53 protein-coding genes and 3 tRNA genes (1 of these 56 running past the window's edge) are annotated in these 57,671 nt (G+C 68.0%); 30 read left to right on the forward strand and 26 right to left on the reverse strand.

Annotated features, from left to right (window positions below; translation table 11 throughout):
• Window positions 1-68 precede the first annotated feature (68 nt).
• Window positions 69-1,511, reverse strand: coding sequence for a CCA tRNA nucleotidyltransferase (locus tag RMCN_RS08385; RefSeq protein ID WP_067388363.1), 1,443 nt, complete (start codon window positions 1,509-1,511; stop codon window positions 69-71).
• 187 nt (window positions 1,512-1,698) lie between these two features.
• Here RMCN_RS08385 and RMCN_RS08390 point away from each other — a divergent pair, with 187 nt between their 5' ends.
• From RMCN_RS08390 to RMCN_RS08425, 8 genes are all read left to right on the forward strand, one after another.
• On the forward strand, window positions 1,699-2,592 hold the full coding sequence (locus RMCN_RS08390; protein ID WP_084377276.1) for an NUDIX hydrolase: 894 nt from the start codon (window positions 1,699-1,701) through the stop codon (window positions 2,590-2,592).
• Window positions 2,589-5,000 (forward strand): hypothetical protein, encoded by a 2,412-nt coding sequence (locus RMCN_RS08395; protein WP_201028808.1) that lies wholly within the window; start codon window positions 2,589-2,591, stop codon window positions 4,998-5,000. The genes RMCN_RS08390 and RMCN_RS08395 overlap by 4 nt, the downstream gene beginning before the upstream one ends.
• Window positions 5,001-5,176: 176 nt before the next feature.
• Entirely contained in the window at window positions 5,177-8,695 is a 3,519-nt protein-coding gene (gene murJ, locus RMCN_RS08400) for a murein biosynthesis integral membrane protein MurJ (RefSeq protein ID WP_409366045.1), read from the forward strand.
• Between the two features lie 67 nt (window positions 8,696-8,762).
• Window positions 8,763-9,335, forward strand: a complete 573-nt coding sequence (sigM, locus tag RMCN_RS08405) for an RNA polymerase sigma factor SigM (RefSeq protein ID WP_067388365.1) — start codon at window positions 8,763-8,765, stop codon at window positions 9,333-9,335.
• Window positions 9,336-9,392: 57 nt separating this feature from the next.
• A complete protein-coding gene (locus tag RMCN_RS08410; protein WP_067388367.1) occupies window positions 9,393-10,010 on the forward strand; it encodes an RsmA family anti-sigma factor in 618 nt (205 codons plus the stop codon).
• A 93-nt stretch (window positions 10,011-10,103) separates the two neighbouring features.
• Window positions 10,104-11,075 carry a thioredoxin-disulfide reductase gene (trxB, locus tag RMCN_RS08415; RefSeq protein ID WP_067388762.1) on the forward strand — a complete coding sequence of 324 codons (972 nt, stop codon included), beginning with the start codon at window positions 10,104-10,106 and terminating at the stop codon, window positions 11,073-11,075.
• A gap of 13 nt (window positions 11,076-11,088) precedes the next feature.
• Window positions 11,089-11,424, forward strand: coding sequence for a thioredoxin (gene trxA, locus RMCN_RS08420; RefSeq protein WP_067388369.1), 336 nt, complete (start codon window positions 11,089-11,091; stop codon window positions 11,422-11,424).
• Window positions 11,425-11,578: 154 nt separating this feature from the next.
• Window positions 11,579-12,775 carry an N-acetylmuramoyl-L-alanine amidase gene (locus RMCN_RS08425; protein WP_064346125.1) on the forward strand — a complete coding sequence of 399 codons (1,197 nt, stop codon included), beginning with the start codon at window positions 11,579-11,581 and terminating at the stop codon, window positions 12,773-12,775.
• Here the strand turns inward: RMCN_RS08425 and RMCN_RS08430 are convergent.
• The 9 genes from RMCN_RS08430 to rpmH form a co-directional block, all read right to left on the reverse strand.
• On the reverse strand, window positions 12,674-13,567 hold the full coding sequence (locus tag RMCN_RS08430; RefSeq protein WP_234787618.1) for an acetyltransferase: 894 nt from the start codon (window positions 13,565-13,567) through the stop codon (window positions 12,674-12,676). The two genes, RMCN_RS08425 and RMCN_RS08430, sit on opposite strands and share 102 nt — an antisense overlap.
• Window positions 13,568-13,774: 207 nt before the next feature.
• A complete protein-coding gene (locus tag RMCN_RS08435) occupies window positions 13,775-14,761 on the reverse strand; it encodes a ParB/RepB/Spo0J family partition protein (RefSeq protein ID WP_067388764.1) in 987 nt (328 codons plus the stop codon).
• 106 nt (window positions 14,762-14,867) lie between these two features.
• Entirely contained in the window at window positions 14,868-15,926 is a 1,059-nt protein-coding gene (locus RMCN_RS08440; RefSeq protein ID WP_084377280.1) for a ParA family protein, read from the reverse strand.
• Window positions 15,923-16,612: a 16S rRNA (guanine(527)-N(7))-methyltransferase RsmG gene (gene rsmG / locus RMCN_RS08445; RefSeq protein WP_067388371.1), complete on the reverse strand. Its 690-nt coding sequence runs from the start codon at window positions 16,610-16,612 to the stop codon at window positions 15,923-15,925. The genes RMCN_RS08440 and rsmG overlap by 4 nt, the downstream gene beginning before the upstream one ends.
• Window positions 16,613-16,671: 59 nt before the next feature.
• The gene (locus RMCN_RS08450) at window positions 16,672-17,217 is read right to left on the reverse strand and encodes a Jag family protein (protein ID WP_067388373.1); all 546 of its coding nucleotides are present in this window, start codon (window positions 17,215-17,217) and stop codon (window positions 16,672-16,674) included.
• A 34-nt stretch (window positions 17,218-17,251) separates the two neighbouring features.
• On the reverse strand, window positions 17,252-18,373 hold the full coding sequence (gene yidC / locus RMCN_RS08455; RefSeq protein ID WP_067388375.1) for a membrane protein insertase YidC: 1,122 nt from the start codon (window positions 18,371-18,373) through the stop codon (window positions 17,252-17,254).
• A complete protein-coding gene (yidD, locus tag RMCN_RS08460) occupies window positions 18,366-18,734 on the reverse strand; it encodes a membrane protein insertion efficiency factor YidD (protein ID WP_082681032.1) in 369 nt (122 codons plus the stop codon). Before yidD ends, yidC begins: the two co-directional genes overlap by 8 nt.
• Window positions 18,735-18,742: 8 nt before the next feature.
• Window positions 18,743-19,102 carry a ribonuclease P protein component gene (gene rnpA / locus RMCN_RS08465; RefSeq protein ID WP_067388768.1) on the reverse strand — a complete coding sequence of 120 codons (360 nt, stop codon included), beginning with the start codon at window positions 19,100-19,102 and terminating at the stop codon, window positions 18,743-18,745.
• A 33-nt stretch (window positions 19,103-19,135) separates the two neighbouring features.
• On the reverse strand, window positions 19,136-19,279 hold the full coding sequence (gene rpmH, locus RMCN_RS08470) for a 50S ribosomal protein L34 (protein WP_064346175.1): 144 nt from the start codon (window positions 19,277-19,279) through the stop codon (window positions 19,136-19,138).
• A 544-nt stretch (window positions 19,280-19,823) separates the two neighbouring features.
• Between rpmH and dnaA the strand changes: the two genes are divergently transcribed.
• The 12 genes from dnaA to RMCN_RS08525 all read left to right on the forward strand — a co-directional run bounded on the left by dnaA (window position 19,824) and on the right by RMCN_RS08525 (window position 34,468).
• Window positions 19,824-21,308: a chromosomal replication initiator protein DnaA gene (dnaA, locus tag RMCN_RS08475; RefSeq protein WP_064415300.1), complete on the forward strand. Its 1,485-nt coding sequence runs from the start codon at window positions 19,824-19,826 to the stop codon at window positions 21,306-21,308.
• Window positions 21,309-21,865: 557 nt separating this feature from the next.
• Window positions 21,866-23,059: a DNA polymerase III subunit beta gene (gene dnaN, locus RMCN_RS08480; RefSeq protein ID WP_201028809.1), complete on the forward strand. Its 1,194-nt coding sequence runs from the start codon at window positions 21,866-21,868 to the stop codon at window positions 23,057-23,059.
• Between the two features lie 38 nt (window positions 23,060-23,097).
• Window positions 23,098-23,991 carry a phosphogluconate dehydrogenase (NAD(+)-dependent, decarboxylating) gene (gene gnd / locus RMCN_RS08485; RefSeq protein WP_064415298.1) on the forward strand — a complete coding sequence of 298 codons (894 nt, stop codon included), beginning with the start codon at window positions 23,098-23,100 and terminating at the stop codon, window positions 23,989-23,991.
• Between the two features lie 11 nt (window positions 23,992-24,002).
• Entirely contained in the window at window positions 24,003-25,163 is a 1,161-nt protein-coding gene (gene recF, locus RMCN_RS08490) for a DNA replication/repair protein RecF (RefSeq protein WP_067388379.1), read from the forward strand.
• A complete protein-coding gene (locus tag RMCN_RS08495; protein WP_064415296.1) occupies window positions 25,160-25,714 on the forward strand; it encodes a DUF721 family protein in 555 nt (184 codons plus the stop codon). The genes recF and RMCN_RS08495 overlap by 4 nt, the downstream gene beginning before the upstream one ends.
• A gap of 232 nt (window positions 25,715-25,946) precedes the next feature.
• Entirely contained in the window at window positions 25,947-27,983 is a 2,037-nt protein-coding gene (gene gyrB, locus RMCN_RS08500) for a DNA topoisomerase (ATP-hydrolyzing) subunit B (RefSeq protein WP_067388381.1), read from the forward strand.
• Between the two features lie 47 nt (window positions 27,984-28,030).
• Complete coding sequence (gyrA, locus tag RMCN_RS08505) at window positions 28,031-31,801, forward strand: intein-containing DNA gyrase subunit A (protein ID WP_067388383.1); 3,771 nt, start codon at window positions 28,031-28,033, stop codon at window positions 31,799-31,801.
• A 30-nt stretch (window positions 31,802-31,831) separates the two neighbouring features.
• On the forward strand, window positions 31,832-32,731 hold the full coding sequence (locus RMCN_RS08510; protein WP_067388385.1) for a DUF3566 domain-containing protein: 900 nt from the start codon (window positions 31,832-31,834) through the stop codon (window positions 32,729-32,731).
• A 119-nt stretch (window positions 32,732-32,850) separates the two neighbouring features.
• Window positions 32,851-32,924 (forward strand) — tRNA-Ile (locus RMCN_RS08515).
• 16 nt (window positions 32,925-32,940) lie between these two features.
• On the forward strand, window positions 32,941-33,069 hold the full coding sequence (locus tag RMCN_RS31840) for a hypothetical protein (RefSeq protein WP_263987679.1): 129 nt from the start codon (window positions 32,941-32,943) through the stop codon (window positions 33,067-33,069).
• Window positions 33,060-33,132: transfer RNA gene (locus RMCN_RS08520), tRNA-Ala, on the forward strand. The genes RMCN_RS31840 and RMCN_RS08520 overlap by 10 nt, the downstream gene beginning before the upstream one ends.
• A gap of 163 nt (window positions 33,133-33,295) precedes the next feature.
• Window positions 33,296-34,468, forward strand: a complete 1,173-nt coding sequence (locus RMCN_RS08525; RefSeq protein ID WP_064415292.1) for a Fic family protein — start codon at window positions 33,296-33,298, stop codon at window positions 34,466-34,468.
• A 132-nt stretch (window positions 34,469-34,600) separates the two neighbouring features.
• Here the strand turns inward: RMCN_RS08525 and cwsA are convergent, their stop codons facing one another.
• The gene (gene cwsA / locus RMCN_RS08530) at window positions 34,601-35,041 is read right to left on the reverse strand and encodes a cell wall synthesis protein CwsA (RefSeq protein WP_067388387.1); all 441 of its coding nucleotides are present in this window, start codon (window positions 35,039-35,041) and stop codon (window positions 34,601-34,603) included.
• A 107-nt stretch (window positions 35,042-35,148) separates the two neighbouring features.
• Here cwsA and RMCN_RS08535 point away from each other — a divergent pair, with 107 nt between their 5' ends.
• The gene (locus tag RMCN_RS08535) at window positions 35,149-35,676 is read left to right on the forward strand and encodes a peptidylprolyl isomerase (RefSeq protein WP_064401181.1); all 528 of its coding nucleotides are present in this window, start codon (window positions 35,149-35,151) and stop codon (window positions 35,674-35,676) included.
• A gap of 102 nt (window positions 35,677-35,778) precedes the next feature.
• On the opposite strand, the gene RMCN_RS08540 is transcribed toward RMCN_RS08535, so the two are convergent.
• A complete protein-coding gene (locus RMCN_RS08540) occupies window positions 35,779-36,204 on the reverse strand; it encodes a PH domain-containing protein (protein WP_064415290.1) in 426 nt (141 codons plus the stop codon).
• Between the two features lie 154 nt (window positions 36,205-36,358).
• Window positions 36,359-36,622: a cell division protein CrgA gene (gene crgA / locus RMCN_RS08545; RefSeq protein ID WP_064415289.1), complete on the reverse strand. Its 264-nt coding sequence runs from the start codon at window positions 36,620-36,622 to the stop codon at window positions 36,359-36,361.
• An 81-nt stretch (window positions 36,623-36,703) separates the two neighbouring features.
• Between crgA and RMCN_RS08550 the strand changes: the two genes are divergently transcribed.
• Both RMCN_RS08550 and RMCN_RS08555 read left to right on the forward strand, forming a co-directional pair.
• Window positions 36,704-37,489, forward strand: coding sequence for a DUF881 domain-containing protein (locus RMCN_RS08550; protein ID WP_409366046.1), 786 nt, complete (start codon window positions 36,704-36,706; stop codon window positions 37,487-37,489).
• Between the two features lie 77 nt (window positions 37,490-37,566).
• Entirely contained in the window at window positions 37,567-38,253 is a 687-nt protein-coding gene (locus RMCN_RS08555) for an aminodeoxychorismate/anthranilate synthase component II (protein ID WP_067388390.1), read from the forward strand.
• Here RMCN_RS08555 and pknB read toward each other — a convergent pair.
• The 7 genes from pknB to RMCN_RS08590 form a co-directional block, all read right to left on the reverse strand.
• Window positions 38,231-40,108 (reverse strand): Stk1 family PASTA domain-containing Ser/Thr kinase, encoded by a 1,878-nt coding sequence (pknB, locus tag RMCN_RS08560; protein WP_064415286.1) that lies wholly within the window; start codon window positions 40,106-40,108, stop codon window positions 38,231-38,233. The genes RMCN_RS08555 and pknB overlap by 23 nt on opposite strands.
• Window positions 40,105-41,448 (reverse strand): protein kinase domain-containing protein, encoded by a 1,344-nt coding sequence (locus RMCN_RS08565; RefSeq protein ID WP_064415285.1) that lies wholly within the window; start codon window positions 41,446-41,448, stop codon window positions 40,105-40,107. Before RMCN_RS08565 ends, pknB begins: the two co-directional genes overlap by 4 nt.
• A 46-nt stretch (window positions 41,449-41,494) precedes the next feature.
• Window positions 41,495-42,970 carry a D,D-transpeptidase PbpA gene (gene pbpA / locus RMCN_RS08570; protein ID WP_064415284.1) on the reverse strand — a complete coding sequence of 492 codons (1,476 nt, stop codon included), beginning with the start codon at window positions 42,968-42,970 and terminating at the stop codon, window positions 41,495-41,497.
• The gene (locus tag RMCN_RS08575) at window positions 42,967-44,379 is read right to left on the reverse strand and encodes a peptidoglycan glycosyltransferase RodA (RefSeq protein ID WP_067388392.1); all 1,413 of its coding nucleotides are present in this window, start codon (window positions 44,377-44,379) and stop codon (window positions 42,967-42,969) included. Before RMCN_RS08575 ends, pbpA begins: the two co-directional genes overlap by 4 nt.
• Window positions 44,376-45,959 (reverse strand): PP2C family protein-serine/threonine phosphatase, encoded by a 1,584-nt coding sequence (locus RMCN_RS08580; protein WP_067388394.1) that lies wholly within the window; start codon window positions 45,957-45,959, stop codon window positions 44,376-44,378. The genes RMCN_RS08575 and RMCN_RS08580 overlap by 4 nt, the downstream gene beginning before the upstream one ends.
• Entirely contained in the window at window positions 45,956-46,423 is a 468-nt protein-coding gene (locus tag RMCN_RS08585) for an FHA domain-containing protein FhaB/FipA (protein WP_064394676.1), read from the reverse strand. The genes RMCN_RS08580 and RMCN_RS08585 overlap by 4 nt, the downstream gene beginning before the upstream one ends.
• Window positions 46,424-46,550: 127 nt before the next feature.
• Complete coding sequence (locus tag RMCN_RS08590; RefSeq protein ID WP_067388396.1) at window positions 46,551-48,023, reverse strand: FhaA domain-containing protein; 1,473 nt, start codon at window positions 48,021-48,023, stop codon at window positions 46,551-46,553.
• 249 nt (window positions 48,024-48,272) lie between these two features.
• On the opposite strand from RMCN_RS08590, the gene RMCN_RS08595 reads away from it, so the two are divergent.
• From RMCN_RS08595 to RMCN_RS08615, 5 genes are all read left to right on the forward strand, one after another.
• Window positions 48,273-48,355 (forward strand) — tRNA-Leu (locus tag RMCN_RS08595).
• 114 nt (window positions 48,356-48,469) lie between these two features.
• Window positions 48,470-49,648 carry a DUF7373 family lipoprotein gene (locus RMCN_RS08600; protein ID WP_067388398.1) on the forward strand — a complete coding sequence of 393 codons (1,179 nt, stop codon included), beginning with the start codon at window positions 48,470-48,472 and terminating at the stop codon, window positions 49,646-49,648.
• A 59-nt stretch (window positions 49,649-49,707) separates the two neighbouring features.
• Window positions 49,708-50,208 carry a pyridoxamine 5'-phosphate oxidase family protein gene (locus tag RMCN_RS08605; RefSeq protein WP_064412979.1) on the forward strand — a complete coding sequence of 167 codons (501 nt, stop codon included), beginning with the start codon at window positions 49,708-49,710 and terminating at the stop codon, window positions 50,206-50,208.
• A gap of 4 nt (window positions 50,209-50,212) precedes the next feature.
• Entirely contained in the window at window positions 50,213-50,692 is a 480-nt protein-coding gene (locus tag RMCN_RS08610) for a nitroreductase family deazaflavin-dependent oxidoreductase (RefSeq protein WP_064412980.1), read from the forward strand.
• Between the two features lie 127 nt (window positions 50,693-50,819).
• Window positions 50,820-51,779 (forward strand): coiled-coil domain-containing protein, encoded by a 960-nt coding sequence (locus RMCN_RS08615; protein WP_067388400.1) that lies wholly within the window; start codon window positions 50,820-50,822, stop codon window positions 51,777-51,779.
• 60 nt (window positions 51,780-51,839) lie between these two features.
• On the opposite strand, the gene RMCN_RS08620 is transcribed toward RMCN_RS08615, so the two are convergent.
• The 4 genes from RMCN_RS08620 to RMCN_RS08635 are packed head-to-tail and all read right to left on the reverse strand — an operon-like array spanning window position 51,840 to window position 54,409.
• Entirely contained in the window at window positions 51,840-52,643 is an 804-nt protein-coding gene (locus RMCN_RS08620) for an acyl-CoA thioesterase domain-containing protein (protein WP_067388402.1), read from the reverse strand.
• 27 nt (window positions 52,644-52,670) lie between these two features.
• Complete coding sequence (locus RMCN_RS08625; RefSeq protein ID WP_064412983.1) at window positions 52,671-53,003, reverse strand: GNAT family N-acetyltransferase; 333 nt, start codon at window positions 53,001-53,003, stop codon at window positions 52,671-52,673.
• Between the two features lie 7 nt (window positions 53,004-53,010).
• Window positions 53,011-53,976: a pirin family protein gene (locus RMCN_RS08630; RefSeq protein WP_067388770.1), complete on the reverse strand. Its 966-nt coding sequence runs from the start codon at window positions 53,974-53,976 to the stop codon at window positions 53,011-53,013.
• Window positions 53,977-53,992: 16 nt separating this feature from the next.
• A complete protein-coding gene (locus RMCN_RS08635) occupies window positions 53,993-54,409 on the reverse strand; it encodes an EVE domain-containing protein (RefSeq protein ID WP_064412985.1) in 417 nt (138 codons plus the stop codon).
• Between the two features lie 96 nt (window positions 54,410-54,505).
• Here RMCN_RS08635 and RMCN_RS08640 point away from each other — a divergent pair, with 96 nt between their 5' ends.
• Window positions 54,506-56,074 carry an acyl-CoA carboxylase subunit beta gene (locus tag RMCN_RS08640; protein WP_067388404.1) on the forward strand — a complete coding sequence of 523 codons (1,569 nt, stop codon included), beginning with the start codon at window positions 54,506-54,508 and terminating at the stop codon, window positions 56,072-56,074.
• Between the two features lie 186 nt (window positions 56,075-56,260).
• Here RMCN_RS08640 and RMCN_RS08645 read toward each other — a convergent pair whose 3' ends face one another.
• A complete protein-coding gene (locus RMCN_RS08645; RefSeq protein ID WP_064348537.1) occupies window positions 56,261-56,551 on the reverse strand; it encodes a WhiB family transcriptional regulator in 291 nt (96 codons plus the stop codon).
• A 309-nt stretch (window positions 56,552-56,860) separates the two neighbouring features.
• Between RMCN_RS08645 and RMCN_RS08650 the strand changes: the two genes are divergently transcribed.
• Window positions 56,861-57,592 (forward strand): helix-turn-helix domain-containing protein, encoded by a 732-nt coding sequence (locus RMCN_RS08650; RefSeq protein ID WP_067388406.1) that lies wholly within the window; start codon window positions 56,861-56,863, stop codon window positions 57,590-57,592.
• Window positions 57,593-57,601: 9 nt separating this feature from the next.
• Here RMCN_RS08650 and RMCN_RS08655 read toward each other — a convergent pair whose 3' ends face one another.
• Window positions 57,602-57,671: the 3' end of a MinD/ParA family ATP-binding protein gene (locus RMCN_RS08655; protein WP_067388408.1), read on the reverse strand. Its footprint extends 1,244 nt past the window's final position; only the last 70 of its 1,314 coding nucleotides appear in the window; its start codon lies beyond the right edge, outside the window; the stop codon is at window positions 57,602-57,604.

Consider the following 57,671-nt stretch of genomic DNA (forward strand, 5'->3'; position numbering starts at 1 on the left):
GTCGGCGGGCAGACGCGGTCGCTCGCGGGGGTGGGTGGGCGGGGTTGGGCGGGCGGGGTTCGGCGGGGTTACTGTCCGCCCCGGGCGTTCCACCACGCCAGCAATTCCTCGACGGCCTCCTCGCGCGACAGCGGGCCGCGGTCGAGGCGCAACTCCTTGAGGTACTGCCACGCCTGACCGACCTCGGGGCCGGCGGGGATGCCGAGGATGTCCATGATCTCGTTGCCGTTGAGGTCGGGGCGCACCCGCGCGAGGTCCTCCTTCTCGGCGAGTTCGGCGATCCGCTGTTCGAGGTCGTCGTAGTTGGCCTGCAGCCGCGCGGCGCGACGCTTGTTGCGGGTCGTGCAGTCCGCGCGCACCAACTTGTGCAGCCGCGACAGCAGTGGACCGGCGTCGGTCACGTACCGGCGCACCGCCGAGTCCGTCCACTTGCCGCCGCCGTAGCCGTGGAACCGCAGATGCAGGTACACCAGCTGCGAGACGTCGTCGACCATCTGCTTGGAGTACTTCAGCGCGCGCAGCCGTTTGCGCGCCATTTTCGCGCCGACCACCTCGTGGTGGTGAAAGCTGACTCCGCCGTCGGGTTCATGCTTGCGGGTCGCGGGCTTGCCGATGTCGTGCAGCAGCGCCGCCCAGCGCAACACCAGATCGGGTCCGGAGTCCTCGAGCGCGATCGCCTGCCGCAGCACGGTCAGCGAATGCCAGTAGACGTCCTTGTGCTGGTGGTGCTCGTCGATCGCCATGCGCATCGCGCCCACCTCGGGCAGCACCACATCGCCCAGCCCGGTCTGCACGATCAGATCCACACCGGCGACCGGGTCCGCGCCCAGCAGGAGCTTGTCCAGTTCGGCGGCCACCCGCTCGGCGGTGATCCGGCCCAGCTGCGGCGCCATGGCCACCAACGCCGACACCACACGCGGCGCGACGGTGAACTCCAGCTGCGAGACGAAGCGCGCGGCGCGCAGCATGCGCAGCGGGTCGTCGCCGAACGACACCTCGGGTGCGGCGGGGGTGTCGAGCACCTTCCCGCGCAGCGCCGCCAGCCCGTTGAGCGGGTCGTGGAATTCGGCGGGGCCGCCGGCGGTGATGCGCACGGCCATCGCGTTGGCGGTGAAGTCGCGTCGCACGAGGTCGTCGTCGAGGTTGTCACCGAACCGCACCTCCGGATTGCGGGACACCTGGTCGTAGGTGTCGGCGCGATACGTGGTGATCTCGAGACGCTTGTCGCCCTTCCCGACGCCGAGGGTGCCGAATTCGATGCCGGTGTCCCACAGCGAGTCGGCCCACGGCCGCAGCAACTTCTGCATCTGCTCGGGACGGGCGTCGGTGGTGAAGTCGAGATCGGTCAGCGGGCGACCCAGCAGCGCGTCACGGACGCTACCGCCGACGAGATACAACTCGTGTCCGGCGCCGGCGAAGAGCCGGCCGAGTTCGCGCAGCACCTCGCCGTGGCGGTTGAGCTCCACTTGCGCGGTGGCAAGGAGTTCGGCGTCGGTGGAGGAGGCGGACACGTTCGGACAGCCTAGTCAGGCGACGATTAAGCGGCCCCCAGGCCGCGTTGAGAAGCCTGACGATTCGGCACAGTCAGGCGACGATCAAGCGGCCCCCGCGCCGCGGAGTCACACAAATGTGCAACGGCTCTATCACGACCGGTGAGTGCGGCGGGGGCCAATATGCGTGGCAGCTACTATCGCTTGGGTGTCGGACGGCGAACAGGCCAAACCACGACGGCGCCGGGGGCGACGTCGCGGCCGACGCGCGGCAGGTCCGCCCGAGGCCGCACCCGACCCGTCCGCGCAGCCCCGCCGCCCCGTTCCGCAGCCCCCTCCGAGCCACACCAACGCCGCGCCCAAGAACGGCGCCACCGTCGACGGACACAAGGACGGCAAGGGCGGGCAGCCCAAGAAGTCGCGCCCGAGGCGCCCACCCGACCGGCTGCGCACTGTCCACGAAACCTCGGCCGGCGGGCTGGTCATCGACGGTATCGACGGCCCCAAGGAAACTCAGGTCGCCGCACTGATCGGACGCATCGACCGGCGGGGCCGCATGCTGTGGTCGCTGCCCAAGGGCCACATCGAAATGGGTGAGACCGCCGAGCAGACCGCGGTCCGCGAGGTCGCCGAGGAGACCGGTGTCCAGGGCAGCGTGCTCGCCGCGCTGGGCAGCATCGACTACTGGTTCGTCACCGAGGGCCGCCGCGTCCACAAGACCGTGCACCACTACTTGATGCGCTTCCTGGGCGGCGAACTCTCCGACGAGGACCTCGAAGTGACCGAGGTGGCGTGGGTGCCGCTCAAGGAACTGCCCAAGCGGCTGGCCTACGCCGACGAACGCCGGCTCGCCGAGGTCGCCGGCGAGCTGATCGACAAGCTGCATGCCCACGGCCCGTCCGCGCTACCGCCGCTGCCCCACTCGTCGCCGCGGCGCCGCCCCCAGACGCACTCGCACACCCGCAACCGTCGTCCCGACGAACGAGCCCAAGCGTCCCCGGGGGGCGAGCGGTGGGGGCACCATCCGCCCGAAGGGCAGGGGGACGAGTCCGGGAAGACGCAGCCCGGCCGCCGGACGAACGGCTGCGGACAGGGCTCGTGACCGCCGCAGCGCTGCCCCGCGCGCTGGCCGCGCTGATCGTGCTCGCGCTGAGCGTCCTGCCGCTCGTGCTACCGCGGGCCGCCGCCGCCCAGCCCGATTCGACGCCGTTTCTTCGAGTCCGCGTCGACCGCGTCACTCCCGACGTGGTCACCACCACCAGCGAACCGGTGGTCACCGTTGCGGGTGCCGTCCTCAACGTCGGCGACCGGCCGGTGCGCGATGTGGTCGTGCGGCTGGAGGACGCCGCAGCGGTGCGGACGTCGACCGGCCTGCGCACCAACCTCACCGGCGACGTCGACCAGTTCGAGCCGATCGGCGATTTCGTCCCACTCGCGCCGGAACTTGCTCGGGGACAAGAGGTTCCGTTCACCCTGTCGTACCCCCTGAGGTCGGCCGACCGGCCGTCGCTCAGCATCGACGAACCGGGCGTGTACCCGGTGATGGTCAACGTCAACGGCACGCCCGACTACGGCGCGCCCGCCCGCCTCGACGACGCCCGCTTCCTGCTGCCGGTGCTCGGCGTCCCCCCCGACCCGGGCACCGAATCGGGTGACCCGGTCACCGCGATCGCCACCCCCGACACGTCCAAGCCGGTCCGGATGACGTTGCTGTGGCCGATCGCCGACCGGCCCCGGCTGGCCGCGGGCGCGCCGGGCGGCGCCACCCCGGTACGGCTCGTCGACGACGACCTGGCGACCTCCCTGGCGCCCGGCGGACGCCTCGACACGCTGCTGTCGGCCGCCGAGTTCGCCACCAGTCCCCAGGTCGATCCCGACGGGCGGGTGCGTGCCGCGACATGTCTGGCGGTCGACCCGGATCTGCTCGTCACCGTCAACGCGATGACGGGCGGCTACGTCGTCAACGACGGACCCGACGCGGGACCCGGCACCCCCACCCGCCCCGGCACCGGGCAGGACGCGGCGGTGACCTGGCTGAACCGGCTCAAGAACCTGGCCAAGGGCATGTGCGTCGCCTCCACCGTCTACGCGCAGGCCGACCTCGACGCGCTGCGTCGTGTCCGCGATCCCGGGCTCAGCCGGATAGCGACCACGTCGGCGGGCGACATCGTGGACCAGATTCTGGGCGTGCCCTCGGTGCGCGGGGCCAGCCTGGTCGGCGACGGTCCGCTGACCGGGCCCGCGGTGCGGCTGCTGTCGGACCAGGGGGGCCAGACGGTGGCCGTGGCGGCCGCCGAATCGGGGTCGGACGACGGGACCGACGTCGCGGACTCCGGGGTCGCCGACACCGCGCCGGTGCGCTACACGCCGCAGGTCGTCGCGGCGCCCTTCGATCCGGCCGTCGGGGCGGCGCTGGCCGGCGCGGGCACCGATCCCGTGGCCCCGGGATACCTCGACCCGTCCCTCGACATCCCGCTGCAACACGATTCGGCGGTGGCGCGGCGCCAGGACGCCCTCGGGGCCATGCTGTGGCGCGCCCTGAATCCGGACATCGGCCCGCGCACCCAGATCCTGATGCCGCCGATGGCGTGGAGCCTCGGACCCGACGACGCCCGGGCACTGTTTCGGGCGGTCACCACCGCGATCAACGCCGGACTCGCCGAGCCGCGACCGCTGACCGCGGTGATCGGTGAAGGCAGCGCCATCGCACCCGACGACATGGCCCCGCTGCCCAGCAACGAGCTGGGTGACCCCGACGCCCGGTTCGACGACGCCGTCGTGTCGGGCATCGCGGCGGTCACCGGGCGGCTGTGGGGGCTGACCGCGGCGCTGACCACCGACGAACGCACCGGGCTGACCGGATACGGCTACACCGCCCCGCTGCGCGAGGACATGCTGCGCGCGCTGAGCCAGTCGGTGCCGCCCGACACCCGCAATGGCCTTGCGCAGCAACGACTCACGACGGTCGGGCACACCGTTGACGACATCTTCGGGGCGGTCACGATCGTCAACCCGGGTGGGGCCTACACGCTGGCGACCGAACGCAGCCCGCTGCCGCTGGCGTTGCGCAACGACCTGCCTGTGCCGATCCGGGTCCGCCTCGACGTCGACGCGCCACCAGGGATGACGGTCACCGACATGGGCGAGATCGTGCTGCCGCCGGGCTACCTTCCGCTGCGGGTCCCCATCGAGGTGCACTTCACCCAGCGGGTCGCCGTCGACGTCGCGCTGCGCACCGTCGACGGCCTGCCGCTGGGGGAACCGGTGCGGTTGTCGGTGCACTCGAACGCCTACGGCAAGGTGCTGTTCTTCATCACGCTCTCGGCGGGCGCCGTCCTGGTGCTGCTGGCCGGCCGTCGGCTCTGGCACCGGTTCCGCGGCCAGCCCGATCCCGCCGACCTCGACCGCCCCGACCCGCTCGAGGTGGCGTTGCACTACGACGACGACACCGACGCACCCCTGAGCCGAGCCGGGCGCCGGGGCTCGGGCACCCGCGGCGGTGCCGGGTGAGCGCCCCCGGGCCGCCGCCCCGACCCCATCCGCCGGCACCGCCCCGAACTTGGCCCGGCCACACGCCTGCCCCTCCCCCACCGCCGAGCATTCCTCGGCGCGAACCTCCGCCCCGGCTCAGCCGCGGCCCGGCCCCACGCCGCCGCGCCGGCCGCGAAGAACTGTCCGACGCGGCGGTGGTCTCGCGTTCGTGGGGTATGGCGGTCGCGACGCTGGTCAGCCGGCTCACCGGGTTCGCCCGCATCGTCTTACTCGCGACCATCCTGGGCGCCGCGCTGACCAGTGCGTTCTCGGTGGCCTACCAGCTGCCGAACCTGATCGCGGCGCTCGTCCTCGAAGCCACGTTCACCGCGATCTTCGTGCCGGTGCTCGCGCGCGCCGAGCGCGACGATCCCGACAACGGCACCGCGTTCATCCGCCGCCTCGTCACGCTGACGACGACGCTGCTGCTAATCATCACCGCGCTGTCGGTGGCGTCGGCGCCGATGCTCGTCGACCTCATGCTCGGCAGCGATCCCGAAGTCAACCGCGACCTGACCACCGCGTTCGCCTACCTGTTGCTGCCGCAGGTGCTGTTCTACGGGTTGTCGTCGGTGTTCATGGCAATCCTGAACACCCGCAACGTATTCGGGCCGCCCGCCTGGGCGCCGGTGTGCAACAACATCGTCGCCATAGCGACGCTCGGCGTGTATCTCATTGTCCCCGGCGAACTCTCGGTCGACCCGGTGAAGATGGGCAACGCGAAACTCCTCGTGCTGGGTATCGGCATGACCCTCGGAACCGTCACCCAGGTCATGGTGCTTCTGGTGGCGATCCGCCGCGAACGCATCAGCCTTCGCCCGTTGTGGGGCATCGACGAACGGATGAAGCAGTTCGGCGCCATGGCCTCGGCGATGGTGCTGTACGTGCTGATCAGCCAGATCGGGTTGATCGTCGGCAACCGAATCGCCAGTGGCGCCGCGGCTTCCGGGCCCGCGATCTACAACTACACGTGGCTGGTGCTGCAGTTGCCGTTCGGCATGATCGGGGTGACGGTGCTGACCGTCGTGATGCCGCGGTTGAGCCGCAACGCCGCCTCCAACGACCAGCGCGCGGTGCTCGCCGACCTTTCGCTGGCCACCCGGCTGACGATGGTGACGCTCATCCCGATCGTCGCGCTGATGACGGTCGGCGGACCCGCCATCGGCAGCGCGCTGTTCGCCTACGGCAATTTCGGCGAGGTCGACGCCAACTACCTCGGTATGGCGATCACGCTGTCGGCGTTCACGCTGATCCCCTACGCGCTTGTGCTGCTGCAACTTCGGGTGTTCTACGCGCGGCAACAACCGTGGACCCCGATCCTGCTGATCGTCGTGATCACGACGGTCAAGATCATCGCGTCGCTGATCGCGCCCCACCTCACCGACGACCCCGACCTGGTGGCCGGCTACCTCGGGACGGCCAACGGCCTGGGCTTCGTGGCGGGTGCGGTGGTCGGCTACTTCCTGTTGCGGGCCAATCTCGACCCGCCGGGCAGCCGGCTCATCAACCTGCAAGTCGTGCGCACGGTGCTGGTCACGATCGCCGCCTCACTGCTGGCCGCGATGGCGGGCCAGGTCGCCGACAAATTGTTCAGCCTGGAGTCGCTGACCCGCACCTGGGGCGGCGCCGGCTCCCTGCTGCGTCTGGTCGTGCTCGGCGTGGTCATGGTGCCGATCATCGTCGGCGTCCTCCTCGGCGCGCGCGTCCCGGACGCCCAGGCGGCCCTCGATGCCGTCCGGCGCCGACTCGGCGCTCGCACCGGGCGCGACGGGGTAGCTGTCGCGGCCGCCGACCGGCCACGGGCGCGCACCCCTCTCCCGTACCCTGAACAGAGGAATTCGTCCGCACCAGGGCGTCGGCACAGCCCGCCGGCCGTCCGGCGCGGACCACCTGCCCCCGTTGCCGGGGATTGGATGCGGAAAGGACCAGCGGTGACCGACGAACCCGCAGGCGGCTCCGCGCCCACACCCGAAACCGCGACCAGGAAGCTCCCGACCGGGCAGTCCGACGTCGTCGCCGACGACCTGCGGCCCGACGTGCCCGACCCCGGTCAGACCACCGAGTTCGCCGCCGAGAACGGCACGACCCGGTTACCCGCGTCGGGTCGGCCGCCCTCGGATTACGGTGGCGACCCCACCCGTGAGCCCCTCGCGTTCGACCCTCCGCGCGAACCGGCCATCGAGGCTGCGACGTCCGACGAGGACATCCACCTCATCCCGGGCGCAATGGTCGGTGGCGGCCGCTATCGCCTGCTGGTGTTCCACGGCGGTCCGCCCACGCTGCAGTTCTGGCAGGCACTCGACACGGCCCTGGATCGCCAGGTGGCGCTCACCTTCGTCGACCCGGACAACACCCTGTCCGATGAGACGCTGCGCGAGATCCTCACCCGCACCCGCAAACTGAGCAGCATCGACATGCCCGGTATCGCGAGGGTGCTCGATGTGGTCAACACCGGATCGGGCGGGCTGGTGGTCTCGGAGTGGATCCGGGGCGGCTCGTTGACCGAGGTGGCCGACACCTCGCCGTCCCCGATCGGCGGCGCCAGGGCGATGCAGTCGCTGGCGGCGGCCGCCGAAGCCGCGCACCGGGCCGGAGTCGCCCTCTCGCTCGACCATCCGGGTCGCGTCCGGGTCAGCATCGAGGGTGACGTCGCGCTGGCCTTCCCGGCGACGCTGCCCGACGCGACCCCCGAGGACGACATCCGCGGAATCGGGGCGGCGCTGTACGCGCTGCTGATCAACCGGTGGCCACTGCCCGAGCACGGGGTCCGCAGCGGCCTGGCCCCCGCCGACCTGGACTCCGCGGGACAACCGATCGAACCCCGCGCCGTCGACCGCCAGATCCCCTTCCAGATCTCGGCCGCCGCGGCGCGCGCGGTACAGGAAGGCGGCGGTATCCGCAGCGCACCGACCCTGCTGAACCTGCTGCAACAGGCCACCGCCATCGCCGATCGCACCGAGCTGATCTCTCCGGTCGATGAAGCCGACCGCCCCGCGACTCCGGGAGTCGCCGGCGGTACCGACCCGGAGACCGAGGCGCGTCGCCGCAAAGCCCTCATGATCGGGCTCGGCGTCGGCGGCGCCATCGTCGTGATCGCGCTCGTGGTGCTGGCGACGGTGCTGAGCTCGATCTTCGGTGACGTCGGCGACGGTCTCGGCGGCGACCGGCTCGGGCTCAACGACCCGACCACCAGCGAGTCGGCCGAAGGCAGCGCCGACAGCGGCAACGTCGTCAAACCGACTGCGGTGACGGTCTTTTCACCCGAAGGCGAGGCCGATGCCCCGGCCGATGCGCCCAAGGCGATCGACGGCGACAAGTCCACGGTGTGGCCGATCGACACCTACACCGACTCCGTGCCCTTCCCGAACTTCAAGAACGGCGTCGGGCTGATGCTGCAACTGCCGCAGTCCACCACGGTCGGCGAGGTCGACATCGACCTCAACAGCACCGGTACGGCCGTCGAGATCCGCTCCGCGCAGACACCGACGCCGTCCTCGCTGGCCGACACCACCGTGCTGACACCGGCCACCCAGCTCAAGCCGGGCTCCAACACCATCAAGGTCGAGAACGCCTCGCCGACCTCCAATCTGCTGGTCTGGGTGTCGACCCTCGGCCAGGTCAACGGCCAGAGCCGGTCCGACATCGCCGAGGTCACGGTCCGGTCGGCGTCCTGATCCGATTCATCCCCAGCCCGGCAAAGATGTGTCGGGAGGCACCCGCGTAGCCGTTTAGTGTTCGGCTGTGGGGACCTTCGGGGGGCAGGCCCGGGAACGCAGCGACGCGGAGTTGCTCGCCGCGCATGTGGCCGGTGACCGCTATGCGTTCGAGGAGCTGTTCTACCGCCACCACCGGCAGCTGTACCGGATCGCGCGCATCACCAGCCGCAACCCCGACGACGCCGCCGACGCGCTGCAGGACGCGATGCTCAAGGCGCACCGACGCGCGCCCGCCTTCCGCTACGACGCGGCCGTGAGCAGCTGGCTGTACCGCATCGTGGTGAACTCCTGTCTGGATCGGTTGCGGCGCAACAAAACCCGTACCGCCGAAACGTTGTCCGACGACCAGGGCCACATCGGTGACCCGGCCTCGCGCGTGGACACCGCGATCGTCGTCGAGCGGGCGTTGATGCGATTGCCCGTCGAACAGCGCGCCGCGGTGGTGGCCGTCGACATGCAGGGATACTCGGTGGCCGAGACCGCGCGCATGCTGGGTGTGCCCGAAGGCACCGTCAAGAGTCGGTGCTCGCGCGCCAGGGCCAAACTGGCCGAGGCGCTCGAGTACTTCGCCGCGGAAGCCGCCGCCCGCGCCGACTGAGGGGAACCGCGGGCATATCCGTCGCGTCGAACATGTCGTGGTGGAGACTGGCTAGCGATGCAGACCGGAACGGACGACGATTCGGATCCGGCGGTCGAGCGGGTGCGCCGCGGGCTCGCCGAATTGGCGCACGACGAGGACTCGGCGCCGGAGGTGCCCGCGGCCGTGACCGCACGCATCGGTGCCGCCTTACGGACCGCCGGTGAACCTCGTCACACGGTCGAACGGCCCCGGCTCCGCCGACTGCAGGTCCTCGGCCTCGTCACCGGCCTGGCCGCCGTGACCGCCGGGGTGGTCATCGGCACCTCGATGCTGGGCCGCGAGCCCACCCCGCGGTTCTCCGAGCCCGGGCCGACCGCCGAGCGCATCACCGTGTCGCAGCGCCCGCCCGCCTTCCCGCTGACCGGTCCGCAGCTCACCGCCCTGCTGTCGGCGCCACCCGAGTACGGGCCGCTGTCCGATCCGCGCCGCCGCACCGCCTGCCTCGAGGGGTTGGGCCACGCGGCGACCACGCCCATCCTGGGAGCGTTGGCCGTCGAGATGGCCGGCCGGCCGGCCGTGGTGCTGCTCCTGCCGACACGCGCGACAACCGACGTCCTCGCCGTGGCCGTCGACGCCGCATGCCCTGCGGCTCACGGTGGGCTACTCGCCGAGACCGTGGTCAAACGACCGTAGTCTGTCCCCCGAGGTTGTTCGGAAACTCCGGGAACACCAGCGCCTACGCTGATGTTCATACCGGTGTCGCGAACACGCGGCAGAAAGGCGCTCATGACCACCACATCCACGGTTCACGATCTGATCATCATCGGATCCGGCCCGGCCGGCTACACCGCAGCGATCTACGCGGCGCGTGCGCAGCTCAAGCCCCTGGTGTTCGAAGGCGTCCAGTTCGGCGGTGCGCTGATGACCACCACCGAGGTGGAGAACTATCCCGGCTTCCGCAACGGCATCACCGGTCCGGAGCTGATGGACGAGATGCGCGAACAGGCGCTGCGCTTCGGCGCCGACCTGCGCATGGACGACGTCGACGCCGTCTCACTGGACGGCCCGATCAAGAGCGTCACCGTCGGCGACGACACCTACCGGGCGCGCGCGGTCATCCTCGCGATGGGCGCGGCGGCGCGGCACCTGGGCGTGCCGGGCGAGGAGGCCCTGATGGGCATGGGCGTGAGCACATGCGCGACGTGTGACGGCTTCTTCTTCCGCGACGAGGACATCATCGTCGTCGGCGGTGGCGACTCGGCGATGGAAGAGGCGATCTTCTTGACCAAGTTCGCCCGCAGCGTCACGTTGGTGCACCGTCGCGACGAGTTCCGCGCTTCGCGGATCATGCTGGACCGGGCCCGCGCGAACGAGAAGATCACGTTCCTGACCAATACCGACGTCCTCGAGGTCGAGGGCAGCCCGAAGGTCAGCGGAGTCCGCTTGCGCAACAAGGTGACCGGCGAGGAGTCGAAGCTGGCCGTCACCGGTGTGTTCGTCGCGATCGGCCACGACCCGCGTTCGGATCTGGTTCGCGGTCAGGTCGACCTCGACGAGGACGGTTACGTCTTGACGCAGCAGGGTTCGACGAGCACTTCGATCGAAGGCGTCTTTGCCGCAGGCGATCTCGTCGACCGCACCTACCGCCAGGCGATCACCGCCGCGGGCACCGGCTGCTCGGCGTCCATCGACGCCGAACGCTGGCTCGCCGAAATCGGTTCTGGCCCAAGCGATGAAACCATCGAAACACCAGTTTGATAGGAGCATCCCAATGACCGAGAGCACCGGATCCACGGTAGCGGTGACCGACGACTCGTTCTCCGCCGATGTGTTGTCCAGCAGCACACCGGTGCTGGTGGACTTCTGGGCGACCTGGTGCGGTCCATGCAAGATGATCGCCCCCGTGCTCGAGGAGATCGCCGCCGAGAAGGCCGGCGCATTGACGGTCGCCAAGCTCGACGTGGATTCCAACCCCGTCACGGCCCGCGATTTCCAGGTGGTGTCGATCCCGACGCTCATCGTGTTCAAAGACGGCTCCCCGGTGAAGCGGATCGTCGGTGCAAAAGGCAAGGCTGCGCTGCTGCGCGAGCTCAGCGACGTGGTCTAACCGTGCTCTGACGGCCGTGTAGCGCCGCAATCCGGGGCGCGGACACCGGCCTGGGGTTTTCTTGAATCGGCGAAGTGTCTGCGACAATCGTGCCTAGCCCGTCAACTTGGTCGGCGCCCTCGCGCAGCTGACAACCGTGACTGAAAGGCCGCATATGTCCAGTCTGCGTCGCGGTGACCGCGGGTCCGCGGTCACCGAGATCAGGGCTGCGTTGACGGCACTGGGCATGCTCGAGAACTCCGATGAGGAGATCACCACCGGCAGGCACATCGCGCTGGACCTGTTCGACGCCGAGCTCGACCACGCCGTGCGCGCCTTCCAGCAGCATCGCGGTCTGCTGGTCGACGGGATCGTCGGCGAAGCGACTTACCGTGCGCTCAAAGAGGCCTCGTACCGTCTTGGTGCCCGCACGCTCAGCCACCAGTTCGGCGCCCCGATGTTCGGCGACGACGTCGCGACACTGCAGGCCCGACTCCAGGACCTCGGCTTCTACACCGGTCTTGTCGACGGGCACTTCGGTCTGAGTACGCACAACGCGTTGATGTCATATCAGCGCGAATACGGACTGTATCCCGACGGGATCTGCGGCCCGGAGACGTTGCGCTCCTTGTACTTTCTGGGATCGCGCGTCACCGGCGGCTCTCCGCATGCGATCCGCGAGGAGGAGCTGGTCCGCCGCTCCGGTCCACGGCTCTCGGGTAAGCGCATCATCATCGACCCGGGCCGCGGCGGTGACGATCACGGTCAGATCATGCAGGGACCGGGCGGACCGATCAGCGAGTCAGACATCCTGTGGGACTTGGCGAGTCGGCTCGAGGGCCGGATGACCGCGATCGGTATGGAGACGTTCCTGTCGCGGCCGGCCAACCGTGCACCCTCGGACGCCGAACGCGCAGCGACGGCCAACGCCGTCGGCGCCGACCTGATGATCAGCCTGCGCTGCGCCACCCAGCCCAGCCCCGCCGCCAACGGTGTCGCCTCGTTCCACTTCGGAAACTCACACGGTTCGGTGTCCACCATCGGACGCAACCTCGCCGACTTCATTCAACGAGAAGTGGTCGCCCGCACCGGGTTACGTGACTGCCGCACCCATGGGCGGACGTGGGACCTGTTGCGTCTGACCCGGATGCCGACGGTGCAGGTCGACGTCGGCTACATCACCAATCCGCAAGACCGGGCCATGCTGGTGTCCTCCCAGGCGCGCGACGCGATCGCCGAGGGCATGCTCGCCGCCGTGAAACGGCTCTACCTACTCGGCAAGAACGACCGTCCCACAGGCACTTTCACGTTCGCCGAACTGCTCGCCCATGAGCTCTCGGTCGAGCAGGCCGGGCGCGTCAGCCCCTCTTGACCCGCGCGCGGTCAAGCCCACCGAACCGGCGCCCGCCCCGACCGGCTGGCGTATCTGCGCGAACTCGAACAGCCGCTCCAACGCCGCCTCGACGTCGGCCTTCCAGCCCAGCCCCTGCTCCAACTCGAGGCGTAACCGCGGGAAGTAGCGGTGCTGGGCGACGACGACGAAGCCCGCATCCAGAAGTAGGTCGGCGTCGAGCACGCACTGTTCGACCGAGCAGTCGCCGAGGACCTCGATGACCGGGCGTAGCGCCGGCGTCACCGCACCCGGTTCGGCAAGCTCGCTGACTTCGGCGGTGTGCGCGAACGCTTCGAGCGCACGGGCCCCGCGTCGAACCAGGTCCCCCACCACCGCCGCGATCAGCGCGCGCGACAATCCCTCGGAGTCCTCGCCGGATTCGATGCCCAGCGATGTGAGCAGTACCGCGTCGGCGCTGACCGGGGCGGTCGGGAAACGGTGTGCGCGCGGGACGGCACCGGGCGGCGCGTAGAACGCGTATCCCAGGCATGCCTCGTCCCCGCGTAGCGGAGCAGGGCCGTCGTCGGTCTCGCCGTCGGCGCACTGCACCGCGACCTGACCGCACGATCCCCATTCGAGCATGACCATCGACAGCCATGCCTCCTTCTCGAATTCGGGATCAGACAGGTGATCGTCGACGCCGGGGACCGCGGCGCCGGTCGCGTCCCGGCCGAGGGTCTGGGGATCGACCTCCCAATACACGCAGCGGCGGGCGTGCTTGGGCAACTGCTCGAACGCTTCGAGCCGTAGAGGCGTGATGCGTGCCGACACTAGACTCCCCGAGTCCTACGCGGTGCAGAGGTGCACAGCTGCCCCTCCAGGATAGAAGGGTGCGCACACCTCGACGCTCCGTTTTTCCGGCCTCTCGCGTCGAGCGACGAAACGTGTTGTGTCACAGGTGGTTTCCTTCGAAGGGCAGCGGTCACGCCGATGAGACCCGGGTTGTGTCACAGTGACGTAATTACCCGGTGTGGTAGGTCACCGCTCCGATGCGCTCATCAGTTCGACTATGCGCTGCAAGTCGTCCACCGAGCCGAATTCGACCACGATCTTGCCCTTGCGTTTGCCGAGGCTGACGGTGACGCGCGTATCGAAGGCCGTGGACAGCCGCTCGGCAACGTCCTGGAGGCCGGGCATGTTGATCGGCTTGCGCTTGGGCGCCGCCGGCGCTGGCGGGCCCGCGCTGTTGGCCAGTGTCACCGCTTCCTCGGTGGCTCGCACCGACAGTCCCTCGGCGACGATGCGCGCGGCCAGCTCCTCCTGCTTGTCCGGGCCTCCCTCGAGCGACAGCAGCGCACGCGCATGTCCGGCTGAGAGCACCCCGGCGGCTACCCGGCGCTGCACGGCGATGGGCAAACGCAGCAATCGGATCATGTTGGTGATCACCGGCCGTGAGCGCCCGATCCGCGAGGCCAGTTCATCGTGGGTGACCTCGAATTCGTCGAGCAGCTGCTGGTAGGCGGCCGCCTCCTCGAGCGGGTTCAGCTGGGCGCGGTGAATGTTCTCCAACAGCGCGTCGCGCAGCATGCTGTCGTCGGTGGTCTCGCGGACGATCGCCGGAATCGTGGCGAGGCCGGCCTGCTGGGCCGCGCGCCAGCGCCGCTCCCCCATCACGAGTTGGTAGCGGGGCGCCCCCGGTTCGGGCCGCTGAAGCGTACGCACGACGATCGGCTGCATGAGACCGAACTCGCGGATCGAGTGGACGAGCTCGGCGAGCGCCTCCTCGTCGAAGACCTGGCGCGGCTGGCGCGGATTCGGCTCGATCGACGCGGGGTCGATTTCGCGGTACACCGCGCCCACCTCGTTGGTCACGCCCCCGTTCGACGGCCCGCCGATCACGACATCGGCCGCCGCGTCGCCCATTCGCGGACCGAGTTCGGAGTGGTCACCGTCGGCGGGTCCGGTGGGTATGAGCGAAGCCAGGCCGCGGCCGAGTCCGCTGCGCTTGCGGGTGGGTTGGCTCATCATCTACTCCTCTTCGCGCAAGCGTTCATCGGTACGTTCTGCCTTTCTACGCAACCGCTCATCGGTTGTTCCGGTTTTGGCCCGGTCTGTGCTGTGGCGCAGGCGCTCATCGGTGCTCCGCGATCTCGCGGCTCGCATCCAGGTAGCTCATCGCTCCGCGCGAGCCCGGGTCGTAGCCGAGGATCGTCATCCCGTAACCGGGCGCCTCGGACACTTTGACGCTGCGCGGGATGACGGTGCGTAGCACCTTGTCCCCGAAGTGCGCCCGCACATCGGAAGCGACTTGGTCGGCGAGCTTGGTGCGCCCGTCGTACATCGTCAGGATCACCGTGGTCACATCGAGTTGCGGATTGAGGTGTGCCTTGACCATCTCGATGGTCCGCATCAGCTGGCCGACGCCTTCCAGTGCGTAGTACTCACACTGGATCGGGATCAGCACCTCCGGCGCGGCGACGAACGCGTTGATGGTCAGCAGGCCGAGCGACGGCGGACAGTCGATGAACACATAATCGAAGTTGAACTCCGTGAGCGACGCCAGCGCCGCGCGCAGGCGGCCTTCGCGGGCCACCATGCTGACCAACTCGATCTCGGCGCCGGCCAGGTCGATGGTCGCGGGCACACAGTAGAGCCGCTCGTTGTGGGGGCTGCGCTGCAGAGCATCGCGTAACGGGATCTCCCCGATCAACACCTCGTACGACGACGGCGTTCCCGGTCGGTGCTCGATGCCCAGTGCCGTGCTCGCGTTGCCCTGCGGATCGAGGTCGATGACGAGCGTCTGCAGTCCCTGGAGAGCGAGCGCCGCCGCGATGTTGACGGCCGTGGTCGTCTTGCCGACCCCGCCCTTCTGGTTCGCGATCGTGAACACGCGCTGCCGATCGGGTCGGGGAAGGCTGCCCTTTGACGCGGCGTGAAGCAGTCGCACGGCGCGTTCGGCCTCGGCGCCGATCGGGGTGTCGATGCCGACGGGATCCTCCCACCGGTCCTGCGCCGGCTTCTCCGGCCACTTCTCTTTGGGGGCGCTGGCGGCGCCGGGCGTGGTTTCACGTGAAACATCGGCCGGAGCGCCGTTGGCTGCCTGAGCGGCGGCGCCGGTTTCACGTGAAACATTGGTTGCCCGGCCGGCGGGTTCGGCGGGTCCCCGGGCCCCGTTCCGTGGCGCCGTCATCCTCGTCGCCTGCCCGTTGGCCGGTGCGTTACCGCCTTCTCCCGCCGTGCCACGACGACGGTCGCGGGTGGATCCAAGTAGTTCGCGCCACACCTCATCACCCTTACATCGGCCGCGCCGAGCGACGCCATCACACGCCGATGGTCGCGGATCTCCTCTTCGGCACGCTCACCCTTGAGGGCAAGCATGTGGCCGTCGACGCGAAGGAGCGGCATGCTCCATCGAGTCAGTTTGTCCAGGGAGGCCACCGCCCTGGACACCACTACGTCCGTCTCCCCCAATTGCTTCCTTACCCCCGGCTCCTCGGCCCGTCCACGCACGACCGCCACGTCGATCCCGAGTTCGTCGACTATCGCGCGCAGGAAGTCGCTGCGCCGCAGAAGTGGTTCGATGAGCGTCACCTGGAGGTCGGGTCGGGCCAACGCCAACGGTATCCCGGGAAGGCCCGCGCCACTACCGATGTCGGCGACTCGGGCGTCGGCCCCGACGAGCTCGGACAGCGCCGCACTGTTGAGGATGTGGCGGTCCCAGATCCGGTCGACTTCCCGCGGACCGATGAGGCCGCGTTCGACGCCCGCGCCGGCCAGCGTCGCCGCGTATCGCTCGATCAGGTCGAGGCGCTCTTTGAACAAGGAGGCGGCCGCGTCCGGCGGCGCCGACACCTCCCCATGTTTCACGTGAAACATCCTCCGGATCGTCGCGTCGGACCGACGACGCCAATGAACTACACAGTTGTAACTCTGAATCAGTCGGCGAGGACGACCACGCGCCGCGACGGCTCGACGCCCTCGCTCTCGCTGTGGACGCCGTCCACCGCCGCCACCGCATCGTGCACGATCTTGCGTTCGAACGGCGTCATCGGGGCGAGCTCTTCGCGCTCCCCGGTCTCGAGCACACGGCGCGCCACCTTGTCGCCCAGTGTGGCCAACTCGTCGCGGCGGCGGCGCCGCCACCGCGCGATGTCGAGCATCAGCCGGCTGCGCTCCCCCGTCTTCTGGTGCACAGCGAGCCGCGTCAGTTCCTGCAACGCGTCGAGAACCTCGCCCTTGCGCCCCACCAACTTGTTGAGGTCGGCGCCGCCGTCGATGCTCACGACCGCGCGGTCCCCCTCGACGTCGAGGTCGATGTCACCGTCGAAGTCCAGTAGGTCCAACAACTCCTCGAGGTAGTCGCCCGCGATCTCGCCCTCGGCGACCAGCTTCTCTTCCAGATCGTCCTCGGCTACCGGCGCGGCGGCGCCGCTGTCCTCATCAACGAGTTCGTCGCGCTCGGTCGTCTCGGCGTCAGTCATGTCGTTCCCTCCTCATCCCACCGGGCTGGTCCGGTCACCGTTTACGTTTCTTGGGCCGCGATCCGGGGCGCGGGCTCGCGCCGGGCCGCGGCGTGCGGTTCGTCGCTCCGCTGGCCGCCTTGCCCGGACTGCTGCCCGTCGGCTTCTTGCCCGGCGCGCCGTTCTCCGACGCGGGCTCGCTGCTGTCGGCCTCGTCGCCCTCAACCGGCTCCGCCGTCTCGGGAGACTTCGCGGCCTGGGCCTTGCGATTCCGGTTCGGCTTGACCCCCGGCGGCGGTGCATTCTTCGCCTGCCGCTCTTGGGCCTCGAGCTTCTTCGCCTCTTCTTCCTTCTCGATCTTGCCGAACACGTAGTGCTGCTGACCGAAGGTCCAGATGTTGTTCGCGAGCCAGTACATGATGATGGCCAGCGGCAGGAACGGCCCGCCGACGACGACGCCGAGTGGGAAGACGTAGAGCGCCAACTTGTTCATCATCGCCGTCTGCGGGTTGGCGGCGGCCTCCGGGCTCTGGCGCGAGATCGAGGCGCGGCTGTTGAAGTACGTGGCGATCCCGGCGAGGATCATGATCGGCACGCCGACCCCGATGACCGCCGCCCGGTTGAACTCGGTGAAGGCATCCAGGCCGGTGGTCTGAATCATGGTCGCGCCCAACGGCGCTCCGAACAGGTGCGCGTCGAGGAAGTTCGCGACGTCGGTCGGGCTGAAGACGTAGTTCCCGGTCGCCCGGTTCTGCTCCACCGACAACTGGATCTGACCGAATCCGCCCTGCGTCCGGTTGAAGGACCGCAACACGTGGAACAGTCCGAGGAACACCGGCACCTGAGCCAGCATCGGCAGGCACCCCAGGATCGGGTTGAAGCCGTGCTCGCGCTGCAACTTCTGCATCTCCAGCGCCATGCGCTGACGGTCCTTGCCGTACTTCTTCTGCAGCGCCTTGATCTGGGGCTGCAACTCCTGCATCTGGCGCGTCGTCCGGATCTGCTTCACGAACGGCTTGTAGAGGATCGCGCGCAGGGTGAACACCAGGAACATCACCGAGAGCGCCCAAGCGAAGAAGTTCGACGGCCCCAGCAGGAAGGCGAACAGTTTGTACCAGACCCACATGATCGCCGACACCGGGTAGTAGATGATGTCGAGGCTGAACCAGTTAAACACGCGTCTCGCTTCCTGCTCGCAATGCTGGATGGCCGCCAGTGACGTCGGCAGCGGTGTCCCGATCCTGTGAAGACTCGTCCGCGGGAGCGCCCGCCACGTCTGCGTCGCCGTGTCCGCCGGCTGCCGGGCGGTCCGGGATCGGATCCCATCCTCCCCTATGCCATGGCCCGCATTTCAACAGCCGTACCGTCGCGAGCCAACCGCCGCGCACCAGCCCGTACTCGGTCAGTGCATCCACCGCGTACTGGCTACAGGTCGGGGTGAATCGACACGTCGGCAGCCGTAGCGGCGAGATGGTGTGCCGGTACAGCTGGATCACGTAGATGACCGCGCGGGCCGTCCACGCGCCGACGGACCTCACCCTCGTCCTCACCGGGATGCCTCGGTCTTGGGTCTGGCTCGGCGAAGCGCTGTGCGCAGTTCTTGTTCGAGCCGCGCCGAGATCGCGTGCCGGCTGCTGGGGAGCGCGCGGATCACCACCCGATCGGCGGGGTCCAGCTCCTCGATGACGGTTCGTGCGACATGACGCAGTCGCCGGGCCACGCGATGGCGTTGCACCGCGGTGCCGACCGCTTTGGAAACCACCAGACCAATCCGGGGCCCCGGCTCGGAGCCTTCGTCGGACCGCAGCGCGTGCACGACGAGATCGGGCTGCACTGCGCGCACCCCTCGGCTGACCGTGTTCCCGAACTCCGTCGAACGCGTCATGCGGTACCGCGCCGGAAGCACCAGCGTCAACTCCCGCTCGAAGTCACGTGGGAGTCACGCGGTCAGCTTGCGCCGACCCTTGCTCCGCCGGTTCGTGACGATCGCACGACCTGCCCGCGTGCGCATCCGCAGCCGGAAGCCATGCACACGCGCCCGGCGCCGGTTGTTCGGCTGGAAGGTCCGCTTGCCCTTGGCCACGGCTGTCTCCTTGTTGCGTCTGGCACCCGCATCCCCCACCGACGACGTACGAATCGGTTTGGACGCAGTTGCCGTTGGTAAGCTCGTCCATCTTGCTAGCCGGCGCGGTCCCCGGTCGATGCCCGGGTCGCAGCCGTATCGCCTCGTACGGGCGACTGTTCGAGGGTACTGAGGAGATTTCGCTGGGTCAAACCTGGCCGAATGACCGTGTGGACAGCCACATTTGCAACACGCGTCACCGCCGACCAACAGCGGAAAATATCCGTCCACGCAATGTGGCAGAACGGTTGGCACCCGCGAAGAAAACTGTTAGCTTCTGCCAATGCCGCTTCGATAACGAAACGGCGACGGACAACGAAGCGAGGATGCCCGACCAGTCGTGAGCCCACACATCTGTGATGTGGCCCGACCCGCGGCCTCCCCGCCGGTGGAAAACAGAACGACGACGACTGTCCAGTCTCCACAGCCTGTGGATAACTTTGTGGACAGATCGTCATCGTTCCTTTTGGTCGTCTCTGGGCCGGCCGCAAGGGGGTAGTCGTCGTTGACAGCTGACCCCGACCCCCCGTTCGTAGCCGTGTGGAACACGGTGGTCGCCGAACTCAACGGCAGCCCCGCGGGAGCGGGTGGCGACATGGCGGGCCCGGGCCTGACTCCTCAGCAAAGAGCCTGGTTGAAGCTGGTCAAACCCCTGGTGATCACCGAGGGCTTCGCCCTGCTGTCGGTGCCCACCCCGTTCGTGCAGAACGAGATCGAACGTCACCTGCGGGAGCCGATCATCACCGCGTTGAGCCGCCAGCTCGGCCAGCGCGTTGAACTGGGTGTGCGTATCGCCGACCCGGGGCCCGACGACACCGACGGTCCGTTGAGCGGACTGGCGGCCGTCGGCGAACCCGACGAAGTCGACGACGACCTCGAAGCCCGGGCCAGCGCCGAGGAAAGTTGGCCGACCTACTTCACCAGCCGACCTCCCAGCACGCTGACCGATGACGCCACCGCGGTCAATCTCAACCGGCGCTACACCTTCGACACGTTCGTCATCGGCGCCTCGAATCGCTTTGCTCACGCGGCGACGCTCGCGATCGCCGAGGCACCGGCCCGCGCGTACAACCCGTTGTTCATCTGGGGCGAATCCGGGCTGGGCAAGACGCACCTGCTGCACGCGGCCGGCAACTACGCCCAGCGGCTGTTTCCCGGCATGCGCGTCAAGTACGTGTCGACCGAGGAATTCACCAACGACTTCATCAACTCCCTGCGCGACGATCGCAAGGCGTCGTTCAAGCGTAGCTACCGCGACATCGACGTGTTGCTGGTCGACGACATCCAGTTCATCGAGGGCAAGGAAGGCATCCAGGAGGAGTTCTTCCACACCTTCAACACCCTGCACAACGCGAACAAGCAGATCGTTATCTCCTCAGATCGGCCCCCCAAGCAGTTGGCCACCCTCGAGGACCGGCTGCGCACCCGTTTCGAGTGGGGACTGATCACCGACGTCCAGCCGCCGGAGCTGGAGACGCGGATCGCCATCCTGCGCAAAAAGGCTCAGATGGACCGTCTCGATGTTCCCGATGACGTCCTCGAGCTCATCGCCAGCAGCATCGAGCGCAACATCCGCGAACTCGAGGGCGCCCTCATCCGCGTCACCGCGTTCGCGTCGTTGAACAAGACGGCGATCGACAAGTCGCTGGCCGAGATCGTGCTGCGCGATCTGATCTCCGACGCCAGCACCATGCAGATCAGCACCGCGGCGATCATGGCCGCCACCGCCGAGTACTTCGAGACCACCGTCGAGGAGTTGCGCGGCCCCGGTAAGACCCGTGCGCTCGCCCAGTCACGACAGATCGCGATGTACCTGTGCCGCGAGCTGACCGATCTGTCCCTGCCGAAGATCGGGCAGGCGTTCGGCCGCGACCACACCACCGTGATGTACGCGGAGAAGAAGATTCGCGGTGAGATGGCCGAGCGCCGTGAGGTATTCGATCACGTGAAAGAACTCACCACGCGTATCCGTCAGCGCTCCAAGCGCTGAATCCGCCCGCACCCCCTCCCCTTCCGTCGCGATCGATCGCGCCCGGATGTGGCCGTCCCGACAAAATTTCTTCAAAAATCTTCTGTAACGCCGGCATCACCAGTCACAGCGCGGCGTTGTGCACACCGATGTGGAGAACCTGGGATCAACCCGCGGACTATCAGCCGATTGCTACACAACCCCCGGCGTCTCCACAGTTTGTCCCGCCCGGCGCCGCCTTCATCCACAGTTACCTCACAGGCGCCTGTGCCCGTAAGCAGCACCGACATGTATTCATCCCCAGCATTCACAGGCCCTAATACTGTTGCTTGTATATCTCTGAAGAATCTCCTTCGAAGAAGGCCCTTGGGGAAGCTCGGAACCACCGACGGTCACACCGGCCGGACGGCGGCGATGTCACCGCGATCGATTAGCTTTCAAGTTGGGGCGGAAAGCTCTACGGTGATTCAGCACAGCCGTTACGGTCGTCGGGGACGCATCGTTGAGACGCGTGGTGAGACACCGGGAAACCGCTGCTCGAGGCTTGTCGTGATTGTGATCGAAGGGACCCTATGGACGTGGCGACGACAACGGTTGGTGTCACCGATCTGAAGTTCCGCCTGGTACGTGAAGACTTCGCCGAAGCCGTGGCATGGGTGGCCCGCAATCTGCCCACCAGGCCCACGGTCCCGGTGCTCGCCGGCGTCTTGCTCACCGGCTCCGAGGACGGGTTGACGATTTCGGGATTCGACTACGAGGTTTCCGCCGAGGTGCGGGTGCCTGCCGAGATCGCTTCACCGGGCAGCGTTTTGGTTTCCGGTCGGTTGTTGTCCGACATCACCCGGGCGCTGCCGGCCAAACCGATCGATGTGAGCGTCGACGGCACGCGGGTTTTGCTGACGTGTGGTAGTTCGCGCTTCTCGTTGCCGACGATGGCCGTCGAGGACTACCCCACGCTGCCCGCGCTTCCCGACGAGACCGGTGTCATATCCGCTGAGCTGTTCTCCGAAGCGATCGGCCAGGTCGCCGTCGCGGCCGGCCGCGATGACACGCTGCCGATGTTGACCGGCATCCGTGTCGAAATCGCCGGGGAGAAAGTGGTTTTGGCCGCAACCGACCGGTTCCGCCTGGCGGTTCGCGAGCTGACATGGTCGACGGCCGGTCCCGACCTGGAGGCGGCGGTGTTGGTGCCGGCCAAGACACTTTCGGAAGCGGCCAAAGCCGGCTCCGACGGCGGTGACGTGCATCTGGCGCTGGGCGCGGGATCGGCGGTCGGTAAGGAGGGGCTGCTCGGTATCAGCAGTGGGGGCAAGCGCAGTACCACCCGTCTGCTCGATGCGGAGTTCCCGAAGTTCCGGCAGTTGCTGCCCACCGAGCACACCGCGATGGCGACGATCGGGGTCGGTGAACTCACCGAGGCCATCAAGCGTGTGGCGCTGGTGGCCGATCGCGGCGCCCAGGTGCGGATGGAATTCTCTGAGGACTCGTTGCACCTGTCGGCGGGCGCCGACGACGTAGGCCGCGCCGAGGAGGACCTTCCGGTCAGTTTCGCCGGTGATCCGCTGACCATCGCGTTCAACCCCACGTATCTCACGGACGGTCTGAGCTCGTTGCATTCGGAGCGAGTCACCTTCGGTTTCACCACACCCAGCCGTCCCGCGGTGTTGCGTCCGGCCAACGACGACGACACGGATGTCGGTGCGGCGGGACCGTTCCCCGCGCAACAGACCGACTACGTCTACCTGCTGATGCCGGTGCGCCTACCCGGCTGAACCGGCTGACGCCAAAGAACGCCGGAGAAGGGGCGCACATGCAACTCGGCCTGGTCGGTCTCGGCAAAATGGGCTTCAACATGCGCGAGCGCCTGCGCAAAGGAGGTCATGAGGTCGTCGGATACGACCCGAGACCGGAAGTCACCGACGTGCCCACGCTCGCGGCCCTGGCCGACGCCCTCGATGCCCCGCGGGTGGTGTGGGTGATGGTGCCCTCAGGACCGATCACCCGCGACACCATCACCGCTCTGGCCGATGAGCTCGACGCGGGCGATCTGGTCATCGACGGCGGAAATTCCCGTTACACCGAGGACGGCCCGCATGCGAAACTGTTGGGCGAGAAGGGAATTGCGTTCATCGATGCCGGTGTTTCCGGCGGGGTGTGGGGATTGACGGAAGGCTATGGCCTGATGGTTGGCGGCAGCGACGCCGACGTCGAACGCGTGATGCCGATCTTCGACACCTTGCGGCCGCCGGGGCCGCGGGAAGACGGTTTCGTGCACGCCGGGCCGGTCGGTGCGGGCCATTACGCGAAGATGGTGCACAACGGTATCGAGTACGGCCTGATGATGGCTTACGCCGAGGGCTACGAGCTGTTGGCCGCCGAGGACCTGATCACCGACACCCAAGCCGTCATCCAGGCGTGGAGCAACGGCACCGTCGTGCGGTCCTGGTTGCAGCAGTTGCTCGCCAAGGCGTTGAAGGAGGACCCGGAATTCGGTGAGATCAGCGGATACACCGAGGATTCCGGCGAGGGTCGGTGGACCGTCGAGGAGGCCATCCATCACCGAGTGCCGATGCCGGTGATCGCGGCGTCGCTGTTTGCCCGGTTCGCCTCCCGCCAGGAGGATTCCCCCGCGATGAAGGCGGTTTCTGCTCTGCGCAACCAGTTCGGTGGGCACGCGGTCAAACGGGTCAGCGAGTCGGGGTAGGCGGTCGCGTCGTGTACGTCCGCCGCCTGGCGTTGACCGACTTCCGATCGTGGCCGAGCGTCGAATTGGATCTCGAGCCCGGCCGGACCGTGTTCGTCGGGCCGAACGGCTTCGGTAAGACGAATATCGTTGAGGCACTCTGGTATTCGTCGACCCTCGGATCGCATCGGGTCGCCACGGACGCACCGCTGATCCGGACCGGCGCCGGACGTGCGGTGGTGTCGACCATCGTCGTCAACGAAGGCCGGGAACTGGCGGTGGATCTGGAGATCACGGCCGGGCGGGCCAACAAGGCCCGCATCAACCGCTCCCCCGTGCGCTCCGCTCGCGAGATTCTCGGCGTGCTGCGGGCCGTGCTGTTCGCCCCGGAGGACCTGGCCCTGGTGCGTGGCGATCCCGGTGAGCGGCGCCGCTTTCTCGACGAACTCGCCACCACCCGGCGCCCGCAGGTCGCCGCGATCCGCGCGGATTACGACAAGGTGCTGCGCCAGCGGACCGCGCTGCTCAAGACGGCCTCCGGTGCTCGATTCCGTGGTGATCGAAGTGTTTTCGACACCCTCGACGTGTGGGACGGCCACCTCGCCGAGACGGGGGCGAAGCTCATCGCCGCACGGGTGGATCTGGTCAATCAGCTGGCACCGGAGGTGGAGAAGGCATACCAGCTGCTGGCGCCGTCGTCGCGGCCTGCGGCGATCCGCTACCGCAGCGGCGTGGAGGTGGTCGAGGCAGAGGCGGCGGCGGGCACCGCCGATGCCGAGATGTTCGAGGCGGCCCTGCTGGATGCCTTGGCGCGCCGGCGCGATTCCGAACTGGAACGCGGGGTGTGCCTGGTGGGGCCTCACCGCGACGACCTCGAACTGCGGTTGGGCGATCAGGTCGCGAAAGGCTTTGCCAGCCATGGGGAATCATGGTCGATGGCGCTGTCGCTGCGGCTGGCTGCCTATGAACTACTCCGTGCGGAAGGGGGCGATCCGGTGTTGCTGCTCGACGATGTGTTCGCTGAGCTGGACAAGGCGCGCAGGCAGGCGCTGGCCGCGGTGGCGGCCTCGGCCGAGCAGGTCTTGGTCACCGCGGCCGTACCTGAGGACGTCCCAGCCGATTGGGACGCGCGCAGGATTGGAGTGACGATGCGCGACGAGGATCTCGGACGAATCTCGGTGGTGGAGCCATGACCTCGCCTGACGATGCAGCGGGACCGCCCGAACACCTGGCGCACCTGCGCGGGATGGATCTGGTCCGGCGCACGCTAGAGGAAGCGCGCGGTGCGGCGCGCAGCCAGGGTAAGGAGGTCGGTCGCGGCCGCGGCGCGGCGCCGCGAAAGATCGCCGGTAATGCGCGTCGGCGCTGGTCGGGTCCCGGCCCGGACTCCCGCGATCCGCAGCCGTTCGGCCCCGCCGCAAGCGAACTGGCCCGCAGCCGCGGATGGTCCGGACGCGTCGCCGAGGGCGCGGTGTTCGGCCGCTGGCCCGGCGTCGTCGGTGAGGGTATCGCCGCACACGCGACGCCGACCTCCCTCAACGAGGGTGTGTTGACCATCTCGGCGGAGTCCACGGCATGGGCCACGCAGTTGCGGATGGTGCAGGCGCAGGTGTTGGCCAAGATCGCGGACGCGGTGGGCGACGGCGTCGTCAGATCGCTGAAGATCGTCGGACCGGTCGCGCCGTCGTGGCGCAAGGGCCGCTATCACATCGCGGGCCGAGGCCCCCGCGACACGTACGGATAGCGACCGGACGGCAGTTGCCTCAAAGGCGCGAGAACGCCGCAATCCTAGTTCTCAAGCGTCTTCAGGCACCCGAGATCGAGAAATTCCACAGGCGGCCCAAATAGGTGTGCAGAAACGCCGCCTCAGAGTCGGTGCTGTCAAGCTCTGCCGGTAGGATGGAAGCAGATCCGCAGGCGGTGGTCCACCGCCGCGCCAGCCGTCCCCGGCAAGAGACCAAGGAGACCCGTCCAACGTGGCTGCCCAGAAGAAGAGTGCTCCCAAGGAGTACGGCGCCGATGCAATCACCATTCTCGAGGGTCTCGAAGCCGTCCGCAAACGTCCGGGCATGTATATCGGGTCCACCGGCGAGCGTGGTCTGCATCACCTGATCTGGGAGGTCGTCGACAACGCGATCGACGAGGCGATGGCCGGCTACGCCACCCGGGTGGACGTGAAGATCCTCGGCGACGGCAGCGTCAGCGTGACCGATGACGGCCGCGGCATCCCCGTCGAGAAGCACAAGCAGGCGGGCATCCCGACCGTCGACGTGGTCATGACCCAGCTGCACGCCGGCGGCAAGTTCGGCGGCGAGAACAGCGGGTATGCGGTGTCGGGCGGTCTGCACGGCGTCGGTGTCTCGGTGGTCAACGCCCTGTCCTCGCGGGTCGAGGTGACGATCCTGCGTGACGGTTACGAGTGGTTCCAGTACTACGACCGTTCGGTGCCCGGTGAGCTCAAGCAGGGCGGCAAGACCAAGGAGACCGGGACGACGGTGCGGTTCTGGGCCGATCCGGACATCTTCGAGACCACCGAATACGACTTCGAGACCGTGGCCCGGCGCTTGCAGGAGCAGGCGTTCCTGAACAAGGGCTTGACCATCGAGCTGACCGACGAGCGGGTGACCGCCGAAGAGGTCGTCGACGAGGTGGTCAGCGATACCGCCGAGGCGCCGAAGACCGCCGACGAGAAGGCGGCCGAGGACAAGGGTGCGCACAAGGTCAAGCACCGGGTGTTCCACTACCCCGGCGGTCTGGTGGATTTCGTCAAGCACATCAACCGCACGAAGACGGCGATCCAACAGAGCATCATCGATTTCGACGGCAAGGGTCCCGGTCATGAGGTCGAGATCGCGATGCAGTGGAACGCCGGGTATTCCGAGTCGGTGCACACCTTCGCCAACACCATCAACACCCACGAGGGCGGCACCCACGAGGAAGGTTTCCGCGCCGCGCTGACGTCGGTGGTCAACAAGTACGCCAAGGACAAGAAGCTCCTCAAGGAGAAGGACCCCAACCTCACCGGTGACGACATCCGCGAGGGGCTGGCCGCGGTGATCTCGGTGAAGGTCGCCGAACCGCAGTTCGAAGGCCAGACCAAGACGAAACTCGGCAACACCGAGGTCAAGTCGTTTGTGCAGAAGATCTGCAACGAGGAGCTGACGCACTGGTTCGACGCCAACCCCGCCGAGGCCAAGACCGTTGTCAACAAAGCGGTTTCGTCGGCGCAGGCCCGCATCGCCGCACGTAAGGCGCGTGAGTTGGTGCGCCGTAAGAGCGCCACCGACATCGGCGGTCTGCCCGGCAAGTTGGCCGACTGCCGTTCCACCGACCCACGCAAGTCCGAACTGTATGTGGTCGAGGGTGATTCGGCCGGCGGCTCGGCCAAGAGCGGGCGCGACTCGATGTTTCAGGCGATCCTGCCGTTGCGCGGCAAGATCATCAACGTCGAAAAGGCCCGCATCGACCGGGTGCTCAAGAACACCGAGGTCCAGGCCATCATCACCGCGCTGGGCACCGGCATCCACGACGAATTCGACATCTCCAAACTGCGCTACCACAAGATCGTGCTGATGGCCGATGCCGACGTCGACGGCCAGCACATCTCCACCCTGCTGCTGACGCTGTTGTTCCGGTTCATGAAGCCGCTCATCGAAAACGGCCACGTGTTTTTGGCCCAACCCCCGCTCTACAAGCTCAAGTGGCAGCGCAGCGAACCGGAGTTCGCCTACTCCGACCGCGAACGCGACGGGCTGCTCGAAGCCGGTCGCAAGGCGGGCAAGAAGATCAACACCGACGACGGTATCCAGCGCTACAAGGGTCTGGGCGAGATGGATGCCAAGGAGCTGTGGGAGACCACGATGGACCCCTCGGTGCGGGTGCTGCGCCAGGTCACCCTCGACGACGCCGCGGCCGCCGACGAACTGTTCTCCATCCTGATGGGCGAAGACGTCGAAGCCCGCCGCAGCTTCATCACCCGCAACGCCAAAGACGTTCGCTTCCTTGATGTTTAGCGGCGATGTTGCCGGCGCAAATTCAACCCGATACTAAAGGCTGATTGATGACTGATACGACGTTGCCCCCCGGCGACGAAGCAGGCGACCGCATCGAGCCGGTCGACATCCAGCAGGAGATGCAGCGCAGCTACATCGACTACGCGATGAGCGTGATCGTCGGGCGCGCGCTGCCCGAGGTGCGCGACGGGCTCAAGCCCGTGCACCGCCGTGTGCTCTACGCGATGTTCGACTCCGGTTTCCGCCCGGACCGCAGCCACGCGAAATCCGCACGCTCCGTAGCCGAGACGATGGGTAACTACCACCCGCACGGTGACGCCTCGATCTACGACACCCTCGTGCGTATGGCCCAGCCGTGGTCGCTGCGCTACCCGCTGGTCGACGGGCAGGGCAACTTCGGTTCGCCGGGCAACGACCCGCCGGCCGCCATGAGGTACTGCGTCACAGGTGATGCGCTGGTGCGCTTGCCATTCGGGCAATCCGTACGGATCCGTGATGTCGTAGCGGGCGCGCGGTCGAGCTCGGACAACGCCATTGATCTCAAGGTCCTCGACCGGCACGGGGACCCTGTGGTTGCCGACAAATTGTTCCATTCCGGCGAACATGAGACATACACCGTTCGCACCGCAGAAGGCTATGAGGTCACGGGCACTGCCAACCACCCGTTGCTATGCCTGGTTGACGTGGGTGGTGTGCCGACGCTGCTGTGGAAGCTGACCGAAGAAATTCGACCAGGCGACCACGTGGTTCTCCAGCGCACCCCGCCGACGGAGTTCGGTCCCGCGGACTGGCAGGATGCTTTCGAGGCGCTACTACTCGGAGCCTTCATCAGCGAGGGTTTCGTATCGGAAAACCGTGCTGGCTTCAACAATCTGGACCGCGAGTTCTTCAACGCCGTCCTGACTGCTTACGACACAATTGTCGGCGGCCCCCGCTACGTATCGTCGCGCACCATCGCCTCGGGCTCCCTACTCCACGAACTCGACGTACATAATTTGACGGCGCTGAAGAAGTCTCGACTCGGCGAGTTGGTTGGGCAGCGCTCAGCCGACAAGGCGGTGCCGGAATGGTTGTGGAAGGCACCGGCTGCCGTCAAGCGAGTGTTCCTGCAGGCGCTGTTCGAGGGAGACGGATCGTGTTCTGCGTTGCCGAGGAACACGATTCAGGTCTCGTATTCGACCCGCAGCGGACGTCTTGCCAAGGACATCCAGCAGATGCTGTTGGAATTCGGGGTGATCTCGCGCCGCTACGTGCACGCCACCGGGGAGCACAAGGTCGTGCTGACAAGCAGGGCCCAGGCTGAACTGTTCGCTGCGCAGATCGGATTCGGCGGAATAAAGCAGGCGAAGCTGCAGGGTCTATTGGACGCACTTCCCCAGGCGGCGGCCGGCCGGGACGGCGACTACGTGCCGGGTCTCGCCCAATTCGTTCGTAAGCACAGCGGCAGCCGCTGGGTCGACAAGGACTGGCTGAACAGACACAACATCGACCGGCTGTCTCGCTGGCAACGCGATGGTGCTGAGATTCTCGGCCGCATCGCCGATCCCGACGTCCGGGCAATCGCTCAGGAACTCACCGACGGCCGGTTCTACTACGCGCGTGTGGCATCCGTGACTGATAGCGGTGTGCAGCCGGTGTACAGCCTGAGGGTCGACACCGATGACCACTCGTTCATCACAAACGGCTTCGTCAGCCACAACACGGAGGCGCGGCTCACTCCCCTGGCGATGGAGATGCTGCGCGAAATCGACGAGGAGACAGTCGATTTCATCCCGAACTACGACGGGCGGGTGCAGGAACCCACCGTCCTGCCGAGCCGGTTCCCCAACCTGTTGGCCAACGGTTCGGGCGGTATCGCCGTCGGTATGGCCACCAACATTCCGCCGCACAACCTGCGTGAGCTGGCCGACGCGGTGTACTGGTGCCTGGAGAATTTCGAGGCCGACGAGGAGGCCACGCTGGCCGCCGTCACCGAACGCGTCAAAGGCCCGGACTTTCCCACCTCCGGCCTGATCGTCGGATCCCAGGGCATCTCCGACATGTACACCACCGGCCGCGGGTCGGTGCGCATGCGTGGTGTGGTGGAGATCGAAGAGGACAGCCGCGGCCGCACCGGCATCGTCATCACCGAGCTGCCGTATCAGGTCAACCACGACAACTTCATCACCTCGGTCGCCGAGCAGGTCCGCGACGGCAAGCTGGCCGGCATCTCCAACATCGAGGACCAGTCCAGCGACCGGGTCGGGCTGCGCATCGTCATCGAGATCAAGCGCGATGCGGTGGCCAAGGTGGTGCTCAACAACCTCTACAAGCACACCCAGCTGCAGACCAGCTTCGGGGCCAACATGCTGGCCATCGTCGACGGTGTTCCGCGCACGCTGCGCCTCGACCAGCTGATCCGCCACTACGTCAACCACCAACTCGACGTGATCGTGCGTCGCACCCGGTACCGGTTGCGCAAGGCCAACGAGCGGGCCCACATCCTGCGCGGTCTGGTCAAGGCGCTCGACGCACTCGACGAGGTGATCGCGTTGATCCGGGCGTCGGAGACCGTCGACGTGGCGCGCCAGGGCCTGATCGAGCTGCTCGACATCGACGACATCCAGGCCCAGGCGATCCTGGACATGCAGCTGCGCCGCCTGGCCGCCCTGGAACGCCAGCGCATCGTCGACGACCTGGCCAAGATCGAGGCCGAGATCGCCGACCTCGAGGACATCCTGGCCAAGCCCGAACGGCAGCGCGCGATCGTTCGCGATGAACTCAAAGAGATCGTCGACAAGTACGGCGACGACCGGCGCACCAGGATCGTGGCCGCCGACGGGGAGGTCGCCGACGAGGACCTCATCGCTCGCGAGGACGTCGTCGTCACCATCACCGAGACCGGTTACGCCAAGCGCACCAAGACCGACCTATACCGCAGCCAGAAGCGCGGTGGTAAGGGCGTGCAGGGCGCCGGGCTCAAACAGGACGACATCGTCAACCACTTCTTCGTCTGCTCGACGCACGACTGGATCCTGTTCTTCACCACCCAGGGTCGGGTCTACCGCGCCAAGGCATACGAACTGCCCGAGGCGTCGCGCACCGCGCGGGGCCAGCATGTGGCGAACCTGCTGGCGTTCCAGCCGGAAGAACGGATCGCACAGGTCATCCAGCTCAAGACCTACGAGGATGCGCCGTACCTCGTGTTGGCCACCCGCAAGGGGCTGGTGAAGAAGTCGCGGCTGGTGGACTTCGACTCCAACCGCTCCGGCGGCATCGTCGCGGTGAACCTGCGCGACGGCGACGAGCTCGTCGGCGCGGTCTTGTGTTCGGCCGACGACGACCTGCTGCTGGTCTCGGCCAAGGGGCAGTCGATCCGGTTCTCGGCAACCGATGAGGCGCTGCGGCCGATGGGTCGTGCGACCTCCGGCGTGCAGGGCATGCGATTCAACACCGACGACGAGCTGTTGTCGCTCAACGTCGTGCGACCGGATACGTATCTGCTGGTCGCCACGTCCGGCGGATACGCCAAGCGCACCGCGATCGACGAGTACCCGGTACAGGGACGCGGCGGTAAAGGGGTCCTGACGATCCAATTCGACAAGCGCCGTGGCAATCTTGTGGGAGCGTTGATCGTCGATGACGACACAGAGTTGTACGCCATCACCTCCGGTGGGGGCGTCATCCGGACGGCGGCTCGCCAGGTTCGCAAGGCCGGGCGGCAAACCAAGGGTGTTCGGTTGATGAACCTGGGTGAGGGCACGACACTGATAGCCATCGCACGCAACGCGGAGGAAGGCGACAGCACCGACGAGGTCAACACCGACCCCGGTGCCTGATCCGGGGACGGGACCAGTGAGGAGCCGTAGGTGAGTTCACCGAACGAGCCGGGACACCCCCGCGGGGGCGACGGTCCAGGCGGCGCCAACGGCTCCGCGACCAACCAGGACGCCCCCGGCGCCCGATCCGAGGTCCCGGACCGCGCCGAGGTGCCGCCATGGCAGCGGGGCCCCGCGGCGCGGACCCCGCACCCGGGCCAGCGCCCCCCGGAGCCGCCGAGGCGGGCTCCAGCACCCGGACCGCGCGGCGAGGGCCCCGGTGACGACGGCCATCCCCCCGAGCGTGCGGTCGAGGACCAGCGCGGTACTCCGAACAACTCGCCCGCGGCCGGCGCCCGGCCGAATCGGTTCATCGTCGGCGCTGGGACGCCCACCGAGGAGGTCCCGGCGCGCAGCGAGCGGCCCGAGCAACCGCGTCCCGAGGCGTACGCCAGCGAGTTACCGGACCTGTCCGGGCCGATGCCGCGCCCGGCCCAGCAGCGCAAGCCCGCCGACCGTCCGCACCCGGAGGCCGGAAGCCGGCCCGCGTCCGGGGCGCGCGTCCAGGTCGGCACCCGGCACAAGGGCCCGGTGCGGGCCAGCATGCAGATCCGCCGGATCGACCCCTGGAGCACGCTCAAGGTGTCGGCGGTGCTGTCGGTCGCGCTGTTCTTCGTGTGGATGATCGCCGTCGCGTTCCTGTACCTCGTGCTCGGCGGCATGGGCGTGTGGAGCAAGCTCAACACCAACGTCGGCGACCTGCTCACCAGCGCCGGCGGGGGTTCCGGCGGTGAATTGGTGTCCAGCGGAACCATCTTCGGCGGTGCGACGCTGATCGGGTTGGTCAACATCGTGCTGCTGACCGCGATGGCGACCATCGGCGCCTTCATCTACAACTTGACCACGGACTTGGTCGGGGGCGTGGAAGTCACGCTCGCCGACCGGGATTGATTGCTGGCTCGCCGACGGATCGATTGTCGGTTCGCCGACGGGGATTGAGGCGTAGACCGCGGTTTGGGCGCGAGCCCACGATTGCGGTAATCTCGTCGCTCGGCCATCCCGGCGGTAACGGGGCTATAGCTCAGGCGGTTAGAGCGCTTCGCTGATAACGAAGAGGTCGGAGGTTCGAGTCCTCCTAGCCCCACGGAAAGGTTCACACCATGAGACGGGTGCTGCTGATCGTCACGGCGATCGCCGCGGCAGCCACCGTCGCGGTCTGGCGCTCGCGCCACGGCATCGAGGTGTGGCACGCGGCGCCCGATGCGCCGCCTGCAAACCAGGGGCCTTAGCTCAGTTGGTAGAGCGCTACCTTTGCAAGGTAGATGTCAGGAGTTCGATTCTCCTAGGCTCCACAAGTTGAACCGCCTGAGGCGGTGGATCGAGTTTCTTCCGACGCTGTCTGCGTGCCAACACCGGCGCACACATTCGCGTGTCACTTTTCAAGGTTAAGCCGTTAACCTTGAAATTACAGACCTGGTTTTCAAGGTTGTGGCACTGCGACAGGTGGGACCTGTGATGGATGTAGAAAAGCTGCGTGCCAGCCCGATAGGACAACTCGTTCACATATCGGGCTACGACCCACGGTTCAAAGAAGATTACGACTGCGTCGCGTTCGTACCTGATCCGCTCCCCGTTGAACTACAGCTCGAGGCGGCGACGTACAACGCGGTTGTCGATGCCACTGCAGCGATGGCGCGCGCTGACCAGGCGGCGTCGCTCCTGCCGAACCCCGCATTACTCGCGCGTCCAGCCACACGTCGAGAAGCTGTCAGCACGTCGGCGCTCGAGGGCACCTACGCGGCCCTATCCGATGTTTTCGAAGCAGACTTCCTAGACGCTGACGAGATAACCGCCTCGGTGAGTGAAGTCCGCAATTACGTGACCGCCGCAGAGCGTGCCTACGAACTGGTGGCCCGAGGCCAACCCATATCAATACGCATGCTGGAAGATTTGCAGCAAGAGTTGTTGCGCGGCACGGCGAGTGATGGGCCGCACGCCGGGAGCGTACGCACAACCCAGGTGTTCATCGGCGTGGGCAATCGTCGGGTCACTTCGGCGCGGTTTGTCCCGCCGCCCGCCGACCATCGGCTCCTGGATGGGCTCGATGCTTGGCAAGCCTGGATCCGGGACGCCAGAAGTCCGATACCGACGATCATTCGTGTTGCCGCCGCGCACTACCAGTTTGAGACGTTGCACCCCTTCCACGATGGCAACGGCCGATTAGGGCGGCTGGTGATGGCGCTTCAGTTGATGGCTTCGGGAGATCTCCGCTACCCGGTCTTGAACATCTCCCCCTGGCTTGAGCAGAACAGAACCGAGTATCAGGACGGTCTGCTTCGCGTATCTCAAACCGGTGAGTGGGATCCCTGGATCTGCTTCATCTCAGCGGCCATTCACGCCGAGGCGCTCGAAGTGATCGCACGCGTCGACAAACTCCTCGCTCTTAGGGAGAGCTTTCAGATGACGTTGCAGGGTTCCAAGGGCGTCTCGCTTCGAATTGCCGACGACCTGATCGGCTATCCGATGATCACCGCCTCGCTGGCGGCGAAGTTATACGGCGTCTCGTATCAGGCGGCCAACACCGCCATCTCGAAGTTGGTTGAACGGGGGATTCTCAGGCAGCGCACAACTGGCAGATATGACCGAATCTTCCAATGTGATGAGGTTCTGGCGGCGCTCGAGTACTGACGGTGCGCACGGCCATGCAGCTTTCCCAGTGCCCTCCGTTCCGGAACTTTTAGTGCAACCCGGATTGGCCGGTCCGGTGACGGCACGCACGTGACTCAGGAGGGGCTCGTCAAACTGCAGCGGTGACAGCGCTCAGGGTTTCGGCGTCACTTCCACACTGGGCGGCAGCGGCGACGGCTCCGGCTGTGTCGACCTGCGCACGATAGAGAACGCCACCGCTCCCCCGGCCACCACGACGACACCGGCCGCTGCGAACACCAGCCGGCGCCTGCGCTGCCGGGCCTTCGCCGCACGCGCCGGGGCCGCTCCCTGCAAAACCTGGGACACGACTTCCTGCGCCGCGGCGAGCTCCTGCGCGATCGCCTCCTGCGCGGCGGCCAGATCCTCGCTCAGCTGAGCCTTGATGCGGCCGCGGCGATACCGCTCCCCCACCCACGCCGCCGACGACTGCGCGCCGTTGACCCCGAGGCCCAATGCGCCGCGCGTGACATCGACCGGCCCGACCGCCGTGTACTTCAGGCCGCGGCTCAAGCGCTGGCCGGGGGTCAACCGGGTCTCGGTCCTGGTGGTCATGGGGGTGCCTTTCTCGCGGCCGGGGGTGCGACCACAACAGCCTGCCATTTACCCGAACCCAACGGTGCCGGAAGGGCGTCGAACGCGGCGTGGCACACTGGCAACCCGTGACGAGCCCCATTCAGACAGCGACCGCGACACTGCACACCAACCGCGGCGACATCAAGATCGCACTCTTCGGAAACCATGCGCCCAAGACCGTGGCCAACTTCGTCGGCCTGGCGCAGGGCACCAAGGACTACAGCGGTGAGAACGCATCGGGAGGCACGTCCGGACCCTTCTACGACGGCGTGGTCTTTCACCGCGTCATCGACGGCTTCATGATCCAGGGCGGCGACCCGACCGGTACGGGTCGCGGCGGACCGGGTTACAAGTTCGAAGACGAATTCCACCCCGAGTTGCAGTTCGACCGGCCCTACCTGCTGGCGATGGCCAACGCCGGCCCGGGCACCAACGGGTCGCAGTTCTTCATCACGGTCACCAAGACCCCGCATCTGAATCGCAAGCACACGATCTTCGGCGAGGTTGTCGACCCCGAGTCCCAGAAGGTCGTCGACGCGATCGCGACCACTGCGACCGACCGCAGCGACCGGCCGACCGACCCGGTGGTCGTCGACTCGATCACGATCGCCTGACGCGCGACCGCCGAAGGTTTACCGCACCGAGACGACGGTTTCTGACAAAGTTCGCGCCGTACGCATCAGTAACCGCAGTCTCGGCGCCGGCAACGTAATCGCTCAGGAGGAACCCGGGCCGGCGTAGCCGGCCTGGGTCAGCGCGTCGAGCACGTGCAACGGGTCGGTGCCCAGATCCCACCGGGTGAACACGATCAGGTCCCCGCTGTTGGTGTCGATCTCAAGAAGCCGGACTTTGCGGGCCAACCGCCGGAACTCGGTGATCCGGATCAGTTTGATCTCGGTGCGCGGCAAAACCTTCGTGCCGAACCACCCGCGACTGACGAGGGCGTCATTTTTGATTGCCAGCTTCGGCCGCGCGCGCCACGAGAAGATTGCGAACACGAGCAAACTCACCCCGGCAACACCGCCGAGAAGGCGCCCCGGCGGGTCTGTGATCAGGCTCACAGCGACCGCAGCCAAGATAATTCCGCCTACGGCACACGCCGCGATGCCACCGGTAGCTGGGCTCCATTGAGTTTGCTGCACGAGTTCTACACACCCTTCCACCGGGATGTATGCGGTTATCCACAAGTGCTATCCCCAATGGGGATGAATCACATCCGTGTGATCCGGTTACCGGATGGTTGCTGGCACGGTAACGCGAAGCGACAGGGATGAATTCAATTCAAGGCAGGCTGTCTCAGCGCCACCGCATGGTGAGCAACAGCCCGGTGATCATGAAGGCAAAGGCGATCGCGTAGTTCCACGGGCCGAGCTCCGCGAGGAACGGGATGGCCGAGGACGCCAACTGGAAGACCAGCAGCCAGACCAGGCCGATCAGCATCAAGCTGACGAACAGCACGACGAACCAGGTGCTCGACGGCCCGGCTTTGACCTTGACGGGCGTCCGGCTCACCGGGTTCGTGGCGAAGTCGTTCTTCTTGCGGACCTTGGACTTGGGCATGGGTACCTTCGGGACAACTGAATGCGACGATGTACGTACGAGCCTAACCCAGGCCCGGCACTTCAGATTCAGGGAAGCCAGTTGCAGCGGTCGCATCATCGAAAGCCGACGCCCAAAACGGTCGGCCGGTGGTCGTCGGCGTGGCGGTACGGGGTGCCGGTGGTCTGTCTGCTCGCCGGCCTGTTGCTTGCCGCCACCCACGGTGTCTCCGGTGGTGACGAGATCCGCCGCAGCGACGCCCCGCGTCTTGTCGACCTGGTCCGCGAGACTCAACAGTCCGTGGACCGGCTCAGCGCAGAACGCGACGCGTTGGTGTCGTCCGTCGACAGCCATCACGGGGGCAGTCCGGGTGCGGATGCGGCCCTGACCGCGATCACCGCGCGCTCGGCGCGGTTGGCCTCCGAGGCGGGCCTGGAGCCACTGCGCGGACCCGGCCTGGTCGTCACGCTCAACGACGCGCAACGCGACGCCGAGGGCCGCTTCCCCCGCGACGCCACGCCCGACGACCTCGTGGTGCACCAGCAGGACATCGACGCCGTCCTCAACGCGTTGTGGAGCGCCGGGGCCGAGGGCATCCAGATGCAGGACCAACGCATCATCGGCACCTCCGCGCCCAGGTGCGTCGGCAACACCCTGCTGCTCAACGGGCGCACGTACAGCCCGCCCTATGTCATCACCGCGATCGGTGATGCGCGCGCGATGCAGGCCGCGTTGGCGGCCGCTCCCCTGGTCACCCTCTATCGCCAGTACGTGGTGCGGTTCGGCCTGGGCTATTCGGAAGAGCCGCGGGCGTCGGTCGAACTGGTCGGCCACAAGGAGCCGCTGCGCATGCAGTTCGCCAAGCCCGCGGGCCCGATCGGATATTGATCGCGGCCTCGCCCGGTGTGGCACGTCGCACCCGCCACGACCCGGTGGGCCGAGCGGGCACCCAGTAACCTGGGCTGATGCAGGTCTTGGTCGTCGACAACTACGACAGCTTCGTGTTCAACCTCGTGCAGTACCTCGGTCAGCTCGGGGTTCAGGCGCAGGTATGGCGCAACGACGACGACCGGCTGGCCACCGACGCCGATATCGCCAAGGCCGCCGCTGATTTCGACGGTGTGCTGCTGTCCCCCGGCCCGGGTACGCCCGAGCGGGCCGGCGCCTCGATCCCGCTCGTCAAGGCGTGCGCGGCGGCGCGAACCCCGCTTCTGGGCGTGTGCCTCGGGCACCAGGCGATCGGGGTCGCGTTCGGCGGCACCGTGGACCGCGCACCCGAACTGCTGCACGGTAAGACCAGCGTCGTCCATCACACCGATTCCGGTGTGATGCAAGGACTTCCGAATCCCTTCACCGCCACCAGGTACCACTCGCTGACCATCCTGCCCGAAACGGTGCCCGACGAACTCGAGGTGACCGCACGCACCGAGGGGGGCGTCATCATGGCGGTGCGCCACGTCGGGCTGCCGATCCACGGCGTGCAATTCCACCCCGAGTCGATCCTGACCGAGGGTGGTCACCGGATGCTGGCGAACTGGCTCGGCTACTGCGGCGCCGCGCCCGCCGAGTCGCTGGTGCGGCAATTGGAGGACGAGGTCGCCGGCGCCATCGCCGCCGGCCGACAAGCCGCTACGACGCGAAGTTCAGCGTGACCGTGTCCCCGAAGTTGACCCCGCTGCCGGGCGCCGGGTTCTGAGTCACCACCGCATTGGTGCGCTGACCGCTGTTCTGCACGTCGGCGCCCTTGTCCAGGAAACCCGTCCAGCCCAGCGCGCGCAGCCGCGGCTCCGCGTCCACCCAGAACATGCCCCGCAGGTCGGGCATCACGAACTGGTTGCACGCCGACAGCTGCAGCTGGATGGGGGAGTCGACCGCGGAGTCCTGTCCGGCCGCAGGCAGCGTGCCGATGACCTGTCCGCAGGGTTCGGGGCTGTCGACCTGGACCGACACCACATTGGTGAACCCGGCGGCGGTCAGGATCTCGCGCGCCGGCGCCTCCGGCTGGTTCTCGACGTTCGGCACGGGACGGCTCTGGGGACCGGAGCCGACGATGACGGTGATCTCGTTGGTGATCGCGGACGTCTGATTGGCCGGGGGATTGGTGCCGAGCACCTTGTCCTTCAGCTCGGGTGTCGACGGTGAGGATGACGATTTGAACCTCTCGAAGCCGGCCTCTTTCAACCGTTCCGTCGCCTGGGTGTAGGTCAGGTTCCTGACGTCGGGGATCTCGCGCTGCTCAGGGCCGGTGGAGACGTTGAGGGTGATCTCCTCGCCCGCTCCGACCGACGTGTCGGCGCTGGGGTCGGTGCTGATGACGTGGTCGGGGGGGACCGTCGAGTCGGGCCGCTGCTGGGTCCGGGTCTTGAATCCGCGGTTCTGCAGCTCGGCGATCGCGTCCGCCGACGGCTGACCGCTGACGTCGGGCACTTCGACGTTGCGGGTGGTTCCGCCGAACATGTTGATCGCGACGGTGACCACGACAGTTAGAACGGCCAGCACCGCGACCGCTGCCAGCCACCGGGCGACCGAGCCGCGGCGGTCGCGGTCGGAGTCGTCGGGGGCCGGCACCGGTGGCATCGGGTCGATCGGCTCGGTGCGCTCATGGCCCGTCGGCGCCGACAGCAGCGAGCTGCGTTCGGCGTCGGTGAACACCTTGGGCGCCTCCGGCTGCTCCCCGCTGTGCACCCGGACCAGATCGGCGCGCATCTCGGCGGCGGTCTGATACCGGTTGTCGGGGTTTTTGGCCAACGACTTGAGCACCACCGCGTCCAGTTCGGGGCCGATCGCGGGATTGCGCTGCGACGGCGGTACCGGATCCTCACGGACGTGCTGGTAGGCCACCGCCACCGGTGAGTCACCGATGAAAGGTGGCTCGCCGGTGAGGATTTCGTAGAGCACGCAGCCCAGCGAGTAGACGTCGGAACGGGCGTCGACCTTCTCGCCGCGGGCCTGTTCGGGCGAGAGGTACTGCGCGGTGCCGATCACCGCCGCGGTCTGGGTGACGCTGTTGGCGTCGGCCAGTGCCCGGGCGATGCCGAAGTCCATCACCTTCACCGCACCGGTCTTGCTGATCATGATGTTGGCCGGTTTGACGTCGCGGTGGATGATGCCGTGCTGGTGGCTGAAGTTCAGCGCCTGGCAGGCGTCGGCGATCACCTCGATGGCCCGCCGCGGCTCCATGGGGCCGTCGTTGTGGACGATGTCGCGCAGCGTCACGCCGTCGACGTACTCCATGACGATGTAGGGCAGCGGGCCTTGCGGGGTCTCGGCCTCGCCGGTGTCGTAGACCGCGACGATCGCCGGGTGGTTGAGGGCCGCGGCGTTCTGGGCCTCGCGGCGGAACCTCAGATAGAAACTCGGGTCGCGGGCGAGGTCGGCGCGCAGCACCTTGATCGCGACGTCGCGGTGCAGCCGTACGTCGCGCGCGAGGTGGACCTCGGACATACCCCCGAAGCCGAGGATCTCGCCGAGCTCATAGCGGTCGGACAGGTGTTGCGGGGTCGTCATTGCAATGTCTGTTCTGGAGCCGAACGCCACTGGTAGGGCTCCTGTGCCGGGGCTGACGGCAATACCGGCGGCATTGCCGGTGACGCCATCGCCTGCGGTGTGGTTACCCCTGATTGTCCCTCACGACCGCCACCGCTTTCTTCGACGGCCCCGTCGGGAAGCGCCGCGGGTGACTCGAACGGGGTGGTCTCGGTGATCGTGTTGGTGATCGTGGGCGGTGGGGTCTGGCGGTCCTGGCGGTCCTGGGCGTTGAGCACGATCAGAATCGCGATGATGATCGCCAGCGCTCCCAGCACGCCGGCGGCCCACAACAGCGCGCGCTGGCCCGAGGAGAACGTCCGCCGCGGCGGGGGAGGCCGATGGCTGCCGGTCGCCGAGCGGGGGCGGGCGGCGGTGGCCGGGGCGCGGCCGGTCATGTCGGCGGCGGCGCGGGCCTGGGTGGCCGACGGCACAGCGGTGGGCGCGGCCCGACCGATCGAGGGCGCGGCGTTCGGCCGCGGCGGGCGCCGACCGGAGCGCACCGCGGCCACCGCGTCGGCGAACGCCCCGCCGGAGCGGTATCGCATGCCGGGGTTCTTGACCAACGTGATCTCGATCAGCTCGCGCACGTTGGGTGGAAGGTCGGCGGGCAGCGGCGGCGGTGTCTCCTTGATGTGCTTCATCGCCACCGTCAGAGCACCGTCACCGGTGAACGGCCGCTTGCCCGAAACCGATTCGTAGCCAACGACTCCCAGCGCGTAGACATCGCTGGCGGCGGTGGCGTCGTGCCCGAGGGCCTGCTCGGGGGCGATGTACTGGGCGGTGCCCATCACCATGCCGGTCTGCGTCACCGGCGCGGCGTCGACGGCCTTGGCGATGCCGAAGTCGGTGAGCTTGACCTGGCCCGTCGGCGTGATGAGGATGTTGCCCGGCTTCACGTCGCGGTGCACCAGCCCCGCACTGTGGGCGACCTGCAGGGCGCGGCCCGTCTGCTCGAGCATGTCGAGGGCATGGCGCAGCGACAGCCTGCCGGTGCGTTTCAGCACCGAGTTCAGCGGTTCACCGTTGACGAGCTCCATCACCAGGTAGGCGGTGCGCCCCTCGCCGTCCATATCGGTCTCGCCGTAGTCGTACACGCTGGCGATGCCGGGGTGGTTGAGCATGGCGACGGTGCGCGCCTCGGCGCGGAACCGCTCGACGAACTCGGGGTCGGTGGAGTACTCCGCCTTGAGCACCTTGACCGCGACCCGACGGCCCAGCCGGGAGTCCACGGCCTCCCAGACCTGTCCCATGCCGCCGGTGGCGATCAGCCGCTGCAACCGGTAGCGCCCCGACAGCGTCACCCCTACGCGAGCCGTCATACGGCCCCCTGGTCACATGCTGTGCCGACTGCGTGCTGGGGGGCTGTCATGAGCCCTCCCGCAGGGCCGCGGCGATGGTGGCCCGCCCGATCGGAGCGGCCAACGCGCCGCCGGTTGCCGACAGCCGGTTACCGCCGTTCTCGACCAGGACCGCGACCGCCACCTTGGGGGCCTGGGCCGGGGCGAAGGCGATGTACCAGGCATGCGGAGGGGTGTTGCGTGGATCGGTACCGTGCTCCGCTGTGCCGGTCTTGGATGCGATCTGCACGCCGGCGATGGCTCCCTTCTGCTGAGTCACCTGCTCGGCGGCGACCATCAAGTCCGTTAGTGTATCGGCGACCTGCTCCGACACCGCCCGGCGCTCTTCCTGCGGGGCCGTCGTGGCGATGTTCGAGAGGTCCGGTCCCTTCAGGTTATCGACCAGGTACGGCTTCATCGCCACCCCTTTGTTGGCGATGGCCGCGGCGATCTGGGCGTTCTGCAAGGGGGTCAGCGCGACGTCCTTCTGCCCGATGCTCGACATGCCCAGCGCGGCGGCGTCGGGGATGGGACCGACGCGGGACTCGACCACCTGCAGTGGGATCGCCGGGGCCGATGCGTCGAGCCCGAACCCGCGCGCGGCCGAACGCAGCGCGTCGGCGCCGGTGTCGATCCCCAACTCGACGAACGCGGTGTTGCAGGACCGGGCGAACGCCTCCTGCAGCGACGTGGTGGGGCCGCCGCCGCAGGCCGAGCCGCCAAAGTTCTCCAGCGTTGCGGTGCTGTCCGGCAACGGGATTCGCGGTGCCGCGGTGAGCTGCGTGTTCACCGTCGCACCCCGCTGCAGTGCCGCCGCGGTGGTGATCACCTTGAACGTCGACCCCGGCGGGTAGGTCTCGGAGATCGCCCGGTTCAGCAGCGGCGACTCGGGGTCGTCGCGCAGCCGCTGCCAAGCCTCGGTCTGGGCGGCCATGTCGTGGGTGGCCAACAGGTTGGGGTCGTAGGACGGCGACGACACCATTGCCAGGATCTTGCCGGTCGACGGCTCGATGGCCACCACCGAACCCTTGCACGGACCGTCGCAGCCCTCTTCCATCGCGTCCCAGGCCGCCTGCTGGACCTGCGGCCTGATTGTGGTGTCGACGTTGCCGCCGCGCGGGTCGCGGCCGGTGAAGAAGTCGGCGAGCCTGCGGCCGAACAACCGCTCGTCGGAGCCGTTGAGGATGGAGTCCTCCGCGCGTTCCAAGCCGCTGCTCGAATACTGCAGCGAGTAGAAGCCGGTGACCGGGGCGTAGGCCAGCGGATTGGGATACACCCGCAGGAAGCGGAATCGGCCGTTGGTGGACACCGAGTACGCCAGCAGTTGGCCGCCCGCGGAGATCTGCCCGCGCTGGCGGGAGTACTCGTCGAGCAGCACCCGCTGGTTGCGGGGATCCGAGCGCAGCCCGTCGGCCGTCAACACCTGCGTCAGCGTGGCATTGCCCAACAACAGCACGATCAGGGCCATGACCGTGACGGCGATGCGGCGCAGCGAGGTGTTCATACTTTCTCGATCACCTCGGTGCTGGCCGCCGCGATCGGCGTGGGTGTCTGGGGGCCGGCGATGATCGGACGCCGCGCAGCGTGCGAGATTCGCACCAGGATCGCCAGCAGGGCGTAGTTCGCCAGCAGCGAGGAGCCGCCGTAGGACATCCACGGTGTGGTCAGCCCGGTCAGCGGAATGAGCTTGGTGACCCCGCCGACGACGATGAACAGCTGCAGCGCCAGCGTCGAGGCCAGGCCCGCGGCGAGGAGCTTTCCGAAGCTGTCCCGCACGGCGATCGCGGTACGCAGGCCGCGGATGATCACGATCGTGTAGAGCATCAGCACCGCGGCCAGCCCCACCAGACCGAGTTCCTCACCGACGGCCGCGATGATGAAGTCCGTCGACGCGGCGGGCACCGTACCGGGCTGACCGTTGCCCAGGCCGGTGCCGAAGATCCCTCCGGTGGCGAAGCTGAACAACGACTGCACCATCTGATAACCCGCGCCGTCGGGATCGGCGAACGGGTCGAGCCACGTCTGCACGCGCACCTGCACGTGGTCGAACATGTGATACGCCGCAACGCTTCCCGCGGCGAACAAGGCCAGCCCGATGACCACCCAGCTGAGTCGGTCGGTCGCCGCGTACACCAGCACCAGAAACGACGCGTACAGCAGCAGCGAGGTGCCGAGGTCCTTCTCGAAGATCATCACGCCGACCGACGCGATCCATGCGGCCAGCAGCGGCGCGAGGTCACGGGGGCGGGGGAGATCCATGCCCAGGACGTGTTTGCCGGCACTGGTGAAGACGCTGCGCTTGGACACCAGGACCGCGGCGAAGAAGATCAGCAGCAGAATCTTGGAGAACTCGGCGGGCTGAATCGAGAAGCCCGGCAAGCGAATCCAGATCTTGGCGCCGTTCTGTTCGGACAACGCGCGCGGTAGCACGGCGGGGATGGCGAGCAGCACCAGGCCGGTGAGCCCGCAGACGTAGCCGTAGCGGGCCAGCAGCCGGTGGTCGCGAAGAAAGATCACGATGAGCGAGAACCCGACGACGCCGAGCAGGGTCCACAGCATCTGCTGGTTCGCCGTACCGCCCAGGCCGTCCTGGGACAGTTCGCCGGCGGCGAGGTCGAGGCGGTGAATCATCACCAGCCCCAAGCCGTTCAGCAGCGCGACGACCGGTAGCAGCAGAGGGTCGGCGTACGGGGCGAAACGTCGTATCGCCAGGTGCGCACCGCTGAAGAGCGCCATGTACGCCACGGTGTAGCGCGCGAGGTCCCAGTGCAGACCCTGCTCCTGGTTCGCCTCGACGAGCAGGAGCGCAAGGGTGGTGATGACGGTGGCGAAACCCAGCAGGAGCAGTTCGGCGTTGCGCCGGTTGGGAAGTGGTGGCGCGACGGAGACGGCGGACTGCGGTTGGGTCGTCATGACACTTCCCGGCAGTTGACTCCCGGCTCGGGTGGCGGGGGCGGCAGCGCGGTGACGGTCGGGGGCGGCGGCGGTTTGGGCGTCGGCGACTCCGGGGACTCCGGCGGCGGCGGTGTGCCCGGTTCGGCCCGAGGGGATTCCGGTGGTGGCGGCGCCGGCTTCGGTGTCGGCGGCGGTGGGGTCACCGTTCGCGGAGTCTCCGGTGCCGGCGTGCCCTGCTCGCCGCGAGGCGGCGGATTGTTCGGCAGGCCAGGCGCATTCGACGGCCCCGGACTGTGCGGCGCAGTCGTGCGCGGGGCCGGTGGCGGTGGCGGTGCGCAGATCGGCAGCAGCGAATCGCGCGCGAGCTGGTTGATCTGGGTGATCGCCTGATCCTCCGACCCCGTCGGCAATCCGGCGATGACCTGTCGCTGTTCGGAGGGTTTGAGGTCGCTCACCCGAAGTGGTTGACAATCGCGCGGTTCCTGGCCCGGACTGATCAGGGTGAGCCCGTTGCGTTCGGTCAGGCAGCCCCGTCGGTACGGCTCCTGCAGCGGGTAGCCGAGGATGGATCCGGGCACACCTCGCATGATCGAGACGACGCCGTCGTGGGCGGTGACGTAGAAGTTGCTGCGGATGATCTCGCGGCCGACGGCCAGTCCGGCCAGGACGACCAGAACGACGAGGGCGGCGGCGATGAACATTCGCCGCCGCGACTTGGGCGGTCGCGGCGGTTCCTCCGGTTCCGGTAGCGCGCGCTTGGCTTCGTTGCGTCGCGGGTTGAAGGCCGACGCGCGACCGGCGGCGGTGTTGGGCGGCGGCTGGTCGTCATCACCGGATACCGCACCGGCGATGATCGGTTGGGTCTGGCCGTAGTCGTAGGCATTGTTGTCGATGACGTCGGCCACCACGACGGTGACGTTGTCGGGACCGCCGCCGCGAAGCGCCAATTCGATGAGCCGGTCGGCACTTTCGGCGACATCGGGGATCTGCAACGCCTCGAGGATGGTCTCCTGGCTGACCGGGTCGGACAGGCCGTCAGAGCACAGCAGGTAACGGTCACCTGCCCGCGCCTCGCGCATGATGAGGGTCGGTTCGACCTCGTGGCCGGTCAGTGCGCGCATGATCAACGACCGCTGCGGATGGCTGTGAGCCTCCTCGGCGGTGATGCGGCCCTCGTCGACGAGCGTCTGGACGAACGTGTCGTCCTTGGTGATCTGGGTCAGCTCCCCGTCGCGCAGCATGTAGCCGCGCGAGTCGCCGATGTGCACCAAGCCAAGTCGATTGCCCGCGAACAGAATTGCGGTCAACGTGGTGCCCATGCCCTCGAGCTCGGGGTCGGCCTCCACGTGGGCGGCGATCGCGGAGTTGCCCTCGCGCACCGCGGCGTCCAGCTTGCTCAGCAGGTCGCCGCCGGGTTCATCGTCGTCGAGGTGGGCCAGCGCGGCGATCACCAGTTGAGAGGCCACCTCGCCCGCGGCGTGCCCGCCCATACCGTCGGCCAGCGCGAGCAGGCGGGCGCCGGCGTACACCGAGTCCTCGTTGTTCGCCCTGACCAGGCCGCGGTCGCTGCGCGCGGCATATCGAAGCACCAGGGTCACGGGCGCAGCTCGATTACCGTCTTGCCGATCCGAACCGGCGTGCCTATCGGAACGCGTACCGCCGTCGTCACCTTCGCCCTGTCGAGGTATGTGCCGTTGGTCGATCCTAGGTCCTCGACGTACCATTCCGAACCTCGAGGCGACAGCCTCGCGTGGCGCGTCGAGGCGTAGTCGTCGGTGAGGACCAACGTCGAGTCGTCGGCCCGCCCGATCAGCACCGGCTGACTGCCGAGCGTGATGCGGGTGCCGGCCAGCGCACCCTCGATGACCACCAGATGCCGGGCCACGTTACGGCGGGCCCGGTTGGGCAGCAGCGAAGCGCGCAGCGGCAGCCCGCGGCGGACCATGACAGCACCGGTCGGGGCGTAGAGATCGGTCCGCAGGATTCTCAGCACCGACCAGATGAACAGCCATAGCAGCAACAGGAATCCGACGCGCGTCAGTTGCAGTACCAACCCCTGCATCTGACGTCCTCTCCGTCTCCATCCCGTTGCACCGCCTCGGCAACGCAGCCAGCCTCGGCACCGTCACGATACTTGGACGGTTACCGACATGAGGGGGAAGCGACAGCTTCTCCGCCCCGCCAGGCGCTCAGTGCACGCGGACGATGATCTCGGAGTGGCCCAGCCGGATCACGTCGCCGTCCGCGAGCTGCCACTCCTGGACGGGCGCGTTGTTGACGGTGGTGCCGTTGGTGGAGTTCAGGTCGGACAACAGCGCGACCTGGCCGTCCCACCGGATCTCCAGATGCCGCCGGGACACCCCGGTGTCGGGCAGCCGGAACTGCGCGTCCTGACCCCGACCGATCACGTTGGTGCCCTCACGCAGCTGATAGGTGCGGCCGCTGCCGTCGTCGAGCTGCAGCGTGACGGTCGCGCCACTCGTGCCGTAGTCGGCCTGGCCGTAGCCACCGCCGTAACCGGCCGGCTGACCGTAGTCGTAGCCGCCGCCTGCGGGCTCGGAGTAGCCCGGTTCGGCGTAGCCGGCGGGCGCGTCACCGTAGCGGCCGTAGTCCGGCGGGGCGCCGTAGCCCTGGTCCTGGCGACCGTACGGTTGGCCGCCGTAGCCGCCCTGGTCGGGGTAGCCACCCTGATCCGGGTAGCCGCCCTGATCCGGATAGGCGGGCCGGGGTTCGGGACGGCCCTCGGGACGGCCGTAGCCACCCTCCTCGTGGCGGCCGGGGGCCGGGGGACGACCGTAGTCGTAGTCGGGTGCGCCGTAGCCGGGCTGCCCGCCGGGTGGGGGACCGTAGCCGCCCGGGGCCTGGCGGTAACCCTGGTCGGGATAGCCGCCCTGCGGCGGGCCGTAACCGGCCGGGGGGCGCTGCTCGTATGACGGCGGCGGATAGCCCTGGTCGGGGTAGCCGCCCTGGTCCGGGTAACCACCTTGGTCGGGATAACCGCCCTGGTCGGGGTAACCGCCCTGGTCGGGGTAACCACCCTGGCGCGGGCCGTAGGGGTCGCCCTGCGGCGGGTAGCCGCCCTGCTCGGGCGGGGGGTACGGGCCGCGGTCATCGGGGCGGCCGTAGCGATCATCTTGCGGGCGGTCCTGCGGACGGTCGTAGTACTCGTCGCCGGGCCTTCCCGGCCCCTGGCCGCCGCGGTAGGTCGGGTTGTCGCTCATCGGTGGTACTCCTGATTCTGCGCTGGACGCACGTACATGGGGTGGTGGTGCGGATTGGCCAGTGGTCGTGTCGGGATTGACCGCTCCACGCGCGCGAAACTGTCCGGTGTGCAGGGTGGGTGATTGTTCGAACCTGACGACCACATCACCATATGTTTGCCACCCCTGCTCACGGATGTATCCCTCCAAGTGCTTGGCAAAAGTCGCTGACGTGAGGTCTGGATCGGCGCTCACCTTCTGATAGTCAGGCACACTGAGGGTAATGACGTAGTCGTTCGGTGCCAAAACCTGACCGCCGAGCACTTCGCGCGCTCCGGTGTCGGCCTCCCGCCGAAGCACCGCCTCGACCTCCTGCGGGACGATCGAACCGCCGAACACCCGGGCGAAGGCATCACCGACCGTCGACTCGAGCTTGCGCTCGAAGCGGTCGACTAGACCCATGTCACCGCCCGCCTCACTCGGTCGTCATCCGTCGGCCCTGCTCACCGCGACGGGAGCCAGCGTGTCGGCTGGCCACATTGTTCACGTGCATGGTATCGGCCGAGCGCCCGACAGCGGGACCAACAGAACTCTGAGAATCGGATCGCCGCAGCTCAGGACCCCGGATCACGATCGGCCGAACGCCGCCAGGAGGCAGCCGGTACGGTTGGGGAGCCGGGTGTTGTGCGTGATAGGCTCCCCCGGTTGTTGGGGCGAGTGGCGGAATGGCAGACGCGCTGGCTTCAGGTGCCAGTGTCCTTCGGGACGTGGGGGTTCAAGTCCCCCTTCGCCCACAAAATGAAGACGAGCCACCGGATTTCGGTGGCTCGTCTCATTTCTATGACGTCCGCCGCGGCGTCGGCACGCCTGAATCTCCGGCCGACCCGGCGCGGGTACTTTCCACAGACATGCGGAACGCGATCCTTGCGCTCATCTCTGTCGTCGCGCTGCTTGCCACGGCGTGCACATCGACCATCGAGGGATCCGCGGTCAGGGCCGTCGGTGGGCCCGCGCTGGATTTCGACCGGTTGGACCCGGGCCGGTTTCCCACGGCGCCGCGGGATCCGCTGGGCGTCGCGGGTGACCCGATGCTCGGCGTCGTGCTCGAGGGCCAGCGACTGGCCAACCACGTCATCGGCCCGTGGGAGGTCGACGAGGCGCTGACGGAGTGGTTCGGCCTGGGCGCGATGGTGCTGCCCCGCGCCGAGGCGCTGGCCATGATCGGCCCGATGAACATCGCCGCGGCCGCGGCCCGGCACGACTTCGTCACCGGCTTCGCCACGACGCGCACCGAGAAGAACAAGCAGATACTGCTCAACGCGGTGCTGCGCTTCGCCGACGATCGCGCTGCCCAAGCCGCGGCCGACGACATGGGCGACGCGGTATCGCAGCCGCAGGGCACCGACGGGCCGTCACCGAAGCTGGAAATCCCCGGCCATCCCGAGGCGCGCGCCAGCAGTCACACCGGCACCGATCGCAACATCGGGAAATTCGGTGCGGTGCGGTCGTTCACCGCCCACGGACCCTACGTACTGATGCAGTTGGCCCAGGCGACCGCCGGCATCGACGCCGCCGCCCGGCTGGTGACCGAGAGCCTCGACCTGCAGGCGCCGCAGATCGACAAGTTCCGCGCCACCGACCCCAGCGAGCTGGCCGACATCTCGATCGATCCGACCGGCCTGTTGGCCCGCACGCTCCCACTCGACGGCCGCGATCCGACGTTCACCAAGGGCGGGACTTACGAACGGCGGGGCGCGCTGCACTTCCAGTCCGACCCGGTGCGCTCGGCCAAGCTGTTCTCGGACACCGGCGTCGACCTGGTCGCGATGGCGGGGACGACCGTCTACGAAACCAAGGACGGCGCAGGCGCCGAAGGTGTGGTCGAGGAGTTCGCCGAGGAGGTGTCGGCGACGGCCAAACCGGCCAACCCGGTTCCGGACATGCCCGGCAGCCGCTGCCTGCGGACGAACGAGGGCGCCTTCTACTGCCTGGCCACCGCCGACCAATACACCATCGAGACCAGTGCCCCGACTCTGCTTGCGGCCCAACAGATGACGGCCGCGCAGTACATCATGCTGATGAGCTAGCCACGCTCAACCCCATCCCGGTGGCGGTCGTCGCCCCCGCGACCTGACAAGATCGGGCCGTGGGCAAGAACGAACGCGCGAAGATCGTCATGTCCGACGACGAGGTCGCCGAATTCATCGAACGCAGTCGCACCGCCACGATGGCCACGGTGCTGCCCGACGGGCGGCCCCACCTGGTCGCGATGTGGTACGCCGTGCTCGACGGCGAGATCTGGTTCGAGACGAAGGCCAAGTCGCAGAAGGCGGTCAACCTGCGGCGCAACCCGACGGTCACGGTGATGATCGAGGACGGCCACACCTACGACACGCTGCGCGGCGTGTCCATCGACGGCAGGGCCGAGATCGTCGACGATCCGGAAACCGTTCTGCGCGTAGGTATCAGCGTCTGGGAGCGCTACACCGGACCGTACTCCGAGGACATGCGCCCGTTCGTCGACCAGATGATGAACAACCGCATCTGTGTACGGGTGGTGCCGCTGCGCACCCGCAGCTGGGACCATCGCAAGCTCGGTATGCCCGCGATGCCGCTGGGTGGCAGCACGGCGCAGTACCTAGGTTGATCCCATGGACCCGAACAACAAGCCCAAGCAGCTGAACTCGCCCGTCGTCACGAAGATCATGAAGTACGCCGGCAAAGCCCACGTGTGGGTGTACCGCCGCTCGGGCGGGAAGATCGGCGCGACATGGCGGGTGGGCGCGGGTTTCAAGAAGCCCGTACCGACGCTGCTGCTCGAGCACATCGGGCGCAAATCCGGCAGACGGCTGGTGTCGCCGCTGGTGTACATCCACGACGGTGACGACGTGATCGTCGTGGCGTCCCAGGGCGGCCGCGACACCGATCCGCAGTGGTACCGCAACCTGGTGGCCAACCCCGAGGCCTACATCGAGATCGGTTCGGACCGCCGGGCCGTGCGCGCCGTGACCGCGACGCCCGAGCAAAAGGCGCGGTTGTGGCCGAAGCTGGTCGAGGCCTACGCCGACTTCGACACCTACCAGTCGTGGGCCGACCGCGAGATTCCGGTGGTCATCCTGCAGCCGCGCTGACGACACGCCGACTGCGATCCATCTCACACCCCGAAGGCGTTCGGCTTCCCCCGCACACCGGGTAGCCAACTGGACAGGTGCACCCCAGCGCCGACCCAAACCGTCAACGCTTAAGGGGCGAAAATCTATGACTACCACCAAAACCACACTGATCGCGCAGTTGCGCACGATCCTTGACCTGACGCATACCGAGATCCAGGTCGCCGAGACCCGGATCGCACAGGCCCGTACCGAGGCGGTGCGTCGCGAACTGACGCAGAACGCCGAGAACGGCCGGATTCGCGCCGAGGCGATCGAGAAGGCGATCCGCGATCTGGGTGGCTTCCCCGACACGATCGGCCCGTTCCTGGGCCGCGCCGCCGCCGCGGTGAAGGCGCTCACCGAACAGGCACAGCCGTTCGATGAGGCGCTGCTGGGCGACCTGGCGCTCGAGGATCAGCTGCTCGACCGCGCCCGTTACGTCAAGGCGCTCGCGGTCGCTGCCAAGGAACCGGCTGTCCAGGACCTCGCCGATCGCCTGATCACCGCGCATTCGGCGACGGTGAACTGGCTGACCACGGTGCTGGCCGAGGATGCACTCGGCGGCCCGGCCGCGCTGCAGCGCACGCCGCTGCAGGCCGCTGCGGGTACCGCGGTGAAGCTGGTCAACCTGCCCGGACAGTGGTCGGCGCAGTCGGTCGAGCGGCTCGCGGAGCTGCTGCGGTCGGCCGGCCCGGCCGTCGATGACCTGCGCGAGCGCGCCCAGCGCGCCAGCGAGATCACCCTCAAGGCGCTCGGGGCGTCGCGCGACGGTGCCCTGCGCAGCGCGGAGAGGGTTGTCCGCCGCGAAGGTGCCGACGACGCGGCCGATGCGCTGCACAAGGCGCGTGCCCAGAGCGGTGTGGTCGACGCCGACGAGCTGCCGATCGCCGGGTACGACGACCTCAACCTCAGCGACGCGGTGGCCGCGGTGAAGGATCTCGACGATCCGTCCGACATCCGCACGATCATCGCCTACGAGGAGATGCACAAGAACCGCCAGCGGCTGGTGTCGGCGGCGCAGACACGCCTGGCCGACATCGCTCAGGAGGTCGTTGGCATCAGCTGACCTTTTGGATGGCACCGGAAGCACCCCGCGGGAAACCGCGGGGTGTTTCTCGTTGGCGGACTACATGCGGGGCGGGGTGAAGCCGGGGTTCGCCAGCGCGTTGGCCACGCCGCTGCCGATCGGCCCGAACTCGTCGACGATGGTCGCGGTGCCGGTGGCCACACCCGCGTCGCTGAATTGCGTCAGCGCGGCCAGCCCGAGATAGGGCCCCTTCGGCAGGCGCGACAACGTCAGGGTGTAGTCGGCGTTGATCCACTGCAGGCCGCTGGGCCCGAAATGTGTCAACGAGCTGACCATGTCGCCTGCCATTGCGGCGCGGGTGAACGGCGTCAGGTCCACGCCGGCCACCAGCGGCCGAAAGTCGCGGACCCACAAGTGTTTCGGACCCGAATGCTGCCAGTTGGCCAGGCCCTCGCCGGGCCCGGGTTCGCGCTCGTCCCGCCCATAGGTCCACACCAGCGTCGACAGTTCGCGGGGGATGGGATCCGGTGTGGGTGGCGGCGCAGGCATGCTGACCGGCGACGTCCAGACGTCGTCGGCGGGCTGCTCTCCGCGGCGAAGGAACAGCGCGGTTGCCCGGGCGACGGCCGTGTCGCCCTGCGTCATCAGTGCATCGACCAGCTTGAGGCGGCGGCCCTGCCGGACGACGGCGGTCTCCACCCGGACCGCTGCCAGTGCGGCCGGGCGGAACAGGTCGACGGTCAGGCGGGCCGGCTGGAAATCCGGGTCGCCGGCATCGCGTTCGAGCACGTGCCCGAGCAGACCGCCGGCGTAGTTGCCGCTGATCGTCTGTCCCCACGGGCCCCGCGCCATCGGCGTGGGCACGAACGCATCACCATCCGGGGTGAAGAACGCCGTCGCCATCGCGAAGACGATAGCGGGGTAGTCGAACTAACGATTCGCCAGCCACTGCTCGACGTCGTCGGAAACCGGATCGACGACGTCGGAGAACTCGTCGTGCTTCTCGACGTAGGACGCCACCATCTTGCAGACGGGCACGATGCGCAGCCCGTCGTCGCGGGTCTTCTGCAACGCCTCCCCGATCAGGATCGTCGCCAGGCCGCGGCCCTCGAAGTCGCTGTCGACCTCGGTGTGGGTGAACACCCGCTGACAGTCTCGGTCGGCGAACTCGGCGATTCCGACGCTCTTGCCGTCGACGGAGATGGTGTAGCGGTCGGCTTCGGCGGTGACCTCGGTGGGCGCGCCGGTTTTGTCGGTCGTCATGGTGTCTCTATACCCCCGGGTTCCGCCGCGGACGCAATGTCGCGTTGGGCAGCGGGGGAGCGGGTAGCCGCGTCACGGCGCCGCGGTAGCCCTGCACGGCGCCGAACCGCTCGTCGCCGTCCTCCCACTGTCTGCGGTACGTCGCGATGTCGTCGTGGCTGCGGCCGACGAAGTTCCACCACATGACCAGTTCTTCGGGAAACGGCGGCCCGCCGAGCAGCACCAGCCGCGCGGGCCCGCTGCCGCGGTTTGCCAGATGCAACCTCTCGGCCCCGGCCGCCTGGAACGCCAGATCGGCGACCTCGAGCGCGGTGCCGTTGACGGCGACGTCGCCGTGATCGAGCAGGACGCCGTGCTCGAAAGTCGAATCGACCTCCAGCGTCACGTCCGCCCCGGGTTCGAGGTCGACCTGTGCGCCGAGCAGCGGTGTGAACGTCTCGACGGGGGAGCGCTGGGCCTCGAGCTCGCCGATGAACACCCTCAGCGTCGCGTCCCCGACTGCGTGCGGCGCAGGGACGAAGTGTTCGAAGCCGCGCGCGGTGTCGCGCGCCTCGTCGGGCAGAGCCACCCACAGCTGCACACCGTGCAGGATCGTGGTGGCGCTCGTCGACACCTCCGAGTGGCAGATACCCGCTCCGGCCGTCATCAGGTTGAGCTCGCCGGGCCGCACCAGCGCGTGAGCGCCGCCGCTGTCGCGGTGTTCGACCTCGCCGCTGAACAACCAGCTGACGGTCTGCAGCCCGGTGTGCGGATGGGGCGGCACATCCATTCCCGTCCCGCCGCGCACGTCGTGCGGACCGTAGTGGTCGGCGAAGCACCACGCACCGATCAGCGATCGCTCCCGCTGTGGCAGCGTCCGCCGCACCCGGATCCCCCGCGGCCCACCCAGCGGCACCTCCCGCGGATGCAGCACACCCGCGAACGGGACTGCCGCACAGGTGACTTCGGCAGGCGCCGGGTCGGTGTTGCTCATCACCTCACAGTAGGCCTCAACACGATCCCGTCATCGCCGAACGGATCACCTCCAGGTCGGCGTCGCCGATCTTGAACAACCCGAAGCGGAACTTGTACCCCCACCGCGACTTGTCCTCGATGAAGTCCAAGTGCTCGATGAGCGGACGGATCGGGGTTTGGGTGCACTCGAGGAAGTCGACGTTGCGCCGCCACCGTTCGGCCTCCGGTGCCGCGTCGAGGTAGGGCTCGTCGTCGGCGATCTGTCCGATCGCGGTGAACGCCTGCAGCGGCTCGCCGTCGGGGTAGATGGTGCGTGGGGAGTAGAAGACGACCCAATCGCCGCGCGCCATCCTGCGCAGCATCGTCGGTTTGCCGTGATTCGCCTGTGTGAAGCGGCCGCGGACGCCGAGTTCGACGTGGTCACGGCTCACTGTGTTGATCCAGTTCGTCATACCGGCACGCTAAGCGCGGCGGGCGACAGTTCTCGGTGCTGCGGGAAGCGCCTGTGGATAACTCGGGTCGACGGCTCGTGATTAGCATCGGACGCCGTGGGTGACGAGTCGGTGCGCGACGACCATGCCGAGCTCTTGCGGCGCCGCGAACTCACCGCGGACGCGTCGCGGCCGGATGCCGTCGCCAGGCGACACGAGGCGAACGCCAGGACCGCTCGGGAGAACATCGCCGACCTCGTCGACGAGGGCTCGTTCGTGGAGTACGGACGGTTCGCGATCGCGGCGCAGCGTCGCCGGCGCGATCTCGAGGACCTGATCGCGCGCACCCCCGCCGACGGTCTGGTCGCCGGGACGGCGCGGATCAACGGCGATCTGTTCGGTCCCGAGCGCAGCGCGTGCGCGGTGCTGTCCTACGACTACACGGTGTTGGCCGGCACGCAGGGCGCGCTGGGGCACCGCAAGAAGGACCGGTTGTTCGAGCTGATCGAGCGGATGCGGCTGCCGACGGTGTTCTTCGCCGAGGGCGGCGGCGGGCGGCCCGGCGACACCGACTATCCGGCGGTGTCCTCGCTCGATGCGCGTGCGTTCAAGCTGTGGGCGGCGCTGTCGGGCGTGGTGCCGCGCATCGCCGTCGTCCATGGCCGCTGCTTCGCGGGCAACGCCGTCATCGCCGGATGTTCGGACCTCATCGTGGCGACGGAGAACACGTCGATCGGTATGGGCGGGCCCGCGATGATCGCGGGCGGCGGGCTCGGTGAGGTGCCGCCCGACGAGGTGGGACCGATCAGCGTGCAGTCCCCCAACGGTGTGGTCGACGTCGTCGTTGCCGATGAGGCCGAAGCGGTCGCGGTGACAAAGCGGCTGCTCGGCTACTTTCAAGGCCCGACCGAACCGGGTCCGGTCGCGGACCAAACACGTTTGCGCACAGTCGTTCCCGAGCGTGCCCGCCGCGCTTACCAGGTTGCCCCGATCATCGAGACGCTGGCCGATGAGGGCACGGTGACGTTCCTGCGCACGAAGTTCGCACCCGAGATGGTGACGGCACTGGGCCGCATCGGCGGCCGCGCAGTCGGGATCATCGCGAACAACACGATGGTGATGGCGGGCGCGATCAGGGCCGCCGCCGCCGACAAGGCGGCCCGCTTCCTGCAGTTGTGCGATGCGTTCGGGCTACCCGTGCTCTCCCTGGTCGACTGCCCGGGCTACATGGTCGGTCCGGCGGCCGAGTCCGAGGCGCTGGTGCGCCGCGCGTCGCGGATGCTGGTGGCGGGCGCGGCGCTCGAGGTGCCGCTGATCGCGGTGATCCTGCGGCGGGGTTACGGACTGGGCGCGCAGGCCATGACCGGCGGCAGCCTGCACGAACCGGCGCTGACGGTGGCGTGGCCGGGGGCGCACCTGGGACCGATGGGACTGGAGGGCGCGGTCCGGCTGGGAATGCGCAAGGAACTGGAAGCGATCGCCGACGAGGACGAGCGTGAGGAACGGGTCCGGCAGGCGACGGCGGCCGCGCAGGATAACGCCAAGGCGCTCAACGCCGCTGCGCTGTTCGAGATCGACGACGTGATCGACCCGGCCGAAACCCGCGACGTCGTGATCAATGCGCTGACCGCGGCCACGGCGCACGCGCCCCGCGGTCAGGGCCGACGGTTCGTCGACACCTGGTAGGGCAGAAGAAGGGGACGGTGCCGCCTGCGCCTCTCGGCGAGTGGTCGCTCGAAGCGACGATTGCGATTGGGGCCCGGGGCATGCCCGGCACCGTCGCATCCATCAACCGCGCGCTCACCAGAGATATTCCGGTTGACGGTCGAACCCGCCGCCGACCCCCCGATCCGGCGGCGGGCCGATCCGCCCTCAGGCCGATTCCGCGTAGAACCGGCGAGCCCGCACGGGGTGGCCGTGCTGTTCTGCCAACGACCGCAGCTGCCGCAGAGCAAACGTGCGGCCACGTCCCGCCTCGGGTACGAAGATCCCGGCCCACAGGCCCTCGGCGCGCGGTAGCTCGCAGGCCTCACGGGCGCAGAGCCAGCGGCGGGGGCATGCGCGGCAAATGGCCTTCGCCTGCTCGTCGGCCGATGTGGTCCACCGCTCCGGATCCCGGGTGCAGGCACCGACGGGCGTCTCGTCCCATTCAGTCGTGTTCATTCGTGATGCTCCTCTGCGCTGTGTGCGGCCCGTCGGCTGCGATGCCGAAAACGTAGCGCACAAACCGTAGCGACGCAACAGTTAAAGTCGGCCGCGCTGCGCCACGGTGCATAGACGATGCGCTGACCAGCCAATAACGCGGCAGAACGCCACTGGAAAGACGTAGCGCGGGCCGCCGCAGACAGGCTGGAACCGCAGCGTCGATACGATTTTCCAGCCGCCACGCCGCCCCAAGCCGTAGCGCGCAACATAACGGGGGATACGATTACGGCGACTTCTCATCCCCGCCATCGAGGACCCGCCGCGCCCATGACCAATCCGGAGTCGATCGACGGATCGACCGAGGCGCTCGATCCCGGCATGGTTCGAGCGGGCGCGGCCGCCGCGGCCCGACGTCGCGAACTCAACATCAGCCAACGCAGCCTCGCGGCGGACGGCATCATCAACGCCGGTGCCCTGATCGCCTTCGAGAAGGGCCGAAGCTGGCCGCGGCAGCGGACTCGAGCAAAGCTCGAAGAAGTGCTGCGGTGGCCGCCCGGCACGATCGCCGGGCTCCGCCGGGGAGAACCGGTCGGCGAGGGGCAGCGGCCCGCGGGGACGCCGCGCAGCGACGAGGTGCCGTTGATCGCCGAGGCGGTGATCACCGCCGCGAGGACGTTCGACTCGGCCATCGCGGCGCTACCGGAATCCTCGGATCCCGAGTTCGGCGCCAAGGCGGCGAAGATCCTGGCCGACCTGCGTCAGCTGGAGGCAGTGGCGGCGCGGGCGGCGCGGATCGGCAGGGTGACTCCGCCGCTGATCAAGGCGTTGAGCGCGGTGCGGACGCGCTACGACGAGCTGATGCTGCGCGCGGCGCGATCCGCGGGCGCGACACTCGGTCAGCGCCTCTACGCCGCCCGACGCCGGGCGAACCTCACCATCGCCGAAACCGCCCAGGCGGCAGGGGTTTCCGACGACGACATCGCGCACGCCGAGGCAGGAGAGCAGATTCCCGCGGTGGCCGCCGAGGCGATCGCCGCACTGGTCGACGAGCTCAGTTGAGCCGGCGAATCAGAAGCGTTCGCGGCTGCGGTCGTCGCTGGTGGGGAAGTGCTCGGCCAGCGCTGCGGCGATCTCGAGA

Source organism: Mycolicibacterium novocastrense (genome assembly GCF_001570485.1).
Classification (GTDB): domain Bacteria; phylum Actinomycetota; class Actinomycetes; order Mycobacteriales; family Mycobacteriaceae; genus Mycobacterium; species Mycobacterium novocastrense.

What these genes read in the sequence shown, in the direction of transcription:
- RMCN_RS08600 (WP_067388398.1), top strand. Translation starts at nt 48,470, where the DNA reads ATGCGGAACGCGATCCTTGCGCTCATCTCTGTCGTCGCGCTGCTTGCC.
- RMCN_RS08620 (WP_067388402.1), bottom strand. Translation starts at nt 52,643, where the DNA reads ATGGCGACGGCGTTCTTCACCCCGGATGGTGATGCGTTCGTGCCCACG.
- rsmG (WP_067388371.1), bottom strand. Translation starts at nt 16,612, where the DNA reads ATGTTTCACGTGAAACATGGGGAGGTGTCGGCGCCGCCGGACGCGGCC.
- pknB (WP_064415286.1), bottom strand. Translation starts at nt 40,108, where the DNA reads ATGACGACCCCGCAACACCTGTCCGACCGCTATGAGCTCGGCGAGATC.
- RMCN_RS08630 (WP_067388770.1), bottom strand. Translation starts at nt 53,976, where the DNA reads ATGAGCAACACCGACCCGGCGCCTGCCGAAGTCACCTGTGCGGCAGTC.
- RMCN_RS08615 (WP_067388400.1), top strand. Translation starts at nt 50,820, where the DNA reads ATGACTACCACCAAAACCACACTGATCGCGCAGTTGCGCACGATCCTT.
- RMCN_RS08610 (WP_064412980.1), top strand. Translation starts at nt 50,213, where the DNA reads ATGGACCCGAACAACAAGCCCAAGCAGCTGAACTCGCCCGTCGTCACG.
- RMCN_RS08645 (WP_064348537.1), bottom strand. Translation starts at nt 56,551, where the DNA reads ATGAACACGACTGAATGGGACGAGACGCCCGTCGGTGCCTGCACCCGG.
- cwsA (WP_067388387.1), bottom strand. Translation starts at nt 35,041, where the DNA reads ATGACCACCAGGACCGAGACCCGGTTGACCCCCGGCCAGCGCTTGAGC.
- RMCN_RS08440 (WP_084377280.1), bottom strand. Translation starts at nt 15,926, where the DNA reads ATGACGGCGCCACGGAACGGGGCCCGGGGACCCGCCGAACCCGCCGGC.
- RMCN_RS08555 (WP_067388390.1), top strand. Translation starts at nt 37,567, where the DNA reads ATGCAGGTCTTGGTCGTCGACAACTACGACAGCTTCGTGTTCAACCTC.
- RMCN_RS08425 (WP_064346125.1), top strand. Translation starts at nt 11,579, where the DNA reads ATGTCCAGTCTGCGTCGCGGTGACCGCGGGTCCGCGGTCACCGAGATC.
- RMCN_RS08590 (WP_067388396.1), bottom strand. Translation starts at nt 48,023, where the DNA reads ATGGGTCTAGTCGACCGCTTCGAGCGCAAGCTCGAGTCGACGGTCGGT.
- RMCN_RS08435 (WP_067388764.1), bottom strand. Translation starts at nt 14,761, where the DNA reads ATGAGCCAACCCACCCGCAAGCGCAGCGGACTCGGCCGCGGCCTGGCT.
- RMCN_RS08635 (WP_064412985.1), bottom strand. Translation starts at nt 54,409, where the DNA reads ATGACGAACTGGATCAACACAGTGAGCCGTGACCACGTCGAACTCGGC.
- RMCN_RS08450 (WP_067388373.1), bottom strand. Translation starts at nt 17,217, where the DNA reads ATGACTGACGCCGAGACGACCGAGCGCGACGAACTCGTTGATGAGGAC.
- RMCN_RS08585 (WP_064394676.1), bottom strand. Translation starts at nt 46,423, where the DNA reads ATGCAGGGGTTGGTACTGCAACTGACGCGCGTCGGATTCCTGTTGCTG.
- trxB (WP_067388762.1), top strand. Translation starts at nt 10,104, where the DNA reads ATGACCACCACATCCACGGTTCACGATCTGATCATCATCGGATCCGGC.
- RMCN_RS08625 (WP_064412983.1), bottom strand. Translation starts at nt 53,003, where the DNA reads ATGACGACCGACAAAACCGGCGCGCCCACCGAGGTCACCGCCGAAGCC.
- RMCN_RS08495 (WP_064415296.1), top strand. Translation starts at nt 25,160, where the DNA reads ATGACCTCGCCTGACGATGCAGCGGGACCGCCCGAACACCTGGCGCAC.
- gnd (WP_064415298.1), top strand. Translation starts at nt 23,098, where the DNA reads ATGCAACTCGGCCTGGTCGGTCTCGGCAAAATGGGCTTCAACATGCGC.
- RMCN_RS31840 (WP_263987679.1), top strand. Translation starts at nt 32,941, where the DNA reads ATGAGACGGGTGCTGCTGATCGTCACGGCGATCGCCGCGGCAGCCACC.
- pbpA (WP_064415284.1), bottom strand. Translation starts at nt 42,970, where the DNA reads ATGAACACCTCGCTGCGCCGCATCGCCGTCACGGTCATGGCCCTGATC.
- RMCN_RS08525 (WP_064415292.1), top strand. Translation starts at nt 33,296, where the DNA reads ATGGATGTAGAAAAGCTGCGTGCCAGCCCGATAGGACAACTCGTTCAC.
- RMCN_RS08575 (WP_067388392.1), bottom strand. Translation starts at nt 44,379, where the DNA reads ATGACGACCCAACCGCAGTCCGCCGTCTCCGTCGCGCCACCACTTCCC.
- RMCN_RS08565 (WP_064415285.1), bottom strand. Translation starts at nt 41,448, where the DNA reads ATGACGGCTCGCGTAGGGGTGACGCTGTCGGGGCGCTACCGGTTGCAG.
- gyrA (WP_067388383.1), top strand. Translation starts at nt 28,031, where the DNA reads ATGACTGATACGACGTTGCCCCCCGGCGACGAAGCAGGCGACCGCATC.
- trxA (WP_067388369.1), top strand. Translation starts at nt 11,089, where the DNA reads ATGACCGAGAGCACCGGATCCACGGTAGCGGTGACCGACGACTCGTTC.
- RMCN_RS08410 (WP_067388367.1), top strand. Translation starts at nt 9,393, where the DNA reads ATGCAGACCGGAACGGACGACGATTCGGATCCGGCGGTCGAGCGGGTG.
- RMCN_RS08650 (WP_067388406.1), top strand. Translation starts at nt 56,861, where the DNA reads ATGACCAATCCGGAGTCGATCGACGGATCGACCGAGGCGCTCGATCCC.
- crgA (WP_064415289.1), bottom strand. Translation starts at nt 36,622, where the DNA reads ATGCCCAAGTCCAAGGTCCGCAAGAAGAACGACTTCGCCACGAACCCG.